General features: G+C 43.6%; 51 protein-coding genes, 3 tRNA genes and 1 pseudogene (2 of these 55 running past the window's edge). 21 read left to right on the top strand and 34 right to left on the bottom strand.

Annotated features, from left to right (window positions below):
* From NQ544_RS01400 to NQ544_RS01425, 6 genes are all read left to right on the top strand, one after another.
* Window positions 1-320 carry the 3' portion of a GtrA family protein gene (locus NQ544_RS01400; protein WP_006847720.1) on the top strand. Its footprint begins 94 nt before the window's first position, so 320 of the gene's 414 nt are visible here — the last part of the coding sequence; its start codon lies beyond the left edge, outside the window; its stop codon occupies window positions 318-320.
* 368 nt (window positions 321-688) lie between these two features.
* The gene (locus tag NQ544_RS01405; RefSeq protein ID WP_006847718.1) at window positions 689-1,711 is read left to right on the top strand and encodes a LacI family DNA-binding transcriptional regulator; all 1,023 of its coding nucleotides are present in this window, start codon (window positions 689-691) and stop codon (window positions 1,709-1,711) included.
* Between the two features lie 55 nt (window positions 1,712-1,766).
* A complete protein-coding gene (locus NQ544_RS01410; RefSeq protein WP_006847717.1) occupies window positions 1,767-5,903 on the top strand; it encodes a hybrid sensor histidine kinase/response regulator transcription factor in 4,137 nt (1,378 codons plus the stop codon).
* 114 nt (window positions 5,904-6,017) lie between these two features.
* Window positions 6,018-8,972 (top strand): TIM-barrel domain-containing protein, encoded by a 2,955-nt coding sequence (locus tag NQ544_RS01415; protein ID WP_006847716.1) that lies wholly within the window; start codon window positions 6,018-6,020, stop codon window positions 8,970-8,972.
* A gap of 1 nt (window position 8,973) precedes the next feature.
* The gene (locus tag NQ544_RS01420; RefSeq protein WP_006847715.1) at window positions 8,974-11,481 is read left to right on the top strand and encodes a glycoside hydrolase family 2 TIM barrel-domain containing protein; all 2,508 of its coding nucleotides are present in this window, start codon (window positions 8,974-8,976) and stop codon (window positions 11,479-11,481) included.
* 383 nt (window positions 11,482-11,864) lie between these two features.
* Complete coding sequence (locus NQ544_RS01425) at window positions 11,865-12,440, top strand: GNAT family N-acetyltransferase (RefSeq protein ID WP_006847712.1); 576 nt, start codon at window positions 11,865-11,867, stop codon at window positions 12,438-12,440.
* Between the two features lie 247 nt (window positions 12,441-12,687).
* Here the strand turns inward: NQ544_RS01425 and NQ544_RS01430 are convergent, their stop codons facing one another.
* From NQ544_RS01430 to NQ544_RS01440, 3 genes are all read right to left on the bottom strand, one after another.
* Window positions 12,688-14,064 (bottom strand): alanine/glycine:cation symporter family protein, encoded by a 1,377-nt coding sequence (locus NQ544_RS01430; protein WP_006847711.1) that lies wholly within the window; start codon window positions 14,062-14,064, stop codon window positions 12,688-12,690.
* Window positions 14,065-14,283: 219 nt separating this feature from the next.
* Entirely contained in the window at window positions 14,284-14,856 is a 573-nt protein-coding gene (locus NQ544_RS01435; protein WP_006847710.1) for a DUF4230 domain-containing protein, read from the bottom strand.
* Between the two features lie 17 nt (window positions 14,857-14,873).
* The gene (locus NQ544_RS01440; protein WP_006847709.1) at window positions 14,874-15,545 is read right to left on the bottom strand and encodes a DUF4230 domain-containing protein; all 672 of its coding nucleotides are present in this window, start codon (window positions 15,543-15,545) and stop codon (window positions 14,874-14,876) included.
* Window positions 15,546-15,917: 372 nt separating this feature from the next.
* On the opposite strand from NQ544_RS01440, the gene NQ544_RS01445 reads away from it, so the two are divergent.
* The 4 genes and pseudogenes from NQ544_RS01445 to NQ544_RS01455 all read left to right on the top strand — a co-directional run bounded on the left by NQ544_RS01445 (window position 15,918) and on the right by NQ544_RS01455 (window position 17,300).
* Complete coding sequence (locus NQ544_RS01445) at window positions 15,918-16,487, top strand: DUF4738 domain-containing protein (RefSeq protein ID WP_006847706.1); 570 nt, start codon at window positions 15,918-15,920, stop codon at window positions 16,485-16,487.
* A gap of 88 nt (window positions 16,488-16,575) precedes the next feature.
* A pseudogene (locus tag NQ544_RS14005) lies at window positions 16,576-16,683 on the top strand (DedA family protein); the annotation flags it as partial.
* Window positions 16,684-16,842: 159 nt separating this feature from the next.
* On the top strand, window positions 16,843-16,995 hold the full coding sequence (locus NQ544_RS01450; RefSeq protein ID WP_006847705.1) for a hypothetical protein: 153 nt from the start codon (window positions 16,843-16,845) through the stop codon (window positions 16,993-16,995).
* Between the two features lie 2 nt (window positions 16,996-16,997).
* Window positions 16,998-17,300 carry a hypothetical protein gene (locus tag NQ544_RS01455; RefSeq protein ID WP_006847704.1) on the top strand — a complete coding sequence of 101 codons (303 nt, stop codon included), beginning with the start codon at window positions 16,998-17,000 and terminating at the stop codon, window positions 17,298-17,300.
* Window positions 17,301-17,599: 299 nt separating this feature from the next.
* Here the strand turns inward: NQ544_RS01455 and NQ544_RS01460 are convergent, their stop codons facing one another.
* On the bottom strand, window positions 17,600-19,306 hold the full coding sequence (locus NQ544_RS01460) for a transposase (RefSeq protein ID WP_006847703.1): 1,707 nt from the start codon (window positions 19,304-19,306) through the stop codon (window positions 17,600-17,602).
* A gap of 299 nt (window positions 19,307-19,605) precedes the next feature.
* On the opposite strand from NQ544_RS01460, the gene NQ544_RS01465 reads away from it, so the two are divergent.
* From NQ544_RS01465 to NQ544_RS01485, 5 genes are all read left to right on the top strand, one after another.
* Entirely contained in the window at window positions 19,606-19,833 is a 228-nt protein-coding gene (locus NQ544_RS01465; protein ID WP_260113666.1) for a hypothetical protein, read from the top strand.
* Window positions 19,834-19,853: 20 nt separating this feature from the next.
* A complete protein-coding gene (locus NQ544_RS01470) occupies window positions 19,854-20,768 on the top strand; it encodes a FimB/Mfa2 family fimbrial subunit (RefSeq protein ID WP_006846242.1) in 915 nt (304 codons plus the stop codon).
* Window positions 20,769-20,829: 61 nt separating this feature from the next.
* Window positions 20,830-21,744, top strand: coding sequence for a fimbrillin family protein (locus NQ544_RS01475; RefSeq protein ID WP_006846243.1), 915 nt, complete (start codon window positions 20,830-20,832; stop codon window positions 21,742-21,744).
* A 33-nt stretch (window positions 21,745-21,777) separates the two neighbouring features.
* Window positions 21,778-22,761, top strand: coding sequence for a fimbrillin family protein (locus tag NQ544_RS01480; protein ID WP_006846244.1), 984 nt, complete (start codon window positions 21,778-21,780; stop codon window positions 22,759-22,761).
* A gap of 31 nt (window positions 22,762-22,792) precedes the next feature.
* Window positions 22,793-24,271, top strand: coding sequence for a fimbrillin family protein (locus NQ544_RS01485; protein WP_006846245.1), 1,479 nt, complete (start codon window positions 22,793-22,795; stop codon window positions 24,269-24,271).
* A 163-nt stretch (window positions 24,272-24,434) separates the two neighbouring features.
* On the opposite strand, the gene NQ544_RS01490 is transcribed toward NQ544_RS01485, so the two are convergent.
* Entirely contained in the window at window positions 24,435-25,346 is a 912-nt protein-coding gene (locus tag NQ544_RS01490; RefSeq protein WP_006846246.1) for an Rpn family recombination-promoting nuclease/putative transposase, read from the bottom strand.
* Window positions 25,347-25,786: 440 nt separating this feature from the next.
* Here NQ544_RS01490 and NQ544_RS01495 point away from each other — a divergent pair, with 440 nt between their 5' ends.
* Complete coding sequence (locus NQ544_RS01495) at window positions 25,787-25,990, top strand: hypothetical protein (RefSeq protein ID WP_006846247.1); 204 nt, start codon at window positions 25,787-25,789, stop codon at window positions 25,988-25,990.
* Between the two features lie 298 nt (window positions 25,991-26,288).
* On the opposite strand, the gene NQ544_RS01500 is transcribed toward NQ544_RS01495, so the two are convergent.
* The 3 genes from NQ544_RS01500 to NQ544_RS01510 are packed head-to-tail and all read right to left on the bottom strand — an operon-like array spanning window position 26,289 to window position 27,442.
* Window positions 26,289-26,717, bottom strand: a complete 429-nt coding sequence (locus NQ544_RS01500; protein ID WP_006846248.1) for an N-acetylmuramoyl-L-alanine amidase — start codon at window positions 26,715-26,717, stop codon at window positions 26,289-26,291.
* Window positions 26,718-26,727: 10 nt separating this feature from the next.
* On the bottom strand, window positions 26,728-26,832 hold the full coding sequence (locus NQ544_RS01505) for a smalltalk protein (RefSeq protein WP_022120813.1): 105 nt from the start codon (window positions 26,830-26,832) through the stop codon (window positions 26,728-26,730).
* Between the two features lie 25 nt (window positions 26,833-26,857).
* Window positions 26,858-27,442 (bottom strand): HU family DNA-binding protein, encoded by a 585-nt coding sequence (locus NQ544_RS01510; RefSeq protein ID WP_050758562.1) that lies wholly within the window; start codon window positions 27,440-27,442, stop codon window positions 26,858-26,860.
* Window positions 27,443-28,836: 1,394 nt separating this feature from the next.
* Between NQ544_RS01510 and NQ544_RS01515 the strand changes: the two genes are divergently transcribed.
* Window positions 28,837-29,958, top strand: coding sequence for a replication initiation protein (locus NQ544_RS01515; RefSeq protein ID WP_006846251.1), 1,122 nt, complete (start codon window positions 28,837-28,839; stop codon window positions 29,956-29,958).
* A 14-nt stretch (window positions 29,959-29,972) separates the two neighbouring features.
* The gene (locus NQ544_RS01520; protein WP_006846252.1) at window positions 29,973-30,197 is read left to right on the top strand and encodes a DUF4248 domain-containing protein; all 225 of its coding nucleotides are present in this window, start codon (window positions 29,973-29,975) and stop codon (window positions 30,195-30,197) included.
* 180 nt (window positions 30,198-30,377) lie between these two features.
* On the opposite strand, the gene NQ544_RS01525 is transcribed toward NQ544_RS01520, so the two are convergent.
* From NQ544_RS01525 to NQ544_RS01535, 3 genes are read right to left on the bottom strand one after another with little or no spacing between them, the layout of a single operon-like run.
* Window positions 30,378-30,758, bottom strand: coding sequence for a hypothetical protein (locus NQ544_RS01525; protein WP_006846253.1), 381 nt, complete (start codon window positions 30,756-30,758; stop codon window positions 30,378-30,380).
* Between the two features lie 56 nt (window positions 30,759-30,814).
* On the bottom strand, window positions 30,815-31,291 hold the full coding sequence (gene ribH, locus NQ544_RS01530; RefSeq protein ID WP_006846254.1) for a 6,7-dimethyl-8-ribityllumazine synthase: 477 nt from the start codon (window positions 31,289-31,291) through the stop codon (window positions 30,815-30,817).
* A 28-nt stretch (window positions 31,292-31,319) separates the two neighbouring features.
* Window positions 31,320-32,015, bottom strand: a complete 696-nt coding sequence (locus tag NQ544_RS01535; protein ID WP_006846255.1) for a tetratricopeptide repeat protein — start codon at window positions 32,013-32,015, stop codon at window positions 31,320-31,322.
* Between the two features lie 215 nt (window positions 32,016-32,230).
* On the opposite strand from NQ544_RS01535, the gene recF reads away from it, so the two are divergent.
* Both recF and NQ544_RS01545 read left to right on the top strand, forming a co-directional pair.
* On the top strand, window positions 32,231-33,328 hold the full coding sequence (recF, locus tag NQ544_RS01540; RefSeq protein ID WP_040552450.1) for a DNA replication/repair protein RecF: 1,098 nt from the start codon (window positions 32,231-32,233) through the stop codon (window positions 33,326-33,328).
* Between the two features lie 322 nt (window positions 33,329-33,650).
* Window positions 33,651-33,941, top strand: coding sequence for a DciA family protein (locus tag NQ544_RS01545; RefSeq protein ID WP_006846258.1), 291 nt, complete (start codon window positions 33,651-33,653; stop codon window positions 33,939-33,941).
* A gap of 18 nt (window positions 33,942-33,959) precedes the next feature.
* On the opposite strand, the gene NQ544_RS01550 is transcribed toward NQ544_RS01545, so the two are convergent.
* The 17 genes from NQ544_RS01550 to NQ544_RS01630 form a co-directional block, all read right to left on the bottom strand.
* Complete coding sequence (locus NQ544_RS01550; RefSeq protein WP_006846259.1) at window positions 33,960-34,505, bottom strand: 5-formyltetrahydrofolate cyclo-ligase; 546 nt, start codon at window positions 34,503-34,505, stop codon at window positions 33,960-33,962.
* A gap of 3 nt (window positions 34,506-34,508) precedes the next feature.
* Entirely contained in the window at window positions 34,509-36,236 is a 1,728-nt protein-coding gene (locus NQ544_RS01555) for a S41 family peptidase (protein ID WP_040552453.1), read from the bottom strand.
* A gap of 45 nt (window positions 36,237-36,281) precedes the next feature.
* Window positions 36,282-36,734 carry a deoxycytidylate deaminase gene (locus NQ544_RS01560; protein WP_006846261.1) on the bottom strand — a complete coding sequence of 151 codons (453 nt, stop codon included), beginning with the start codon at window positions 36,732-36,734 and terminating at the stop codon, window positions 36,282-36,284.
* Window positions 36,735-36,738: 4 nt separating this feature from the next.
* Entirely contained in the window at window positions 36,739-38,826 is a 2,088-nt protein-coding gene (locus NQ544_RS01565) for a M3 family metallopeptidase (RefSeq protein WP_006846262.1), read from the bottom strand.
* Window positions 38,827-38,921: 95 nt separating this feature from the next.
* Entirely contained in the window at window positions 38,922-39,596 is a 675-nt protein-coding gene (locus NQ544_RS01570) for a Crp/Fnr family transcriptional regulator (RefSeq protein ID WP_040552455.1), read from the bottom strand.
* Between the two features lie 6 nt (window positions 39,597-39,602).
* Complete coding sequence (locus NQ544_RS01575) at window positions 39,603-40,622, bottom strand: FAD:protein FMN transferase (RefSeq protein WP_006846264.1); 1,020 nt, start codon at window positions 40,620-40,622, stop codon at window positions 39,603-39,605.
* A 21-nt stretch (window positions 40,623-40,643) separates the two neighbouring features.
* Window positions 40,644-41,339 (bottom strand): DUF6048 family protein, encoded by a 696-nt coding sequence (locus tag NQ544_RS01580; RefSeq protein ID WP_366519881.1) that lies wholly within the window; start codon window positions 41,337-41,339, stop codon window positions 40,644-40,646.
* The gene (locus tag NQ544_RS01585; protein WP_006846266.1) at window positions 41,290-41,769 is read right to left on the bottom strand and encodes a DUF6452 family protein; all 480 of its coding nucleotides are present in this window, start codon (window positions 41,767-41,769) and stop codon (window positions 41,290-41,292) included. The genes NQ544_RS01580 and NQ544_RS01585 overlap by 50 nt, the downstream gene beginning before the upstream one ends.
* Entirely contained in the window at window positions 41,757-42,728 is a 972-nt protein-coding gene (locus NQ544_RS01590; RefSeq protein WP_006846267.1) for a glycosyltransferase family 2 protein, read from the bottom strand. Before NQ544_RS01590 ends, NQ544_RS01585 begins: the two co-directional genes overlap by 13 nt.
* Window positions 42,729-42,763: 35 nt before the next feature.
* Complete coding sequence (locus tag NQ544_RS01595) at window positions 42,764-43,378, bottom strand: DUF4199 domain-containing protein (RefSeq protein ID WP_006846268.1); 615 nt, start codon at window positions 43,376-43,378, stop codon at window positions 42,764-42,766.
* Window positions 43,379-43,586: 208 nt separating this feature from the next.
* Window positions 43,587-43,660, bottom strand: a tRNA-Thr gene (locus tag NQ544_RS01600).
* 192 nt (window positions 43,661-43,852) lie between these two features.
* Window positions 43,853-46,426: an endonuclease MutS2 gene (locus tag NQ544_RS01605; RefSeq protein ID WP_040552457.1), complete on the bottom strand. Its 2,574-nt coding sequence runs from the start codon at window positions 46,424-46,426 to the stop codon at window positions 43,853-43,855.
* 107 nt (window positions 46,427-46,533) lie between these two features.
* Entirely contained in the window at window positions 46,534-47,214 is a 681-nt protein-coding gene (locus NQ544_RS01610) for a thiamine phosphate synthase (protein ID WP_006846270.1), read from the bottom strand.
* A gap of 41 nt (window positions 47,215-47,255) precedes the next feature.
* Window positions 47,256-48,077 carry a bifunctional hydroxymethylpyrimidine kinase/phosphomethylpyrimidine kinase gene (gene thiD, locus NQ544_RS01615; protein WP_006846271.1) on the bottom strand — a complete coding sequence of 274 codons (822 nt, stop codon included), beginning with the start codon at window positions 48,075-48,077 and terminating at the stop codon, window positions 47,256-47,258.
* A gap of 8 nt (window positions 48,078-48,085) precedes the next feature.
* Window positions 48,086-48,982, bottom strand: a complete 897-nt coding sequence (locus tag NQ544_RS01620) for a radical SAM/SPASM domain-containing protein (protein ID WP_153134110.1) — start codon at window positions 48,980-48,982, stop codon at window positions 48,086-48,088.
* Window positions 48,983-49,169: 187 nt separating this feature from the next.
* A tRNA-Ser gene (locus NQ544_RS01625) sits at window positions 49,170-49,254 on the bottom strand.
* 333 nt (window positions 49,255-49,587) lie between these two features.
* Window positions 49,588-50,463: an FAD-dependent thymidylate synthase gene (locus NQ544_RS01630; protein WP_040552459.1), complete on the bottom strand. Its 876-nt coding sequence runs from the start codon at window positions 50,461-50,463 to the stop codon at window positions 49,588-49,590.
* Window positions 50,464-50,574: 111 nt separating this feature from the next.
* Here NQ544_RS01630 and tsaA point away from each other — a divergent pair, with 111 nt between their 5' ends.
* On the top strand, window positions 50,575-51,255 hold the full coding sequence (tsaA, locus tag NQ544_RS01635) for a tRNA (N6-threonylcarbamoyladenosine(37)-N6)-methyltransferase TrmO (protein ID WP_006846275.1): 681 nt from the start codon (window positions 50,575-50,577) through the stop codon (window positions 51,253-51,255).
* Between the two features lie 25 nt (window positions 51,256-51,280).
* On the opposite strand, the gene NQ544_RS01640 is transcribed toward tsaA, so the two are convergent.
* The 6 genes from NQ544_RS01640 to sppA form a co-directional block, all read right to left on the bottom strand.
* Window positions 51,281-52,684 carry a glycoside hydrolase family 28 protein gene (locus NQ544_RS01640; RefSeq protein ID WP_006846276.1) on the bottom strand — a complete coding sequence of 468 codons (1,404 nt, stop codon included), beginning with the start codon at window positions 52,682-52,684 and terminating at the stop codon, window positions 51,281-51,283.
* Between the two features lie 133 nt (window positions 52,685-52,817).
* Window positions 52,818-52,890: transfer RNA gene (locus NQ544_RS01645), tRNA-Phe, on the bottom strand.
* 111 nt (window positions 52,891-53,001) lie between these two features.
* Window positions 53,002-54,114: a thiamine-phosphate kinase gene (gene thiL / locus NQ544_RS01650; protein WP_040552461.1), complete on the bottom strand. Its 1,113-nt coding sequence runs from the start codon at window positions 54,112-54,114 to the stop codon at window positions 53,002-53,004.
* 23 nt (window positions 54,115-54,137) lie between these two features.
* On the bottom strand, window positions 54,138-54,947 hold the full coding sequence (locus NQ544_RS01655; protein ID WP_082231209.1) for a purine-nucleoside phosphorylase: 810 nt from the start codon (window positions 54,945-54,947) through the stop codon (window positions 54,138-54,140).
* On the bottom strand, window positions 54,832-56,007 hold the full coding sequence (gene lpxK / locus NQ544_RS01660) for a tetraacyldisaccharide 4'-kinase (RefSeq protein ID WP_006846279.1): 1,176 nt from the start codon (window positions 56,005-56,007) through the stop codon (window positions 54,832-54,834). The genes NQ544_RS01655 and lpxK overlap by 116 nt, the downstream gene beginning before the upstream one ends.
* A 65-nt stretch (window positions 56,008-56,072) precedes the next feature.
* A protein-coding gene (sppA, locus tag NQ544_RS01665) for a signal peptide peptidase SppA (protein WP_006846280.1) crosses the window boundary here: on the bottom strand, window positions 56,073-57,671 show its 3' portion. Its footprint extends 186 nt past the window's final position; 1,599 of the gene's 1,785 nt are visible here — the last part of the coding sequence; the start codon falls outside the window, past its right edge; the stop codon is at window positions 56,073-56,075.

Consider the following 57,671-nt stretch of genomic DNA (forward strand, 5'->3'; position numbering starts at 1 on the left):
TCTCAGATATCATCGGTATTTATTACGGACTTGCCAATGCGCTGGGAGTGATAAGTGGCGGCATTACCAACTGCATACTGAATTACCGTTATGTGTTTGGCGATTCCAAGAGCAAGAAAAAGAGTGTAGCCTGGCGCTATTTTATCATCTGGGGTATCAGCTGGATGCTCAATTCGGGCGGCACTATCGCCCTGACCGAATTTCTGAATGCGCACGAACATATTCAGCTGCATTATATGATTCCGAAGAGTATTGTATCTCTGCTGGTAGCGATATTCGTTAACTATCCCGGACAGAAGAAATTTGTTTTTAAGCAGTAATAACCATATCAGATGGGGGCAGTATTCAGTATGTGCCCTCATCTTTTTTGTATCCTGTTTTTTGTATTCTGGCAGGTAATCTGTTGGCATTGGGACATAAAAAAGAGTTTGGATTGTCTCCCGACATTCCAAACCCACGCTTGTTTCTAACTAACTTATTATCAACTATTCATTACTTTTCAGTTTGCAAAAATACGAGTTTTTTTCTTATAAAATAAATTTTTTCAAAAAAATAATAACGTAAACGTTTGCGTTTTCGAAAGAAATTGTTATCTTTGCAAAGAATTCACTAACTTTGCTGTCGGAAAGACAAAATATGCAGAATTTGTGGATACAAAAATGTATGTCTATAAAGCGTAAACTAACAAATGAAACAACGAAGAACATCTTTAAAAGACCTCGCCGATCAACTTGGCGTCAGCATAGCAACTGTATCTAGAGCCCTGCGAAACAGCCATGAAGTGGGTGAGGAGATGACTCAAAAGGTGAAAAGCCTTGCCAAGGAGCTCAATTATCGACCAAACCCCTTTGCACAGAGCCTCAGAAAAGAAGCACCTAGGGTGATTGGTGTAATTGTGCCAAACCTGGTGACTCATTATTATGCTGCCGTGCTGGATGGTATAGAAGATTATGCCGTAAGAAATGGCTACTCGGTAATCAGCGCCAATAGCCACGAGAATACAGAACACGAGAAGAGAGCGGTAGAAAACTTCCTGAACATGCATGTAGAAGGCATCATCGCCTGCCTGGCACAGGATACGGTCGACTATTCTCATTTCGAGCAGTTGCATAAGATGGGAGTTCCACTGGTGTTCTTTGCCCGTTGTTGCTTAGAAGATAAGTTCTCCCAGGTAGTAGGCAATGGTGATGTTGCCGCCCAGGAGGCTACCCAGCATATGATAGATACCGGTTCGCGCCGCATCGCCTTTATCGGCGGTCCAAACCATCTTGATATGGTGCGCCGCAGAAAACATGGTTATCTGGAGGCTCTGAGAGAGAACCGCATCCCTATCGACCGTGACCTCGTAGTCTGCGACAGAATCGATTTCGATGTAGCCCGAAACGCTACCCTCCGTCTCCTCGAAAAGGAGGACAGACCTGATGCCATTCTCGCCTTTAACGACATAATCACCTATGCCGCCTTCGATGCTATCAAGGAAAAAGGGCTCCGCATACCAGAGGATGTTGCTATCATCGGTTTTACCGATGGTGATACTGCTGCCTTCGTTACGCCGAAACTCTCGGCTATCATGGACAAGGCACACGAACAGGGAACCACAGCCTGCGATCTTCTCATGAGAAGTATCAATGGTGATGAAAAAATCTACAAGAAAGTGGTACCGATGATACTGAAAATACGCGAAAGTTCTGAAAAAAACGACGTGAAATAAAACCTATTATAGATATAAATATCTATTCAGATAAATATATAATAAACCTACGATTATGATGATAAAAAAACAAAACTACTTGAAACATGCCATCGTGCTGTTTCTGCTCTTGCTGCTCATGCAGCCGGAGAGGGCATGGGCTGCCTATGAAAACGTAGAATTCAGCAGCCTCACCAATCATGATGGACTTACTAACAGTCAGGTGGGTGCCATTCTCAAGGACACCAGAGGCTACATCTGGTTCGGTACCCAGTCGGGACTGTGCCGCTTTGACGGCTTCCGTATGAAAACTTTCTATTATAGCAACACTGATGATAAGTCGCTGCCTAACAATTCGGTAGATGAACTTCAGCAAGACTATGATGGAAATATCTGGGTGCATACCTCTGTGGGTTACAGCATCTACAAATATGATGAAGAGCAGTTTGAGCGCAAACCGGAAGAATGGCTCAAAAACATCCATGTGCAGGGACCTCCTTACAAACTCCTGATAGATAAGGATAAGAACATGTGGATAGCTGTCTACGGACAGGGACTCTTCTTTCATAATGCCAAGACCAAAAATACTTATCTTTTTAAATTTACCAAAAAGGCTCAGCCGGGCTGTCTGAAAGAGGGAAATATCAGTAAAATAACCGAGGTTGACGGCGATGCGCTCATTACCTATGGTGATGGTACAATCTGCCGTGTCAACGGACAGAAACAGAAGGTTCTCTGGTACAATTCCTTCCTTGCCACCCATAAAGCTGCCGGTGATAATGGTGCCTATACTTTCTATGATGGTATAGGTGGTTTCTGGGTTTCAGTAAGTAGTGCCAATTACGTGTATCAGTCAAAGACCGGGAAATGGACCGATGCCCGTTCTTATCTTGAGAACATGGGCATTCATATTCCTTGCCCAACCCGTATTCTGATGCGTGATATTGCCCGCGATAAGGCAGGCAATCTCTGGGTGGCTTCCGACCATAACGGTCTCTTCTTTGTTGATTTCAAACGCAAAATCTGCCGTCAGTATGTTCATTCCGAAGCAAAGGGAAGTATCATTGACAATTCCCTGCAGAAGGTTTATGTGGATGATGAGGGAGCTATCTGGGTAGGTAGTTACAAGAACGGCGTGGCTTATTATTCGCCTGCTGCTCAGAAATTCACAACTATTCCGCTTGGTGATGTGTGCACAATCACACAGGATCTGAATGGAAATCTCTGGTGCGGAACCAATGATAGCGGTATTGTATGCTACAGTCCGCTTACCGGACAGAGTCGGCGATTCTCACAGGCTGAAACTGGTTTGGCTTCGGATATTATCGTCAGCAGCGTAACCATGAGTGATGGTACGATGTATTTCGGTACCTTCAATGGTGGACTTGCCCAATATAAAAACGGCAGATGGAAGAGTTTTCAGGCAGCTCCTGGCGGACTTGCCAATAATAGCGTCTGGTGTCTTGCCGAAGATCCGTATCATCGCCTGATTATCGGAACCTTGGGCTCAGGCTTCCAGATTTATAATCCTGAAAGTGGTAAGTTTACAACCTACAATGTTCAGAATTCAGGTATTACCAGCGATTTTATCAACTCGCTCTTCCTGCCGAATAAAGATGAAATTCTGATAGGTCATTCGCAGAACTATTCTATCTTTAATTTCGGAACCCGAAAGGTAACCAATGTGAATACAACCAAGGACGGACAGCCTTTCCCTAGTCCTTCCCTGAATTACATGATGAAGGATAGCCGAGGCATCTTGTGGATAGCTTCGCCTGCGGGCGTCACCATGTATGATGAGGCTTCAGGACAGTTGGAGTCAATCAATGACCTCAATGGTACGCAGGGCACGGTAGGCTGTATGGTGCTCGAAGATAAGCAGCATAACATCTGGCTGGTTTCTGAATTTATCGTTACCCGTGTTACGCTGACCAAGAACAACCAGGGCAAATGGGACATTACGATGATCAGCTTCAATTCGCTCGATGGCTTGCAGAGCCGCCAGTTTAACCAGCGTTCTGCCTGTCTGATGAGAAATGGAGCCATCGCCATCGGTGGACAGGATGGTATTAATATCATCAATCCTGCCAAGATCCTTCCTGCCCAGAAACATGCACATGTCTTGTTCAGCGGTTTCGTACTTTTCGATCATCCGCTGAAGGCAGGTGAGGAGTTTGAGGGAAGAGTGCCTCTGGAAAAATCGCTCGATACTCATCCTGAACTGGATCTCAGTTATAAGGACAAGGCGTTTACCATACAGTTTGCTTCTGACCAGGTAAGTATTCCTGCCCGTTGCCGTTTCCTCTATCGCATGAAGGGACTTGATGACAAATGGATGCTGACACCTGAGGGACGTCCGGAGGCTACCTTTACCAATCTCTCTTCAGGCAGCTATGTTCTGGAGGCAAAGGTGGTGAATGCTGATGGTAGTGTGAGCGAAGAGGTGAGCACGCTGAAGATTTATATTCATCCGCCTTTCTATCTCTCTATCTGGGCGTTCATCGTATATATTATATTAATAGGTGTAGCTTTCTATCTCTACCGTAAACGTATGCTCGAAAAGCAACGTGTAAAATTCGAACTCCAGAGCAAGGAAGACAGTATCAAGAAGACTAAGGAGTTGAATGAACTCAAACTCAACTTCTTTACCAATGTGAGCCACGAACTCCGTACTCCGCTCACCCTGATTATCTCGCCGCTGGTCAATATGATTAGAGAAGAAAGAGATGAAAGTAAACGCAGAAAGCTGGAGATGATTCATCGCAATGCTACCCGTTTGCTCAATCTGGTAAACCAGATTCTCGACTTCCGCAAGATAGACCAGAATAAGGAAAAACTTACCCTGTCGCATATCGACATCGTGAGCTTCGTTGACAATATCTGTACTTCGTTCCGTACTTTGGCAAACAGCAAAGTAACGCTTGCCTTCTATTCTACGGTGCCTAGTCTGCAGATGTCGTTTGATGCTGATAAGGTAGGAAAAATCGTGAACAACCTCTTGAGCAATGCCTATAAGTTTACGCCAGATGGAGGATTTATCACCGTTTCTCTGAGTGTTGCACTCCACCAGCGTGTAGGAGACAAGGATTCGGATATGCTCCGCATCTCAGTATCTGATACTGGCAAGGGCATCAGCGATAAGGAGAAGGAACATGTGTTTGAGCGTTTCTATCAGGTCAATGGCACTGAAATGCAACCACAGGGTGGTAGCGGAATAGGTTTGAACCTGGTAAAGAAGTTTGCCGAACTGCATGGCGGTAAAGTAGATGTTACAGATAATCCAAGCGGAGGAACCATCTTTATGGTAGACCTTCCGATAGAGAGCAGTACCACCTCTAATTCAACGGCACATCTCGGTTCCTTGCGAGCAGCACCTATCATAACCACGGTGCATCAGGCTACTGATGAGGATCCGGATGCAGGTAAGAACGTTCTCTACGGAATGAGTAAACATGCGCATCAGCCAGGAGAATCGATGATCAAGAAGCCGGTAGTGCTCCTCGTTGACGACAGTGAGGACTTCCGTGAGTTTATGAACGAAGTATTGACAGACTATACGGTTGTTGAGGCTGTCAATGGTCAGGATGCCTGGAACAAGATCATCGACCGTCGTCCAGACCTCATCCTGAGCGATGTGATGATGCCTGTGATGGATGGTAACGAACTCTGCCGGATGTGTAAGGACAATGACGAAACAACAGCCATACCTTTCATCATGCTCTCGGCCCGTATGGGAGATGAGCAGCGCAAGGAAAGTCTGAAGTGTGGTGCTGACGAGTATATTGCCAAACCATTCGATATTGATATGTTGAATCTCTGTATTCTGAACCTCTTGAAGAAACGCAAGAATGTGAGCACAGAATATGTAATAACAGAGGCCGACCGCAAATTTATAGATGAGGTGAATGCTTATATCCGCGATCATATGAGCAATCCTGAAACATCGGTAGAATCGCTCAGTACTCATCTTTGCATTTCACGCGTACAATTATATAAACGCATGATTTCGCTGACGGGTATTACACCTTCTGAGTATCTCAGAACCAAGCGTATCAAATTTGCAGAGCATCTGCTGCGCTCGGGCGACTTGAACATCAGTGAAATAGCCTATAAGGTGGGATTCAATAATCCACGTTATTTCACTAAATACTTCCAAGACACGTATGGCGTTACGCCGTCTCAATATCGTAAGAATCTGTCAGAATCAGAGTAGTTTACGCTTCTAGTTAACATTTTATACACATACAGATAACATTTGCGCACAAAGATACGGGAAATTTCTCGTATCTTTGCCGCAAATTTTTAAACTTTCCTTTAAACGTATAAAATGAGACTAACTAAAACATTATTGATTTCAGCAGTGCTGCTGATGAGTGCCACAGGTATGCAGGCAGCAGGTTTCAACCAGAATGGTAATTATCTCACTGTTCAGTTGAAGCAACACCAGAATTTTGGTCCTAGTCAGATTCGCCTCCAGGTGGTGAGCGATAAGATTATCCGTGTTCAGGCTACAGCCGAACAGAGTTTCCGTAACAAACAGAGTCTGATAATAGTGCCTCAAAACAGCAAGGCAAATTATAAGGTGGAAGAGCAGGGAGACAATCTCATCATTACCACAGCAGCCATGCGTGCTGTCATGAACGAGGCTACGGGTCAGATTACCTTCTATGACCTGAAAGACAATGTCCTTCTCAATGAGGTTGCTCAGGGCGGAAAGACATTCAAGCCGTTCACTGTGCCTGACCGTGAAATCGGTGTAGACATTGCCAAGGTTCCTGAAGCACAGAAGCATGGATGGTCATGGCGTGCGCTCTTCAACTCTCCTGATAACGAGGCGTTCTATGGTCTCGGACAGCATCAGAGTGAGGAACTCAACATGAAGGGCAAGAACGAAGACCTCTTCCAGTATAATACCAAGGTGAGTGTGCCTTTCGTCATCTCTAATAAAAACTACGGCATCCTCTGGGATTCTTATTCTTATTGCCGTTGGGGTAATCCGGAAGATTATCTCCAGCTCAACCGTGCCTTCAAACTCTATGATAAGGATGGTAAGGAAGGTCAGCTGACAGGTACTTATGTGGATAAGAATGGTCAAAAGATTGTTCGAGGCGAAGATAGCATTTACTTTGAGTATGCAATGCCTGAGACTTCTGAGATTTGCAACAAGACAGATAAGGGCGGTATTCAGAACCTGCCAAAGGGTTTTGCACTGAATGGCTCCAAGGTGGTGTATGAGGGTTATGTGGAAGCTCCAAGTAACAGCTTCTATCAGTTTATCCTCTATTATGCCGGCTATATGAAGATTTATATCAATGGCAAACTGGTTGTGCCTGAGCGCTGGCGTACAGCATGGAATCCGAACTCTTATAAGTTTGAAACTCCTATCAAGAAGGGCGTAAAGACTCCAATCCGTATCGAGTGGCAGCCTGATGGTGATGTTTCCTATTGCGGACTTCGCGTAGCAGCTCCTCGTTCTGAGGCTGAGAAGAACCAGTTGAGCATCTGGAGTGAGATGTCGCCGGATATGGACTATTATTTCATCGCCGGTCAGAATCTCGATGAGGTGATTTCCGGTTACCGTACGCTTACCGGCAAGGCTTCGCTTTATCCTAAATGGACCCTCGGTTTCTGGCAGAGCCGTGAGCGCTATCAGAGCAGCAAGGACATCAAGGACAACATGAAGAAGTTCCGCGACCTGCATATTCCTGTAGACAATATCGTTCAGGACTGGAACTACTGGAAACTGGATTCATGGGGAAGTCATGAGTTTGAGGCGGCACGCTATCCGAACCCACAGGCTATGCTCGACAGCGTACATGCGATGAATGGCCGCTTCATGATTTCCGTATGGCCTAAGTTCTATGATACAGTCAAGAATTATAAGGAACTCGACAGCAAGGGTTGGATGTATCATCAGGCTATCAAGGATGATATTCACGACTGGCTCGGCTTCCGCGGTTCTTTCTATGATGCCTATTCTGATGGTGCCCGCAAGATGTTCTGGCGCCAGATGGACGAGAATCTTTATACCAAGTATAAGTTCGGAATCGATGCATGGTGGATGGATGCATCAGAACCAAACGTTCGTGACTGTACCCCGATGTGGTACCGCAAGGCTCTTTCCGGTCCTACTGCCCTCGGTACATCTACCGAATATTTCAATGCTTACAGCATCGTGAATGCTGATGCTATCTATAACGGACAGCGCAGCGTGAACCCTAACCAGCGTGTCTTCCTCCTGACCCGTTCCGGTTTTGCAGGTGAACAGCGCTACAGTACGGCTACCTGGTCTGGCGACATTGCTACCCGTTGGGAAGATATGCGTGCCCAGATGACAGCCGGTTTGAACTATTCTATGGCAGGTCTGCCTTTTTGGGGAATGGACCAGGGCGGTTTCTGTGTAGAGAACCGTTATGTGGCAGCCCAGCAGGAGTTCGATAAGACCGGTAAGGAAAATGCTGACTTGAAGGAATGGCGCGAGTTGCAGGCGCGTTGGAATCAGTTCGGTTGCTTCGTACCTCTTTATCGTACTCATGGCCAGTGGCCTACCCGTGAGGTCTGGAACATTGCTCCGGCAGATCATCCGGCTTACAAGACCATCGTGGCTTACGATAAACTCCGTTACCGTCTGATGCCTTACCTCTACAGTATGGCGGGTATGGTTCACTTCAAGGACTATACGATGATGCGTGGATTGGTAATGGACTTCAACGGCGATGATAATGTTTACGACATCAAGGATCAGTGGATGTTCGGTCCTGCTCTCATGGCTTGTCCTGTAGGCGAGTATCAGAAGTACAGCCGCAATGTTTATCTTCCTAAGCAGAAGGGCTGGTATGATTTCTATACAGGTAAGCACTATGCCGGTGGACAGACAATCGTAGCCGATGCGCCTTTCGATAAGATTCCAGTCTTTGTTCCAGAGGGTTCTATTCTTCCTGTGGGTCCAGAGATGGAGTGGAGCAATCAGAAGAAGGCTGAGCTCATCGACCTCTATGTCTATGCAGGCAAGGACGGTTCTTATACACTCTATGAGGATGAGGGAACCAACTACAACTACGAGAAGGGTAAGTATGCTATGATCGACTTCAAGTATAATGATGCTCAGAAGACCATTACTATTGCTGCCCGTAAGGGTTCTTTCGATGGTATGCTACAGAAGCGTCGCTTCAATATCGTACTTGTTAGTGATAACAACCAGCAGGGTATCAGCCTCGCCAAGGCGCCTAAGGGCAAGATGGTGAAGTATGCTGGTAAGGCAGTTACTGTAAAACTGAAGTAATATGAAGAAGATATTTGCTTTAGCAATCTTTCTATTGGGCGCTCAGTCGTTGAGCGCCCGTGATCGCCAGTCTTTTGATAAAGGCTGGCTTTTCACTTTAGCAGATAGTGCCGGAATGTCAAAGTCTGATTATTCAGACCGGCATTGGCGAAGTTTGAATCTTCCTCACGATTGGGCGATAGAGGGCGATTTCTCTCCTTCGAATCCTTCGGGAGCCGGTGGTGGTGCACTGCCGGGCGGCATCGGATGGTACCGTAAGCACTTCTCGGTGAATCCGAAGGAAAAGTATGACCGGTTTACCATCACCTTTGATGGAGTATATATGAATTCTACCGTGTATATCAATGGTCATAAACTCGGAACCCGCCCTTATGGATACAGTACATTCGAGTATGATCTTACACCTTATATTAATAAGAAGGGTGATAATGTCATTGCGGTGAAGGTAGACAACAGCGACCAGCCTAACAGCCGCTGGTATTCCGGTTGCGGTATTTACCGCCATGTCTGGCTCACCAAAACCATGAAATCTGCTTATATTCCCCAATGGGGACAGTATGTAGCAACTTCTCCACAGGGTGATGTCAGGGTGAAGGTGGATTTCGCTGCTTCCGGTAATAAGATGAAACTCTCTGTCCGTAATACAATCTATGATGCTGCCGGAAAGATCGTAGCCAAGAGTCAGGGTGTTCGGGAACAGAAATTCAAGGTGAAGAATCCGCATCTCTGGGACATCGGAAAGGGATATCTCTATACAGTTAAGAGCGAGCTGTTAGTAAATGGGAAGGTAGTGGATGTTGCTACGTCAACTGCCGGTTTCCGCGATGTGAAGTTTGATGCAAAGAAGGGTTTCTTCCTCAATGGCAAGAATCTCAAGATAAATGGTGTCTGTGAGCATCATGATTTCGGTTGCCTGGGTGCTGCTGTCAATGAAGATGCGATGCACCGTAAACTTACCATCCTTCGCGATATGGGCGTGAACGCTATCCGAAGCAGTCATAATCCTCCGGCACCAGAACTCCTGAACATGTGCGATTCGATGGGTTTCCTCGTGATGGACGAGAGTTTCGACATGTGGCGCCGCAAGAAATCGAATGGCGATTATGCCCGTTTCTTCGATGAATGGCATAAGAAAGACCTGTCTGATCTCATCAAGCGTGACCGTAATCATCCAAGTATCATTATGTGGAGTATCGGTAATGAAGTTCTCGAACAATGGTCGGATGTGGCTGCTGATACGCTCAGTCTGGAGCAGGCTAACCTGATTCTGAATGCCGGTCATGATGCTTCTAGCTTGTCACATAGCAATGAACTGAGTGTCAATTCGCTTCTTACCCAGCATCTGGCAAAAATCGTGAAGGAGTATGATCCTTGGGGCACACGCCCTGTTACTGCTGGCTGCAATGAGCCCGACCCGAAGAATCACCTCTTTAAGAGTGGGGCTATTGATGTTATAGGTTTCAATTATCACCATCAGTGGGTGAAGGATGTGCCGAAGAATTTCCCTGGCAAGCCTTTTATTCTGTCGGAGAGTGTTTCTGCCTTGCAGACTCGTGGCTACTATATGATGCCTAGCGACAGCATTTATACTGCGCCAAAGGAATGGTGGTTGCCTTATACCGATCCATTGTTTATGTGTTCGGCTTATGATAATTTCCACGCATCATGGAGTAGTACCCATGAAGAAACCTGGGATGTGGTGAAGCACAACGACTTTGTGGGCGGACAGTTTATCTGGACCGGTTTCGATTATATCGGTGAACCTACTCCTTATGCTTATCCTGCCCGTAGCAGTTATTTTGGCATTATCGATTTGGCGGGTCTTCCAAAAGACAGCTATTATATGTATCAGAGTGAGTGGACTCAGAAAGATGTGCTTCATCTCTTCCCTCATTGGAACTGGCTGCCGGGACAGACCATCGACATGTGGTGTTATTATAATCATGCCGATGAGGTAGAACTCTTTATCAATGGCAAGAGTCAGGGCATCCGTAAGAAGACAGTCTACGGTGCAAAGAACGAAGGCGATGCTTTCAGAAAGAGTACTGAATATCACGTGATGTGGCGGGTAAACTTTGAACCGGGAGAAGTGAAGGTTGTAGCCAGAAAGAATGGTAAAGTTCTTAGAGAGCAGGTCATAAAAACAGCAGGAGCTCCTCATCATCTTGTGTTGAAGAAGACTTATCAGGGCTGTCAGGCTTTTGGCTCTTCTGATCCGACCACCTTTGTAGAGGTGAATGTGGTAGATAAAGACGGCAATCTCTGTCCGAACGCAGATAACCAGATTTTCTTCTCTGTTTCAGGAGAACAGGATGCAAGTGGTCATGGTTTCCTGAAAACGCCAAAGATTCTGGGAACAGATAATGGATGTCAGACTTCTTTGGAGCGTTTCACCGATTCACATCGCAAGGCATTCTTCGGAAAATGTGTCGTTGTGATAAAAGGAAAGGGAACCCTCAAGGCACAGGCAGTAGACTTAAAGGATGCTTCTGTAGCTTTGTGGTTATAGTAATATTCTGAAAATCAAAACATTAAGGATTTATATTGCGAAGAAGGATACACTCTTTCAGTGTATTCCTTTTTCGCTCTTAAAAACGAAAAAGGTTTTGAAGCATTGGGACCCAAGGGATTTGGGTATCTCTATTATGCTAGTAATAGAAATTTAGCTTCAAAACCTGCGGCAAAGATACATCTTTTTTTCGAATAAAAAAACTTTTTCGAATAAAAAATATAAAAAACTTGCTCTTATCAAAAAATATACGTAACTTTGTAAACGATAAGGCATCAAACCCAATCAGCAATCATGGAAAAAGTAATCTTTGTAGAATTTCCTCACGATGCTGGAGCATGAAAGAAATAACAATAATAAAACAATAAACAAAAAATAGTATAATGAAAATTCAAATAGAACAGGCTACGCCAGACAAGGCTTCGCATATCGCATCGCTTATCATGGAGGCGATGAATGCGCAGTGTTGCCAAAATTTTGCTGGTCCTCAGCATACATTGGTTGATTTTCACCGTATGATGACTAAACTTGTAGAGATGGAGGACAGTCAGTATAGTTATAAGAATACATTGGTTGCTATGTCTACTGATGGCATTCTTGTTGGCATCTTGGTTGCATACGATGGTGCTGACGTCAAAAGATTACGTAAGCGCTTTATTGAGGCTGCAATCGTGGCTTTTGGAATAGACTATTCGGCTATGGAGCTTGAAACAGAGGAAGGTGAGTTCTATTTGGATAGTTTGGCAGTTTCTAACCAATTCCGTGGAAAAGGTATTGCATCTAAACTGTTGGATGCTGCTATCTCTCGCGCAAGAGAATTAGGACTTCCTGCTGTAGGTTTGCTTTGTGATAAAGGAAATCCGAAAGCGGAGCGTCTCTATACGAAGGTTGGTTTCCAATATGTCAATGATACCACTTGGGGTGGTCATGCAATGAAACATCTTCAGTATAAATTGTAATCTGATAGGGCAAACTGTGCAAACGTTTGCCCAATAAAAAGTATAGAAATCAACAGAAAATGTGCTGTTTATTGCGCAAACTGTAGTATCTTTGCACCATAAGTTCATAACGAATAGGTTTTTTGGTTTTTAGAAAAGATATTTTAGTAGTTTTTGTTGATTTAATAATAAAAGCTCGGTCTGCAGTGATGCAATGCCGAGCTTTTGTATTTTTACTCCCATTCAGGGTATTTCCTTTCTGTGTCTTTTATTCTAATTCCTCTATTTCTTTTTCGTCCATGTCTTTATCTAACTGGTCTCTCCACAGATACTTTCTGGTTTCATGCACTATGATACCACTCAGGCAGAGCAAGGAGATAAGGTTTGGTATGGCCATTAAAGCATTCATGCAGTCGGCAATGTTCCAAACCAGTCCCAGACTGATGACACTACCCAGGAAGATAGTAGCAATATAGACTAAGCGGAAACAGAGCATCCACTTTTTGCCTTTCAGATATTCTACACACCGTTCTCCATAATAACTCCATCCCAATGTTGTACTGAATGCAAATGTTGCCAGTCCGATGGTCAATATCGGAGCTCCGATATATGGAATCTTACTGAAGGCAGCCTTGGTGAGTGCTGCTCCGTTATGGTAGTCAATGTCTGGGTATGCTATGATACTTGAGGTGATGACAAGACCTGTAAGGGCACAGATGATGACAGTATCCCAAAAGGTACCGGTAGATGAAACCAATGCCTGACGCACAGGGTTACGGGTTTGGGCTGCTGCAGCAACGATGGGTGCCGAACCCAGACCACTTTCGTTAGAGAACAATCCGCGGGCTATACCATAGCGGGCTGCGATCATCATGGTACTTCCAGCGAAGCCGCCACCTGCAGCCTTTGTTGTGAATGCAGAGTCTAAGATTACGTGGATGGCAGGCAATAAATAAGCATGATTTACACAGAGAATGTAGATGCAGCCTAATACATAAAAGAGTGCCATGAAAGGTACTAGCATGCCACAAACCTTGGAGATACTTTTCACGCCTCCAAGAATTACAGCTGCTCCTAAAGCCGTAACGATGGCTCCAGTAATGTATGGAGAAATGCCGTATTGGTTTTCTACCAGGGTAGAGATGGCATTTGCCTGTACCGTGCTACCGATTCCGAATGATGCCAATGCGGCAAAGAGGGCGAACAGGACTGCAAGCCATTTCCAGCCCAATCCTTTTTCCAGGGCATACATAGGACCACCCAACATCGTGCCTCGCTTGGTCTTTACGCGATATTTTACGGCGAGTAATCCTTCGGCATATTTGGTAGAAATACCAAAGACACCGGTTAACCAGCACCAGAGTACGGCTCCTGGTCCGCCAAGAGCGATAGCTGTAGCCACACCGATGATGTTACCGGTACCAATTGTAGCTGCTAGTGCTGTTGCCAGTGCTCTGAACTGTGAAACATCTCCTGTGGCATTCTTGTCTTTCTTTACAGACAGTTTGATTGCCTTGAAAATCTTGCGTTGTGGAAAGTGCAAGCGGATGGTCAGAAAGATGTGGGTTCCCAACAGCAGGATAATCATAGGCCATCCCCACAGGAATGAACTAAATGCGGTGAAAAAATCGTTTATTGCATCCATCTCTTAAAAATTTTATGTTTATCTTAAATCTATATTTTTTATACCTAATTCAAATTTCGCAAGTTCAGAAGTTAAAGAAGTTAAAGGAGTTATCGCTCCCTACGGTCGCTGAGGAGTTAAGACAATAGTCTTTTTGGCGTAGTTTTTAAGCAGAAAGACATACGTCTTAACTTCCTTAACTCCTTTAACTTCCTGATATGCGAAAGTTCAGTAACCTTGTTATTTCTCAAATTCTATCTTTACGTTTTTGAATCCCATTGCTTTCAGCATCTCTCTAAACTGAGTTTTGGCATTCGCCTGTGCTGTATAGATATTGGTGCGGTTTAAGCAACGTTTCTTCATGGCTTGATAAGCACGCTCATACATAGCCTGTCTGTCGCTGCCTGTCCATTTGCCTTCTTCAAAGAAACTCTTGGTCTTCGCTTCGTCTATGAAGTTATGGTCTAGCAGTTTGATAGGAGGTAAAGTGCATACGATGCTGTCCTGGCTGGCTTGTAGCCATCCTTTTTTTACATCCTTCATATCGATACCCAAGCGCAATGTTCCATAATAGATACGTACCAGTTGGTCGTCGCCCCAAAAGCCACGGCGTATAGTATCTATCAGTTCTTCATCACTTACAGATAGAAATTCCCATTGACCGATATTCTCGATGCTTTCTACCTGAGTGGGTGAGAGGGTTGTTTTATCTTCCTGTACCACGCTGACCTCGTTGTCTTTGGTGAGCCAATAGAAGGCTCCACCCAGAATAAGGATCAGTGCTAATAGTACGATGATTTGTATTCTTTTCATATCATTGTTCTCCTCGCTTAGTGATTCTTTTCGATAGTAGTCTTATCCAGAAGAGTCTTCAGATCGTTGAATGTGAATTTCTTCCTGAAACTGATTTTGATATTCTCTTCAGCGAATCCCATGTCCTGTAGCATCGGAATCAGGGTGTTTGCTGCACTTTGGCGTGCCTGTTCAAGAATATCTAGGTTCGGGATATCGCGAATAATGCTTTCCCTGCCTTGTTGTTCGAATTGTGACAGTTCTGCATCACTGTAGTTTCTTCTGGTGAGTGAAACGAATTGTCTTACACCTTCGTGATTGATTTTACTGCTGGTGAGCATCACTTTTGGGTCTGGTAAGATGATTTCTATCTTGTCACCTTGTCGGTTAACGTTCTTAGCAGAGAATCCTGAAAAGTCTACATAAGCTTTTAATGTCGCATCCATCGGAATGGCCACCTTGCGGTTTGAGCCGGGAACATGAATATTAAAGTCTTTCTTGAACAGTGAGCCCTTCAGATTGAGCTGGTCATCATGTGTTATAATCTTATGAACATGAGCTTCTGCTGTATATAAGCGATTGCATTTCTGTATCTGCATCACCATCACAGGTATTGTGTCGATGACTTGCTCCTTCTTTTCTGTTTGCTGATGCGAACATGAAACGAAGGCAAAAAATACAGAAATGATAAATATTAACCTATTTTTCATACTTAATGTCTTTATTATGCTGCAAAGGTACGGCAAATTGTTTGAAAAACAAAACAAAATCATGTTTTTTGATGTTCTTTTGCTAAGAAATGAAAAAAAAAAGCAGAAAAAGCACTTTTTTTTATATCTTGATTAAACCTTTTCATTTTCTTTTCGTCAAAGTTACGATTAGAATTCATAAACTGAACTTTTATTATATCGTGTAAGATTCAATAGGAAATTTATTAGTTAGTATTTAGGTATGTTAAGGCGTCTGCTTGTGAAAGTAGGCGTCTTTTTGCGTCTGATTTTATGTAAGAATGTAGATTTCGGTTCTTTTCTTTGGCTATTTCAAAAGAAAAATGTACTTTTGCAGTAAGAAAAAATAACGGAATGAAACGAATTGATTATATATTAATAGGTCTTTTGGCTATTTCTAGCTTGACGGCTTGTACTGAAAAGAAGAAGAGTAATATCATTATTGCTCCTAAACCGGTGGCTAAGGTTGTGAACAAAGCTACTCAGAAAATGAGTGATTATGAGCAGACCAGGGAGGCTGACTGGGTTGGTTCCCATTATAAAGTGGTGGTGAAGCGTAGTTCTGACAAGGAACTTCCGGTTCTCCAGTTGGACGAAAACACCAAGTATTATGATAACAGAATTTCGGTTAAGGTATTGAGAAGTGATGGCTCAGAATTCTTTAGCCGTACTTTCACAAAGAAAGATTTCACATCCTATATTGACAAACATACACAGGACATGGGTGCTTTGCTCGGTATTGTTTATGTGAAAGCAGAAGGTGATTATCTTTACTTCGCAGCAAGTGTTGGGTCGCCTGATGTTACCAGTGATGAATATGTACCTCTGGTACTTAAAATTTCCCGAATGGGTAGTATTTCTATATCAAAGGATGAGAAGTTGGATACCAACGCTTCTGCTGAAGAGGAAGAAGATGAAGTATAAAGCGGTTCTTCCGTTCAATGTATGAGTATTTATTATGTCTATCTGAAATTATTATTGTACTTTTGTAAGCGTTTTCATATAATAATGTATATATCAGCAGGCATTAAAGTATAGTCATGAGCTCGGTTACATCATCTTGGCTCTTGCCGTTGTTATTGTAGCTTTCCTTGCATACAAGGGGCTCAAGAAGAAATAAGAAACTATCCCCCATCCTGCTTCCTCAAGCGGGATGGGGGATTTTTACATTTCAGGGATTATGGATATATTTTTTCAAAAAAACGCCAGAAAATTTGGAAGTTATAAATTTTCAGCGTATCTTTGCAGAAGATTAATTAATCAATAAATAATAAGAAATATGGCAAGACCTATAAAAGAAACACCGATACTCTATGGTGAAGACGCCAGAGTTTTTGAGGCAAGGATGAAAAATCCTCCAAAGGAAAGCCGCGAAAAGATGGAAGAAATCAATCGTGACTATAATTATATCATGAGTTTATTCGTAAATTGATTATGAACGATAATGAAGAAATTTGCGAACCGTTAAAGATTCGACGATTAGATATTGATGACAAAATATCTAATTTTAACTGTGGGGATGAAGACTTAAATGACTTCATCCTTAATGAGTCACAGTTGTATCGCGGAGAGTTATTAGCTGTAAGTTATGTTATTGAAGATAATAATGGTGCAGTTCTTGCATACTTCAGTTTAGCAAATGACAAAATCTCCATAACAGAGTTTGAAAATAACACAGAGAGAATCGTATTCTCTTGGTTATCTACTGCTAAAGATTTACACAGATTCTGGGCTTGAATAGAGTCTGAAAACGTTAAAGAATACAAACAAGATGTCGCATTGCCCACGAATGAGACACCTAAAACCAAAAAAGCATACCTGAAAAAACAAATATTACACCCCCCCAGACCGTCCGAAAACCTTGATTTTCTGCTGTTTATCACTGTTTTGAGGGCATATAAAGCCCTCTAAGCTAGTCTGGGGACCAGCTCTAAAATTTCGATTTCTAATAAAATTCATAATTGATGTGCTCAAATCGAGCGAAAATAAGTGATAGGAGGTCTAAAAATTAAGTTGTGGGGACCTCCTTCTTCCCCTTATGCCATCTTTGCGATCAATTGTGGAACGCCAAGCATAGAGATGGCTCTACGCATGTTATAGGAGAGGCAGATGAGGGCCATTTCGGCCTCCACCTTAACCTTCGTTTTCAATAAAAAATAATACGCCCCTAAGGTTCTCTTCATCGTTCCAAAAGGATGTTCTGAGAGACACATTCTTTGCGCCATCTTCTTCTTGTCTAAATGAAGTTTGTATGTCACAATCTTGTGTTCTTTAACTTCTCGTTTCATCTTAGTCTTAGGAGGTTCCTGGTCTTCCTGATGATTACTGGAGTCTACCTTGTAATTCTGAGCTTTCATCACGAGAGTATCCTTGTTGAAGTCTGCTTCTTTAAATGCTGCTTTAGTACACTTATGCGAGCATTTTTTGCAAGCCAACTTATTGCAATAACGGATACGACCATCCTTCTTTAAGGACTTCTGACGTAATATAGAGCCCTGCGGACAATACACTAAATTCTTAGCAGCATCTCTAACAAAGTAGCCTTGCAGCGCAAGCTGTTTGAGTTCCTCATCAGACATTTCCTTTATATTACTTGATGCCGTACATTCGTAGGATTTACGAACACCAATTTGGGGAGAGTCAAGGATGCCTGCATAGGCAGTCGGTATTTTGCCAGCCTTAAGGCAAGTTTCGAGATTCTCGGGCTTTTTGCTGTTTAGCATATCATCTGTTACGGTAGCTTCTACATATTCAAACTCTACTTCAGCAACATCATCGCCATCTCGCTGTATTACATTAGGGATGATTCCTGCAGCCAAAGCGTTTGCCATGTCTTTTGGATCCTGATAACCCTTGTCGGCAACAACTTCTACTATTTCATGTTCCAAATCATTCTTGGCCTCAGTCAGTGTTTCCGTAATTTCGCCATGATCAGTAGGATTGGTGGTAACATTGTAGGTGGCTATCAGATGACTGTCTGCCTCGACGGCTGTCTGTACATTATAGCCAACGTTAAAACCGTCATTGAACTTCATCAACTTAGAATCAGGATCTGTGAGTGAAAGTTGTTTCTCTCCACTTTCCTCCAGTTGATTACGATATTCTTTGTAATCCGCCTGACGCTTCTGAACCACCTCCAGATTAAGCTCGGTTTCATCCCTGCCAAACTTACGTTCATCATCGAAGTCGTTCTTTTCCAAATCCTCCAAGTACTGACGCTCATGCGCTTCAAGACGGGCAATACGATCATCAAGCTTATTGAGAGTAAAGTTGTTATCCTTTGAATTTACAGCCTTGAACTTACTACCATCAATAGATAAGTAAGAATGGCTGAAGAGTCCAAAGGAATCCAACTGCTTATTCAATGATTTAAAAACTTTCTTGATAGGCTTCAAATTATCCTTTCGGAAATCAGAAACTGTACGAAAGTCAGGGGTTACCTTGCTTAAAAGCCACATAACCTCGATATTGACAACGCACGCTTTGGCCAACTTTCGAGAAGAACGGATAGAATTGAAATAACCATAAATGAGTAGTTTCAATATGTCTGAAGGGTCATATGAAGGTCGTCCACCATTTCCAGGAGCCTCACGTTTAGTATGATTGAAGCCGAGTTCTTCTAAATCCTGGCTATCTACAAACGCATCAATGTAGCGAACGGGATTATCCTGCTCGATGTACTCGTCCAGACAAGCCGGAAACAATACGTATTGTCTTCTATCTTCACCTTTAATGTACTTCATAAGCGATAAATGTTTGATAGCTACAAAGTTACGAAAATATTTCGAGAAAACCAAAGATAAAGTGTTAACAATAAGAAATATTAGGAGACATTTTGGCTGCTATGGGTTTTCAGACAATCTCCCCCACTTTCAAAAAAAGCCTTAACTTTGCACCAGTTTTTTACAATCTGTATCATGAAGGATTTAAAATACTGTAAATTATAATCAAAACATAATCGATATGAATGAAGTTTTAACTAAGAAAAAGTATGTTGCTCTTTGGAAAAAGACAGTATATTTTCTATAAAAAAAAGATCAATATGAGAAATTACTTAACTGGAAAAGAACGATTACTGGTCGCATTGCTTACTTTTATTCTTCCATTTTCTTTCGCGAAAGCAGAAGTAAAAGAAGATGGAAAGACGGGGCAGCAAGGCTGGTACGTCGGAGTAGAGGGTGGAATGCCAGAGCATCTGCATAAGAACAACTTTGTTTGGGAAAGTGGAGTAAGATTGGGAATCAACTTGCCCTTTACCAATCATAAGTAACCCATAAAACAAGATAGAAAATGAAAGCAAAAAGAAGATTTAATATTTGGTTATGGGTGCTGTTATGCGTCCCATGCCTGTTGGCAAGCTGCGACCATGATGTTCATTCTGATGAGGAAGAAGGTGGCTTGTCAGTATCGCTCACTTGGGCAGATGAAGCCGACCAAGGTACGGAAGTGAAGGATGTGAAGCTCTGGATATTCAATGCCGATGACGGTTCCTTAGTTGAGGAAAAACATGATGGAAGCACGCAGGAGGTAGCAAGCCAACGCTTCGCTCTTCCAGTAGGGCATTATCAGATTCTGGCTACCACCAACCTTATAAAGCCGTTTTTTATCGGTGAGGCTACAAGGGCGACCCTCAACATGAACCAGCTCATGTTTGGATTGTCCAATCCAAGTGCCTCTCCCGACCATGCCTATTATGGTGTCACGGACATCGTTATTGACAAATCAAATGTCCACTACATAACAAAAAATGAAATGCGCCATATACTTGCAGAACTAACCATCAGCATTGAAGGAGTTCCTGAAAATACAGCAATAAGCGGTAAGGTTCTGAATGTGGCAACCGGACTCCTGCCCCTGCAAAAGAATGAGGATGGAACATTCGGGACGGCAAGCTATACCAAGGAAGAGTGTGATATTCCTTTGAAAATCGCAGTGCCTGGCGCAACTTTAAAAACGGAAACATTACGCTTGATGCCGACAGCCAACGGTTTACATACCACCAAGTTGTTTATCCAACTGATTTCTCCTGGGGGAGTAGTTAGCAACTACGACATCGAAGCACCCGTCATGAAATCTGGCGGCAAGTACAAGATAAACTTGGAATTTGAGGAGATGAAACCTTACATGTATCTTACGAGCACGAAGATAGATGATTGGACTGAGAAATGGATATACCGTGGTGAAATCCTGAATCCAGAAGATTAAGCGCCCCTCTCATTTAAGGAAGAATCAAAACAAGAATATAAATATAAAATAGTAAAAGACAATGAAAAAGAAGACTTATCTCATTGCCCTGATGGCAATGGCTTTGACATTGGGCAGCTGTTCTAACAATGAAGACGGTATCGGTGGCGAGACCTCCAAGTATATCACCGTTTCTACCAGCATCGGCAATATGACCCGTGTTGCCACAGATGCGAATGGCGCTCAAACCTTTGAGGAGGGTGATGAAATCAGTGTGTATGCCTGGACAGGTGCGCCTACTGTAGCCCCTGAGACAAGAGAGCGTGTGGTGAATAACGCCATCAATAAGCTGACAAACGGCTCATGGGTATCCAATCCACAGATGCTTTGGAAGAACAACCGAGACAAGCATTATTTCATCGGTGTGTATCCTACAGCAGCAATATCCGACCTTTCTGCCGGAGAATATACATTCGATGTAAATAAGCAAACAGAAAGCGACCTCTTAGTGGCAGTCAACAAAGATGGCTTATCCTATAATGTCGATGAACAGCAGACTGTACCTCTTACCTTTACCCATGTGATGGCTAAACTTGTGGTGAACCTCACCTATAAGAATCAGTGGGGAACAGAGGGACCTACCGTAGATAAGGTAGTTGTAGGCAATGCCGCAAAAAAAGCAACCGTCAATTATCTGACCAAGGTTGTCACCCCATCTGCTGTAGCAGAAGATAAAGCCGACTTCGACATGCCAGCATTAACCGCCAACAAGCAATATGCTTCCATCATCATCCCGCAGGATGGTGTTCAGAAGATTACTATCACCATTGGCGGCAAGGACTTCATCTACGACAACGGCACTCCTTTTAAGTTTGAGAGTGGCAAGATTACTACAGTCAACCTAGAGGTTGGACGTGACGTCATAAAACTTGGCGATGTAAACATCTCTGGCTGGGGGTCTACAGGCGACCCTATCAAGGGCGAGGCTCACGAGTAACTTTCTTAAAATTAAAACATAAAATTCGACAATATGAAAGCAATTAAAATATTAACAATGGCAGCTTTGGCAACGGCAGTTTTTGCCAGCTGCTCCAACGATGAGGATTTGGCACAGAGCAATTATCCAATGGATAATGTGGTTAGAATCATGACAAGTGTAGATGGCATGAATACTCGTGCCTCTTACGGAAACAGCACCGACAACCTTAGTTCGTTCGGTTTCTGTATCCACAATGCTGGTAGTACCAAGTATACCTATGATAATATCCAGGTAACAAAGGAAGGCGGCAATTGGAATCCTGCTACCCAGATGTTGTGGCAGAATTCAACTACCGCTGTTGATATTCTGGCTTATGCGCCATATCAGGAGACTACCGAAGATGCAAATGGCAAAGTTAAAGTCTTCGGAAAGCCAGATTATGTCTTTTCTGTAAAGGCAGACCAAAGCGGTGCTGAAGACTATTCATCCGACCTTATTGTATATAAGCAAACAGGATTCACGCCTGGTTCGGAATTGAATACCAGCAAAGCGGTTGATGTCACATTCACCCATCTTCTCAGTCAGCTGAATCTCACTATCGAGTTGAGAGACCAGTTTAATACGAATAATAATACGGTTACGAAAGAATTTGTAACTGATGTCAAGGTGAATGGCACCATTATCAGCAGCAAAGTGGATTTCTCTGCAAGCCCTATAAGTGTTCAAGTTGGTACCCAGGCAGCAGCCATTACTCCAGAAACTACAGGATTCACGCCGGCAGAGAACGCAACCGCCCATGCAGTCTTCAACTATTCAGCCATTGTGATTCCACAGACCGTTACTGCTGGTAATTTCAGTATTTCGTTCAAGGTGAATAATACAGAATATATCTGGACTGCCACCGACGATGTGGATTTTGTATCTGGTAAGAAACATGACTTGCATCTGTTCGTTGGTAATGATGTAGTGCAAGGGGGTGCCATAACAGCGAACCCTTGGGGAGAAGAAAACATTACCGAAAAAGAGACTGATTAAAGAATTGTTTGACATTTAAAATAGACAAGATATGAAGATTACAAGATATATGGGAGCATTTGCAGTTATAGCAATGCTTGCCGCTTGCTCTACAGATGAAGAGCAGGGCACTAACACTGCCGCCAATGAGGTGAAGATTACTGCCACCGTTGGTGGAAACAGCATTTTTACCCGTAGTAATCCTGTGGGTTCAGCAACGGAACAAGAGAACTTTAATGAGAACGATGTAATCAGTGTAACGACTGAGGGCAAAACCGTTATTTATAAGAAGACGGGCGAGGTATGGACACCTGCGAATTCAGGTGACTATCTGCTCTGGACGGGTAATGCCCAGACTTTCGAGGCTTGTTATCCAGGGAATTCCACCAATTCTATCTCTGAGGGTCATATCGAAGCTGATCAATCTGACATCACGAAAATTGCTCAGTCTGATTATATGATATGCAGAAAAGAGATAGAAAAGAAAGATATTCCTGCCGACAGACAGTTGACATTGAACTTTGAACGTCAGACGGCTCGTGTCATAGTCAAAGTAAGTGCTTTTGGAAATGAGTTCGAAGGACTGAATCCTACGCTTTCTGCCGTAGAAGTTTATTCTAAGCTGAAAGTTCCTGCAGAAGATGGTGACAGCTACGCACCCATCCAAACTTATAAAAAAGAAGAAAATGGCAACAATGTATTCTATGCTTTGGTATCTCCTGGAGCAGGCAATAATGCAGAGAATTTCCTGAAACTCACTGTGACATACAATGATGGTGAGGGCAACGCAACTCAGACTAAAGAACTGTATGTAACTGGAATTCCTGCTCTTGACAAAGCTATGAGCTATACCTATGATGTAAAAATAGGTAAGGACAAAGCTATAATAGGAAGTGTAAGTGTTACGGATTGGGGTACTGGCGATGCAATTACTGGTGGCGATGCTGTAACAACTACAGAAAATGCCGTACTAATTATAAAAAATGCTTTGGCTGCGGGCAAAACGAACATTGAAATCAAGAATTTGCCTGCAAATGCAGATAATAGTGTGTTTGATGCTATAAGAGAAGCTCTAAGCAGTGCAAGTGAAGGCAGTATAGAATTAACTGTTTACGGAGTTGAGGCTTTGCCGTCTAATGCATTTTCGAATTGTCAACCGCTGAAATTAATTAGCTTGCCAGATGTAAAGAGTATAGAGTCGTTGGCTTTTCAGGGGTGTAATGGTCTTGAAACAATCTATGCTCCGAGAGTTTCATTTATAAATGACTTTGCCTTTTCCGATTGTCAATACCTAAAATCGGTGACATTAGGTAATATTTCCGCTGCAGGTATCCGTATCTTTGATAATGTATATACTGAATCTGTAGATTTAATTTTGTCACAAGATCAAAAGGTTATGACAGGAAGTGATGTTGAAGGGTGGCGATCTGATGAATCATCTGCGGATTATGAAGATTCTGCTGATCATAGACGAAAACGATTTCTTGGAAAAACATTCAAATCCATAAAATGTGGACGTACTAAATATTAATAACAATTTAGAAATGAATAACATTAGATAAACTTCTAAGCTGGGCAGGAGTATAAGTTGCCTAGCAATTATATCCCCCCGCACTTCGGGAAACGACAAGGGTCTATATGCCACGAAGAAAAGGTGGCGTATAGACCCTTGATTATATGGAGATATTCGTAATCTAAATCTCCGCTTTCAGCAGCTTTATCTCCTCTGACGTCAGCCCCGTCATATCCATGATAGACGCTTCATCCATACCCTTTGCCAGCATCTTCCTGGCAATCTCAAGGCTTCGCAGGTTCATGCCTTCAGCTCTACCCTTTTCCATGCCTATTTCTATACCTTCAGCTATACCTTCACGCTTGGCAGTGTCTACGGAATTCTTAATGTCGCGATATGCCATCTTGCTGGTCTCGTACTCCCTCATTTCCTGCGGAGTAAACTTGGCTATCTCGGCTTCCTCGAAGAGGCGGTCGAAAACCTTGTCGCACAGCTCTTTAGGGCGCTGGGTAAGCTTATAGAGATTCTTCAGAGCATAGAGCCACTTCTCGTAGAGCGTATCCAATTCTTCCAGGGTTTTGTTGAACTTGGAAATCTCTACATAGATATATTCGAGTTTGTCGTAAAATACTTTGTGGGTAGCTGTGTCGCACAACTGCACATGATGGCGGATTTTCTCCTTGTCGAAAGCATCCTCGTTCATGTTGAAGTTGAGCAGGGCAACGGTATAGATATTATTGAGCTTGAAATCCCACTCATTCCCCTTGGGCGCCTGTTCACGGATAGGGAAGGTGGAGTAGAAGAGGGCGCGATCCTTGAAATACGTCTGGTAGGCATTCTGCATTTCTACGATGAACTTTTCGCCGTTTTCGCCCTCGCAATATACATCAAAGATGGCTCTGCGGTCGGTATATACATCTCCCACATGCTCCGGGTTCAGATACGATACGTCCTTTACAACCTGTCTGCCATTAAACAAGCTGTTGAGGAAGCAAATGAGCAAATCCTTGTTCATCGCTGTTCCGAAAATTCGCTTGAAACCGAAGTCGGTCAGCAAGCTGATGTATCTTTCTTCTACCTGTTTCATAATCATCTGTATTAAAAATCCATGCCGCAAAGTTACGACTTTATTTTCAAACCCGCAAGAGATTTCAGTGAAAAGTTTATGAAAAAGTAAGAGATTGCGTTTCTTATGTGACAGGACAAGGGTCTATATGCCACGATGACAAGTGGTGTATAGACCCTTGATTATATGGAGATTTTCGTAATCTACATCTCCGCTATTCTGTATTTATGATATGGCGGATGGCATGCAGGCGGTAACAATGCCGTTTACAACCCTTTGGGGATATGATACGGATGCTGACTGAGTCGGAATTTATGTGTTTTATGTTGTTTTCTTCACGAATAATTTGGTGGTTACAAAAAAACAACGTATCTTTGCAGCAGAAGTGCTACAATCGGTAATTTGAGAACAAATTTTCATTGTGCCTGTTTGCATTATCAATAAATCAAATAACAAAAATTCTGCTTATGGGAAAGATAGTAGATAAAACAGAGACTAAGATAGTTACGCTTGATGGAGTTGAGATTATCAAGCAGGTAACGAAGGTACTTATGCCTAATGGTAAGTACCGATATCCTACTGTATATTTTACGGTTAACGATGATGTCAAGGCTCTGACAGCAGAACAATTAGACAAAATCCGCATCCCTGTCTATAAACAGTTAATTTGAAATTAATATGGAAGAAAGTGAAGGTTATCCCTTCGTCTTTCAAATGATAGACAGGGATAGTGCTGATCTCTCGTCATTAAAATATAATTAGGTTAACAGTATATATCTGATTACGGGAAACGACAAGGGGCTATATGTCACGATGAACAGGTGGCGTATAGACTTGGTGAATGTTGAGTGTTGAATGAAAGAAATATGACGACAAAGAAAAAGGGCGCATCCGGATTGGATGCGCCCTAACTTGTTAAATAAATTCAGAGGGTTTCTGCTCTTGAAAAACCCTCTTAATGGAAGAGAATCAGGAAGCATCCAGGAGGTACTGGAGCTTCGTGGCATCAAAACACGGACAGGCTTTCTGAACGCCAGGCAAATCGCGATGCCCCAGGATGGTACGGATGCCCGGAAAACGGTGGTGAAGATCCTGAATCAGATGCTTCATCGACTCCTTCTGCTCAGGAGTGCGGGTGTCGCTGATGCAGCCCGATGGCGAAAGACCACCCTCGTAACAGATACCTATGCTGTGCGCATTGTAACCGAGGGCATGAGAGCCCATACGCTCTACCGGGCGACAGGCATGAACCACTCCATCCAGCGTGATGTAGAAATGGTAGCCGATGTCAGTCCAGCCGTTGTTATGAACATGGTCGTAGCGCAGCATCTTCATCGTATAACGGTGATTGCAGCGGCTGCCGCTGCAATGCACCACTATCATATTGATGTCTCTCATAGGCATCACTCTAAAGTCCACCTGCCGAAACGCCCAACGCCCCGAGAAGAGCTGTCAGTACGGTTACTGCAAACTTGAGAATCTCATTCCATTTCTGCTTGTTCTTTTCTGTCATAATCTATTCTGTTTTAAAAGGTTAATTATTCTAATCCGTCTCCAGTTTCACCACTGCCAGTGCTGCCAGTTCCGCCGGTCTGCTCGCCTGAGGTGTTGCCACCCGTGGTATCGCTGCCTGAAGGAGTATTGTCCTTGGCAGGCTTTTTCTTAGCCTCCTCGATGTCGAGGGTCTTGGCGCCCTCCTTCTCAGCCTTGAGGGCAGCCTTCTGTACGGCACGTGATGCAACCTGCTCAAACTCCATACCTACGAAGATGTTGGCAAGATCGCTGCCCGGGATAAACTGGATGTTCACACCCTTGATGTTGATGTCGCTCTTGAATTCGGCTGCGGTTGCCGCACCCTCACTGGTAAGCTGGAGGCGGAACTTGCCCAACTCGCCGAAATCAATCTGGTTGCCTCGCTGCAACTCGATGATCATGTTCTCCTGCATACTGACCAGAACGGCTGTTACATCCGCATAGGATACAGTGGTCTGCATAGAGATCAACTTCGCAAACTTCTTGAGCGAAATAGACTCGTTCATCTGAGCACGGGCGTAGAACTTAGGAACTCCTGCTTTGTCACCAAATTTTGACGCAAGCTTTACTAAACTGTAATTAATTGCCATAATACATAAAATTTTAAAATTGTGAATAATCATGTTGTGCACCGGTCTCTTCCCGAATGCTGATACAAAGATACAACATCGGCGGAGCCCCACTTGTCCACTTTGGTACGATAAGTACCAGTTGTGCACTATTTGGCTCAATTATGTATACTTTTGCATGTGGTTTAAGTACAGACTGAAGGCCCAAAAGTTCCAGAAGCAGCACGCCCTGAAAGGGCAGAAGCTCCTAGCCCAGGGCATCGCCCTGGGTATAATGACAATCAGCAAGGCGCCCTGTAAGGGCAAAAGCTTTATTAATGGTCTGGTATTTTAAAGCTTTTGCCCTTACAGGGCGACAGGTTTGCGACCGTAATAACCCAGGGCGATGCCCTGGGCTAGGAGCTTCTGCCCTTTCAGGGCGTGTAGGGCAAAACTTGAGAAACCCGGAGATACGCAAGTCCGCTAGGCGTTCCGGAGATACGCAAGTGGTTCAGTCAGCTACTCCAGATGGTTCAGTCAGCTACTCCAGATAGTTCTGTCAGCGAGTCAAGACGTCTCGATAAATCGACGGATACGACTCCGTTAGCCTACGTTGTCGACTCCTTAACCCGATGCAGTCGAATCCTTAACCTTGTCCAGCCGTCTGCCTAACCCAGTGCAGCCATATCCTTAACCCGACGCAGCCGCTTCAGTTGGTAAACGGAAGTACATCATTTTTTCACCTCATTCGAGCGCTCAATGACTACCAGAGAGAATTAGCTTTTGACTGTTACCATCAGAGCGAATAATAGTTACCATCAGAGCGAATCATGTTTCTTCAGAATATGCCCGAATGACTACTAGAGCGAATCTTAAAAATGTAAGATATTGAATAACAGAGAGTTAAATATGAAATTTTCTTCCCTACACTATACCAAGTATATTATATATATACATTTACATCAATTACACTATACGTAATACGGGAGGAAAGAACTTTTTTTTTCAACAAATCAGCCATTAAAATGCATTTTTTCTCTTCAAAAATTTGCATAAGTCTGAAATAAATATTACTTTTGCATCATGAAAGCGCGGAGAATGTGATTCTCCACCCGATGAAGGACACCGGGAATTGCTTTCGGTTAAGGATTAGAACATAGCTCATTGAGTAGGAATCGGCCCCAAAAGATGAGTGACCAAATAGTAATCCTTACAAGGCATTCTATGCCTGATAAATTTGATGAAAATTTATCGGCATGGATGCGAAGTAAGGTTATTTGGTAATAAGAAGAAATGGCCGATTTACAATCCTTTATGGATGTAACATTTCAACTTATCATGTCATCCTTACTCCAATTCCATGCCGGTTTTCAATAAACAATAACCAAGACTTGCCGCAATCGGTAGGCCTCTAACGATTTTAACAGAAAACGGAAATGGAACAATTTAATCAACAGCCTCCGGGCGGGCAGCAGTCCTTCCCTCAGACAAATCAACAAGAGAAACAACTGATAGCCATCCTTGGCGTACAGGGATTGTCTTACCAGAACTATTCGGTGGCAGAACTCAAAATCGTTCTACAGATTATCAGGCATGCCCAGAAAGTTATTCTGGACTATGTAGTCCCTTACCACACAACTTCACAGACTTTTAATGGCTTCACCTCAGAGCAGAGAGCAGCAGGCCACACGGATGTCGTCATGAAACTGTCTGAGTTTAAATTTGGAGCTGGACATTATCCGCAATTGCGCGATGCCATCCAGCGTATAGAATCCAAACCCATCCTGCTGCCGTTCAAGCAGGGCGACCAGACATACTACAGGAAGTTTTCATGCCTGTTTAAGAGTGAGATATACCAGAACCGGCACAAGAACTGGATGGTAAAATTCCGCTTCGACAACAACGTAATACGGTTTTTCTACAATTGCGACAAGGGAGTCAGCCGTATCGACCTCAATGCCATCAACCAATGCCGTGGCGCATCGAGCATCAAGTTATATATCATCATGAACTGCTGGGCGGCAAAGGGATTCACCATCAGCAAAACGGCGCATATCCAGCAACTGATGCATGGCAGGGAAGATTACTACAAGACCTGGTCGGCACTAGACAACAAATGTCTGACTTTCGCCTGCAAAGACCTCAAGCGCCTTTACCGTAACCGCATCATCGACCAGTATCTTACCTATAAGCCTTTCTTTCTGGAAGAGGGTGAAAAAGTGAAGCATCACCTGCCCGAGCACATCACCTTTACTCTGCACGACCGTCGCACTTCAGGCGAAACTGCAGAGGGTGGAGAAGTGAGCAGCGAACTGAGAGGGCAGCGGAGCAAACTGAAACTCCGGCTGCAATGCAATTATGATGTGAGCGAGAAGAAGGCTGAGCAGTTGAGCGGCTATCTCAGGTTAGATATGATTGGCGACCTGGAAGACTTCTTCCAGCGAAAGGATTATTACATAGCCAACTGCAGGCGTTCGAACAAGAAGATGAACACGGGTGGCTATATGACCACAGCCATGGTAGGTTTCTTTAAGGATCATGGTGTAGAAGGATTGTAAAAAATATAAAGCTTATGAATTATCCCCAACGTATGTACAGCAAGACCGAACTCGGTCTGCTCTACTTTCCCGACACAACCGACGGGGCGACAGCGCGCCGTCATATCATGGACTGGATCAAGCGTTGTGAGCCTCTCTGGAACGAGCTCCAGCGCCTAGGCTACCAGAATCGTAGCCAGTATTTCCCTCCCCGCCAGGTATCCACCATCTTCGAATATCTGGGCGAGCCGGGGGCGTAAAGAGAATGTTGAAAAGGTAAAAGGGTAAAAAGGTAAAAAGAGCCTAGCGGAATGTTAAGCTAGGGTGCTCTTTTTACCTTTTTTTTAGGGGAACAGCGATGGAATCGCTGGGGACGGGGGTACGAAGGGGGTTAGGCTTTTTTACCTTTTTACCTTTTTACTTTTTTACCTTTTTACCCTTTATTTCAATAACTTTTTGTAGTCCTTGTCAAATCCTTGAGGATGACGTCCGATGAAAAGAACATTGAGTAAGCAGTTGGCTGCCAGTTCTACATCATTGAGATCAGCGCCTTTGCCTTTTTTGACTTCCTTTCCCAGGCATACATCCCATGTGGACTGGAAACAGCTATCATTTGCTCCAACAAACATATCATTTGAGTCAGGATCTTCCATCAGTTCAAACTTGATAACCTTTTTGGATGTGATAGGTTGGATATTGCAAAGCATATCGAATGCTTTTTCAAAAATATCGCGATGCAACTGTGCATTTGGAAACATCACATTGACTGTTGGAAATATCTCTTCAAATTCAAACGACTGCAATAGCTGGTAGAGTTTCATATGCTTATACCTTATTATATATATAACATTCAGTTTATCTACTCTCGTAGAGAAGACTAGAACTTAGCCATCTTGATAGCATCTATAGCACACTCATCACCCTTGTTACCCAACTTGCCGCCACTACGATCCTTAGCTTGCTGCAGATCGTTGGTAGTCAAGAGACCATAGATAACAGGAATTTCCTGAGTAGCATTCAGACGTGCAATACCATAGGTAACACCCTCGCAGATGTAATCGAAGTGAGGAGTTTCACCACGTATCACACTACCTAAAATGATGACTGCATCATAGCCGCCATTCAAAACCATTTGATGGGCTCCGTAGATAAGTTCAAAGCTGCCTGGAACAGTTTTCACATGGATATTCTCAGTGAGAGCTCCATGTTTTTCGAGTGTTTTTACTGCTCCATCGAGCAAAGCGCCCGTTATCTCAGGATTCCATTCTGCTACAACGATACCGAAGCACATGTTACTGGCGTCTGGTATTTTAGTAAAGTCGTATTCAGATAAATTATGAAGTGCTGTTGCCATATTGATTTCGAATTGTTATCAGTACAGATTAGTTAGAAGCGCGCTCGATGTACTTGTCGATTTCGCCACTCTGTACGAGCATAGCGTTAACATACTTCTTCTTAGCATCCTGATAAAGCTTCAAAGCCTCGTCTTTCTTACCCTGGCTTTCGAGAATCTCGCCAGCCTTGATAATGAATACAGGAGAAAGACTGTTGTTTGTACCATCGTCGGCCTTGCTGTCAGCCATAGAAGCAGCCTTCTTGAAAGCATCTACAGCCTTGTCGAGCTGGTTGAGATGCGCATAAGCATCACCTAAGGCAGCTTCAGCAGCAGGACTGATCATCTGGTCGTCTTCTGAAGAGAAAGATTCCAGACTTTTCTGAGCTTCTGCCCATTTGCCGAGGTTTGCATAGCAAAGACCAGCATAGAGGTTTGCCAGGTTACCTGCATCTGTGCTGCTGTATTCGTCAGCAATCTTAGTAAAACCTACATAGCCTGCGCCATCACCCTTCAATGCCTGCTCATACATCTGGTTAGCAAAGTAGGTCTGACCCTTAGCAAGCATAGTGCTAGCCTTGTCCTCACGAGGACCTGAGATCTGAGATACATAACCGAATACACCTGCAATGATAACAATGATAGCTACTACTGCAATGATAATTGCCTTCTTGTACTTCAAGAAGAAGGCCTCACGAATGTTTAGGCTCTCTGTTTCCTGAGCCTGTACGTTGTTGTTTGCCATTTTTATTTTGCTTTTTTTATTATTCTATACTTTACTTTTTAGTTTCCGGTTTAGGAGCAATCTGCTCAATAGAAAGTTAGCTTTCAAATTGTGGAATGCCGCTAAACTTCTGCAAATTTACTCAATTTTATTCAATTATTGAAATTTCTAGCCTATTTTTTTTGTTTTTTCCTCTTTTTCTGCTAACTTTGCACTATAAAAGCAGAAAAGAGACTATGATTTTAAAGAATATTTCCATTATTAACTTTAAAAATATAAAGAGCGCCAATCTGGAGTTATCGCCCAAAATCAATTGTCTGATAGGACATAATGGCATGGGAAAGACTAATTTCCTTGATGCCATTTATTATCTCTCTTTCTGTAGGAGTGCCTATAATTCTATCGATTCACAGATTATTACTCATGATGAGCCTTTCTTTATGCTGGAGGGAAATTATGATAATGATAAGGGGGAAATAGAGAATGTTTACTGTGGCATGAAACGGGGTACCAAGAAGCATTTCAAGAGAAACAAGAAGGAGTATAAGCGTCTTTCGCAACATATTGGGCTTATCCCTCTGATTCTGGTTTCTCCATCTGATGTTTCTCTGATAGAAGGAGGAAGTGAGGAGCGCAGAAAACTGATGGATGTGGTCATCTCTCAGTATGATTACTCTTATATAGAGGCTTTGTCCAACTATAATAAGGCTTTGCAACAGAGAAATGCTTTGCTGAAAATGGAGGAGGAGCCTGATATTACGATACTGGAACTTTGGGAACAGCAGATGGCGAGTAATGGTGAATTGCTGTACCAGAAACGGCAGGCTTTCGTTGACGAACTGGTTCCGCTGTTTCAGCAGATTTATCAGCAGATTTCGGGTGATAAGGAGCAGGTCCGTCTTCACTATGTTTCTCATTGTCAGAGAGGTCCTTTGCTGGATGTTATCCAGCGCGACCGGTTTAAGGATCGTGCTGTAGGGTATTCTCTGCATGGTGTTCACCGTGATGATCTGGAGTTTTTGCTGGGTGATTATCCGATGAAGAGAGAGGGAAGCCAGGGGCAGAACAAAACTTTCGTGATTGCCCTGAAACTGGCTCAATTTACTTTCCTGCAGCGCACGAGTTCCAATACGCTTCCTTTGCTCCTCTTAGATGATATCTTCGATAAGTTGGATGCTCAGCGGGTTGAGGCTATTGTGAAACTGGTTGCCGGGGACCATTTCGGACAGATTTTTATTACGGATACGAACCGTGATCATTTGGATAAGATTCTCCATAACATGCAGGGAGATCATACGATATTCTATGTAGAGAATGGGGAAATAATAAAGTAATTCAAGTTTCGCAAGTGGTTCAAGTACGGGCTGAAGGCCCAAAAGCTCCAGAAGCAGCACGCCCTGAAAGGGCAGAAGCTCCTAGCCCAGGGCATCGCCCTGGGTATAATGGCAATCAGCAAGGCGCCCTGTAAGGGCAAAAGCTTTGTATATTGCCAGGTATTTGAAAGCTTTTGCCCTTACAGGGCGACAGGTTTTCGCCCATAAACACCCAGGGCGATGCCCTGGGCTAGGAGCTTCTGCCCTTTCAGGGCGTGTGGGGCTTACTTGCGAAACTTCAGTAAAGTAGTAAACTAAAGGTTTCCCTTAAAATTTTGAGAATATGTTTAAAAGAAAAGTTAAGTCAATAGCAGAACTCTTGCCCGAATTTCTGAGAAAGGAAGGCTTGGAAACTCCTTTACAGCAGAAACGCCTGATCATGAGTTGGGATTCTGTAGTAGGGGAAAATATTGCTGCATATTGTGGTGAGAAGTTTATCAAGAACCAGACTCTCTATGTAAAGATAGAGAATGCTGCATTGAGGGCTGACCTCACGATGAGCCGTGCTACCCTTGTTCGCCGTTTGAATGAACAGGTTGGTGCACAGGTTATTGCAGATATACGCTTTTATTAATATTCCCCGCTCTATATGCTATATGATTTCGTCCATGCATATATCTGTAGGGGTAACAGGAAGGAGTCCTTCCTCTGTTATCTTCTGGAAGTCGAAACAGATTCCTATTTTGTATGTATGTGGAATCTGGGCAAGAAATCTGTCGTAATAGCCTTTTCCTCTTCCTAACCGGTTGCCTTTCATATCGAAACTCATACCTGGGATTACGGCAAGTTCTATCTCAGGATATTTCTCTTCCGGATAAATCTTGCCTTTCGGTTCAAGTATATGATAGGCTCCTTCCTTCAGGTCTTGAACTCCGGTATATTCTCTCAGTTCCATATTCGTATCGTCCAGCACAACGGGCAGTATTACCCGTTTTCCCCTGGAAACAAGTTGGTCTATATAATGATGGGTGTCCACTTCATCAGGAAGCGAATAGTACATCAGTATGGTTTGGGCATTCTGAAGATGCGGGTTGGAATCTAAACGTGATAATACAGAAAGCGACAGTTCCTCAAGTTGTCTTGAGGAATACTGTCGCTTTCTGTCTTTTATGATTTTTCTTAATTCTTTCTTGTCCATGCCTTAAGCATTTGCTATCATACAATTATTATGGTGTAAGGAAGAATAGTTGTAGGGCGTATTCGCCATAGCTATCTTTTCTTTCTTCGCTGCGCCTTTTTTGGCAGGCTCTGGTTTCTTTGGAAATGCTGCATGGTTCTCAAATACATCCAGCGTCTTTTTGATGACTGGATCATCAAGATTGATGTATTGGGTCCATGCCTGCTCGTCCAACATATTGTAGATGATACGGCTGTCGATGACACGGTCTAATAGTTTGTGTGATTTCTTGATTAAAAGATTTCTACGTTTCAAACCATGTTTATCGGCATAGCTGACAAACTTTTCAACCATGTCCTGACTGTCAAGATAATCGGCAAGTTCCATCATCTCCTTGAAGTTGTTCAACTTCGGACGGTTATCGTCTGTATAAGTGAAGGCAAACTGCAAGATGAGACCACTCAGGCTAGCCTCCTTGAAATAGGATGTCATGCCGAGCGTATCTTCAGGAACAAAGATGTCTGGGGTGATACCACCTCCGCCATAGACAATACGGCCGTTATCTGTATGATAAGCTGGTCCTGTATGCTTGATGCTATCCTGTGAGAAGAACTCTCCGTGCTGATATCTGTCGAGCAAGTCTTGCTCATAATCCTTGTCATCGCCCAGCGTATATGGCTTCTGGATGCATCTTCCTGAAGGAGTATAGTAACGCGCAATGGTCAGACGGATGAGGCTGTGGTCAGGGAATTCTATCTGTTGCTGAACCAGTCCCTTACCAAACGAGCGTCGTCCGATGATGGTAGCACGGTCATTATCCTGCATGGCACCCGCAAAAATTTCTGCAGATGATGCAGAACCTTCATTGATGAGAACTACCATCGGAATCTTCTGGTAGGCACCCTTACCGTCACTCATATAGTTATGTCTAGGCGATTTGCGTCCCTGTGTGTAAACGATGAGCTTCTTGTCTGGCAAGAATTCGTTTGCCATGTTTACTGCAGCCGTCAGGTAACCACCTGAGTTATCACGAAGGTCAATACAGAGGTTGGTGAATCCCTGCTGTGAGAGTTTGGCCAGAGCAATCAGCATTTCCGGATAGGTGTTCTCGCCAAAGTTCTTGATACGGATATAGCCAGTCTTATCGTTAAGCATGTAAGCTGCTGTAACACTCTTTGTCGGTATTTCACCTCGGGTTACGGTAAAGGTCTGAACCTTCTTGCTTCCATATCGTATAACTCCGATTTTCACCTTGGTATCCTTTGGACCCTTCAGGCGATGCATTGCCTCCTGATTGGTTACAATCTTGCCAACAAAAGGTTTGCCGTCTACGGCTACAATCTTGTCTCCTGCCAAAAGTCCGGCTTTCTCGGCAGGACCATTCTGTATCACATTCTGTACATGAATCGTATCTTGGCGGATGACAAACTCTATGCCTACACCCGAGAAAGATCCTTTCAGATCGTCGGTGGCCTGAGCTGCGTCTTTAGCACTGATATATACGGAATGTGGATCCAGTTCTGCTAAAATCTGTGGAATTGCCTTATCTACCAGCGAGTCGATGTTCACGGCATCTACATATTGGTCATCAATAAGATGGAGCAGGTTGTTCAGACGGTTGCTTCCACTATTGATAACGTTGAGGCGATTTCCAGAGAAATGGTTGGAAAAGAATGTTCCGATGATAATACCTATCACAACACAGAATGCCATGATGAATGGCATAAAGCGGTTGGTCTTATTCTTACTCATGTTCATAACAATTCTCTTTTTACTAACGTTTTATCTATCTTATCTCTAATCTTCTACAGAAGATGTCTTTTCATCAGGATTGAGGTATTCTACCTTGATTCCTGCCCGTTGCATCAGTTTGATACCATCGTCCAGACGGTATTTCTCTGCATATACAACACGCTTGATGCCCGACTGTATGATCAGTTTGGCACATTCTATACATGGAGAGGCGGTGACGTAAAGCGTACTTCCCTCACTGTTATTGCTGCTGCGAGCCAGTTTCGTAATAGCATTAGCCTCCGCATGGAGAACGTATGGCTTGGTTACGTTGTTATCCTCACAGACATTTTCAAATCCGCTCGGTGTACCGTTGTAGCCATCACTGATAATCATTTTATCTTTTACAACCAGTGCACCTACCTGTCGGCGTTTGCAATAGCTGTTTTCAGCCCATATACGTGCCATTCGCAAATAGCGAAGGTCGAGCTTGGTTTGTTTGGAAAGTTCGTTTGCCATCCTCTTATCCTTTATGTTGTACCTTGATTTCGTTACGTTCCAGCAGTGCATCGATGGTTGGCTCTTGTCCACGGAACCGTTTGTAGAGAACCATAGGATGCTCTGTTCCACCCTTAGAGAGTACGTTGTCACGGAAACTTTGAGCAGTCTTCTGGTCGAAGATTCCATTCTTCTTGAATACACTGAAAGCATCAGCATCCAATACTTCTGCCCATTTGTAGCTATAATATCCTGCGGCATAACCTCCTGCCATGATGTGGGAGAACTGTACGGTCATACAGGTTTCCTGCAACTGTGGCAATATCATCGCCTTTTTCCAGGCTTCCTTTTCATAAGGCATGATGTCGGCAGTAAATTCTTTCTCTTGGGTGTAGTATGCCATGTCAAGCAATCCGAAACTTACCTGGCGCAAGCAAGCGTAGGCTGCCATGAAGTTGCGACTCTTCATGATGCGCTCTATGAGTTCATCTGGCAATGGTTCACCTGTCTGATAGTGGAAGGCAAATGTACGGAGAAAATCTTTCTCTATTGCATAATTCTCCATAAACTGTGATGGCAATTCTACGAAGTCCCACCATACGTTGGTTCCCGAAAGACTCTCGAAGCGGGTATTGGCAAACATGCCGTGCAGACTGTGACCAAACTCATGGAGGAAGGTTTCTACTTCTCCTAATGTCAAGAGAGCAGGCTTTTCCTCTGTTGGCTTGGTAAAGTTCATTACCACACTTACGTGAGGACGTATGTTTTTGCCCTTATGGTCTATCCACTGTCCCTGGAACTCTGTCATCCAGGCACCTCCTTGCTTGCCCTTGCGAGGGAAGAAGTCGGCATAGAATACAGCCAGATAGCTTCCGTCTTTATCAAATACCTCGTATGCCTTGACGTCTGGGTGGTATACCGGTATCTCTTTGTTCTCCTTAAAGGTGATGCCATACAGCTTGTTGGCGAGGCCGAACACACCGTCTATCACTTTGTCCAGCTGGAAATAAGGGCGAAGCATTTCTGCATCGAGATTATATTTCTCCATCTGGAGTTTATGAGAATAGAAGCCGAAATCCCATGGTTTCATTTCGAAATCTTTACCCTCCAGCTTCTTGGCAAGGGCTTCCACTTCTTTCGCTTCCTTTTCTGCCGTTGGCTTATAAGCCTCTATCAGGTCGTTGAGAAGTTTATATACATTTTCTGTATTGCTTGCCATACGATGGCGAAGAACATAGTCGGCATAGGTTTCGAAACCGAGTAACTGGGCGAGTTCTCTGCGCAGGTTTACCAGTCGTTTGCAGATTTCCAGGTTGTTCTGCTCGTTATCATGGGTACATACCGTATTGCGTGCCATATACATCTGTTTGCGGAGCTCACGCTGGGTAGAGTAGGTCATAAATGGAGAATAACTTGGATAATCGAGTGTAAAGATCCAGCCTTCTTTTTCCTGCTCTTTGGCGGTATGCGCAGCGGCAGCTTTTGCTGTTTCTGGAAGTCCGTCGAGCTGAGCTTCGTCAGTGATATGGAGTGTAAAAGCCTTGTTTTCTTTTAAGAGATTCTGTGAGAACTGCAGAGTGAGCATACTGGCTTCTTCTGTAAGTTTGCGAAGTTTCTCTTTACCTTCTTCATCTAAGAGTGCACCGCTGCGTACGAATCCGTCATAGCTGGTGTCCAGAAGCATTTTCTCTTCAGGAGTTAGTTCTCTGTTGGGATGATCGTGAACGAACTTGATGCGCTCGAAGAGTTTCTTGTTCAGCGTGATGTCATTTGCGTGCTTGGTGAGAATCGGACTCATCTTCTGCGCAATCTCTTCCATCTCATCGCAGGTTTCAGCACTCATCATGCAAGAGAAAACGTTAGATACACGGCTCAAGAGGTCGTAATAGTGTTCGCCCTTATCGGGATCAACTCTTGCAATGGTATTCTCAAAGGTTGGTTCTGCCGGATCGTTTACAATCTTGTCTGTAGCCTCGTCATCACGGCGGATTCCCTCCATGAATGCTGGCTCATAATCTTCGAGACGGATTCGTTCGAATGGTACTGTATCGTGCGGTGTATTGTAAGGCACGAAGAATGGGTTGGTTCTATTCTGTATTGTATTGTCTTGCATATTGTTACTTTTTAGCTGCAAAGTTAGCAAAAAAATGCCTTATTGCCTTGATAATAAACGTTTTTAACTTATATTTATCGGTCGTTATACTTTCTTTAGCGTTTGATGAGATTTTCCAGTGCAGGGATATAGATTCTGCCTCGTTCTAGCTGGATAAGTCCTTCTGATTGTAGTTCGTTGAGGGCTTTGGATACATAGATGCGCTTTACATTCATCTCTTCTGCTAAACGGGTCATCTTGATATGAAAGATTTTCTCGCCTGCCGGGCGGACGCTGTGGCTCTCGAAGAAACGGATCAGGCGCTCACTCAGTGTCTTGGCAGGAACTCTGAACAGTCTGCGGTTGTTCTTCTGGGATTGGGTGCAGACCAAGTTCAGAAGATTGATGCGGAATATTTCATATTCATCGGATAACTTCATGATTTCTTGCTTGCTGACTGACATGATGCTGCAGTTGTTCTTTGCCACATAAGTGTGGGTGAAGCGCTGGGTAAGACCGAAAAGTCGTTCCAGCTGGAATGATTCCGGTGCCGAAATGTCTTCTTCTACCTGATAGCCGTAGTCATCTGCCTGGGTTATCACCTTAATATCTCCACTGATTAAATAATATAGACGTGTACAACTGGTGCCTTCTTCAACTATAGTTTCACCCGCTTCCAGTTTTTGAAAGTCAAAACGGGTTTTACCTGCTACATTTTGGAAGTCATAGCGAGTCATTCCCAAGAATAATGGGAGTGATAATAAACTGTCGTATAGTCTATTGGTTGACATGTAAGTTTATTTATTTAATATCTTGTTTTTGAGAGATGGTGAATACCATATCTTGTTTTGTCCTTTCTCGTCAGCATAGATGAGATATGCACAGAGGTCCGGATGCTTTTTCAGAATCTGTTTTGCGCCCTCCATTCCCATTACCATAAACGAGGTAGCATAGGCATCGGCTGTAGCACAGTTCTTGGCTAAAACCGTTGCTGATAAGATGTTATGCTGTACAGGATAGCCTGTCTTGGGGTCTATGGTATGTGCATACTTCTTGCCGTTTTTATAATAGAAGTTTCTGTAGTTACCACTCGTAGCCATGGCGATGTCGGTAATATCAAGTACATCCTGAATTTCCTGACTCGTATTGGTAGAATCGTCAGTTGGCTTGTTGATACCAATATGCCAAGGCACTTGTTTCTCGCTAACACCGTTTACTACAATTTCTCCACCAATCTCAACCATAAAGTTGCTGATACCTTTCTTTTTCAGGAATCTGGCAACAATGTCGCTGCCATATCCTTTGGCGATAGCAGAACAGTCAAGCATAATCTTAGGATTTTGCTTGATGATGCGTCCCTTTTCCAGGGCTACTTTCTCATAACCAACCAGCGTTTTGATACTGTCTATCTTGGATTTCGTAGGAGGTACCCCCTGCTTGAATCCAAAGCCCCAGAGGTTTACCATTGGGGCAACCGTGATATCAAAGGCTCCATTGGTTTCTTTTGAGATGCTTTCTGCCATGCGGAATACTTCGGTAAACATTTCGTCTACCTCAATATCTTTACCTTGGTTTACCTGTGTGATGACAGAGGTCTTATTGAAAGGAGACAAGGATTGGTCTACCTTCTTGAGTTCTGTTTCTATCTCTTGCTGGTAGTTGGTATCACTCTGATAGGTAATGTGATAGATGGTGCCAAAGATAAAGCCGGTATCTTTCTGATAGGGCGTATTATGCTGCTGACGTATGATAACGATGGTACCAATGATAAGTATCAACAGAAATGGAATTTGCCAGATAAGTTTCTTTTTTTTCATTCTTTACACATTATGAAGTCTTTAAATCTCTAGGGTTACATTGAATGTTCCGCCAAGGCGTGAACCTCCCTGCTTACCGTAGCCTGGCACATACCAGGTGTTGCCTAATTCTCCATTGTTCTTGAAGAGGCGGCGTTTGTATCTGAAACTCCAACCCATACGGACGGGACCCCAGATTTTGGCATCAATACCTATTACGCCTTCCAGCCAATGATAGTTGCAGGAAATGCCATTGCCTCCATAGGGCGTTTCGCCGCCCCATACTGGGTCTGTAACGGGTGGGGCGCTCAGGTCATATTCATAATAGGTGCAGGCATAACGGAAACCGCCAAACAGACGGTAGTCGTCGTGTTTGTTCTTCAGAAGATTCCAGTCTACACCTAATCTGAAATAGGGAGCGCTGGTCTTGTAGGTGATTTGGGTTGCCTCATCGCTGGCATCTGCCTTTCCATAACCCAATTCGAAAACAGGATAATACTTGTCTTTCAGATTGATACGGAGAGATGCTTCGTACTGCCCATAGTCGCTAACCATCAACTGTACGGGACCTATCAGGTCAACTCCCACAGCCATACCTCTAAAAAAAGGTATGGTATCAGGCTGCTGCTCTATGATCTTCTTCTTGCTTTGGGCCTGACAGGGGAGAACAGAAAATAGGGATAGCATACTAGTTGCGGCTGCCAAAATATATGTAGAAATGTGCTTTGGATGCATCATAATTTACCTCTTTTTGATTGATGACTATTGAGTCAATATAATTGTGAGTAGTCTTAACATCGGTTATCGTATGGAAGAACGATGGACTGCAGTCTACCGACTCAAAATGAGAGCGGTTTACCTTTGATACAGTCACGGTGTCCTTGAATACTTGCTTCGATAGGGTATGTATCTCGAAAAACAATACGTCTTCATCCAGGCTGTAACTCATAGGCAGACTGAAACTGTCTACGTTTACATCCTTATTGATCAGCACACTATCTGTTCCTTCTATCTTTTTCGTAGAAACCGTTAGCGTGTCTTTTAGCGTTTTATTGTCGCCCATCAACTTGTATTTGGTATATACAGTATTGTTGAGTGGGCAGTCGAGAGATGTACATCCCATCATGGCTAGAACCATGAAAACGACGAAAGGTATTATTTTCCGCATCTTATTTCTTTTTCTATTTGATAATCGTTACGGTTTGGGTTCTGGCGGCTGATAAGGTCGCCCAGGAATCCGGCAAGGAACAGCTGGCTACCCAAAACCATCGCTACAAGAGCAATGAAGAAGTAAGGTGAATCGGTAATGAGATGTCCGTAGATGCCGTTGTGCAGGTCGATGGTCTTGTCTATACCTAAGCCGATGAGCGATAGGAAGGCTATGAAGAATACGACGCTACCCAGGAAGCCGAATACGTGCATTGGCTTTTTGCCAAAATTGCTCAGGAACCAGAGAGTCATCAGGTCAAGATAACCATTTACAAAGCGGTTCCATCCCATAAACTTTGATTTGCCGAACTTTCTTGCCTGATGATGAACAGGCTTTTCGCCTATCTTGGCAAAACCTGCATTCTTGGCTAGATATGGGATGTAACGGTGCATCTCACCATATACCTCGATATTCTTAACTACGTCGAGGCGATAAGCCTTCAGACCGCAGTTGAAGTCGTGCAGATTGTGTATGCCGCTTACTTTGCGTGCAGTAGCATTGAAGAGTTTGGTAGGGATGGTCTTGCTCAGAGGATCTCCTTCTTTACGGTTCTGCTTGTAACCTGACACGAGGTCGTATCCCTCTTTCATAATCATCTGGTAGAGTCCCGGAATCTCGTCTGGAGAATCCTGTAGATCGGCATCCATGGTGATGACAACATCGCCCTGTGCTTCTTTGAAACCACAGAAGAGTGCTGGGCTCTTTCCATAGTTTCTGCGGAATTTGATACCCTTCACTTGCTCGTTCTTCTCAGCAAGTTCTTCTATGACGTTCCATGAACGGTCGGTAGAACCGTCGTTCACAAAGATGACTTCATAAGTAAAATCGTTTGAGTCCATTACTCGCTTTATCCAGGCGAAGAGCTCTGGTAACGACTCTTCCTCATTGAAAAGAGGAATTATTACTGAAATATCCATTATCTTGTATTTATCTGTTTGTTTCTTATTTATTGTTATTTTGTATGCTGTTGTTTATCCTTCTTTGCCATTACAGCAGCAATAATCGGGCTGAGTACAGCACCTGCTACCAGGTCGGTAATCATAAACATCGAAGCCCAGGCTATCGGTTTCATCATACTGACAGCATCAAGAAGGGCTTTAGATTCCCCTGCAGTTAACTGATACGCTTGTGCTACAATCTGATAGTTGGTTTGCAGTTGGTTCATGAATAGACCCGTATCCATAAAACGGAACCAAAGATATTGCACAAGGGTAAGCAGAAGGGTTGCATTGAAGAATGTCTGGATGCAATAGTAGAATGCATGACGGAAAGAGATATGTCCGTCTCTTGCATAGTCACGGAATGCCTTCAGTCGCTTGGCCACAACAAATGGGGTTGCTATGATGAGAATGTTGGAAATGAATCCCAGCATCTGGTATTGCGGGTCTACTGCCAGCATGGTACATACGAAACTGACAATCCAGACAGCTCCGAGGATGGCACCATCTTGCCGGGCGAATGCTTTGGTTTGTCTTATCTTGCCTGTGTCGATGATAATCGTTTTAACCTTATGCATTTGCTGGCTTGTTTTCTTTTCTTCCTGATTCTCGTTATTTTCTGTATTCATTGTTTTTATTGTATTTCTACGGATGTAACATATCAATTTGCAAAAATACAACTTTTTTATTATATAAGGTGTAAAGGGTGGAAATATTTATATATAATTAAAGATAAATCCTCGTGAAATAGAGGTTTCACCTGTCATGTTATGAAATATAGAAGTAAAATGTATGTAAATAAAAAAAAGGAACCTTCCAAAAGAAGATTCCTTTTTGAGCCTCTTGTCGGATTCGAACCAACGACCCCGAGATTACAAATCACGTGCTCTGGCCAACTGAGCTAAAGAGGCGGGTGGACAAGCGATTCATATCGCACCGCTACAACCAAGTACCCTTGCTATGTTCCCATCCTGGGGGATTCCGAGGGAGCTGGTCGTATGAGACTTGTCCGTCTCAATTTTTAAGCGGGTGCAAAGGTACGGTTTTTCTTTGAACCTGCCAAATGTTTTGCCGAAAAACTTCAGTTGTTTAACGTTTGTTTGCTAAAAATCAACTACCGTAATGCCTGATCCGCCAAATTGTACGTGTTCATCTGCATAATGGGTCACATTAGGCACACTACTCAGATATTGGCGAATGAGCTGTCTTAGGATGCCATTTCCCTTTCCGTGAAGGATTCTGACTCTTGGCATTCCTACCAGGATAGCATCATCGATGAAGTATTGTACCGCATTAAGTGCTTCATCGCCTCGCATTCCGCGAACGTCCAGATCCTGGTGAAAGTTGGATTTATGTGAGTCAATGGTCTTTCTGGTTTCCTTACTGATACCGTATGAAGCCAGATTTTCCTTGCGCTCTTCTGTCTTGTCTGCATTTTCAACAGGAGTTGTGGCATGCTCCAGACGGTTCAGGCGCATCTTGGTTCTCATTCCTCCAAATACGGCAGTTGCTGTATCTCCAGTAATGTTTTCTACCTTTCCGATTGTAGTCAGTCCCTTGATGCGCACCGTATCGCCAATCTGAATATCACGTTTACTATCTGCTTGAGTCTTGTTCTGTGCATTCCTCAGTGCTGCTGCAGCCTTTTCCTGATTCTCTTTCTTTTCTGCCTGGCGCTTGGCATGGCGCTCTTTGCGTTGTTGAATCTGGGCTATCTTGCGGGCAATTTTGTCATCGGTCTCCTTGGTATCAATTTCCTGAACCTCTTGCTTGAAGGCATCAAGTTCCTGACGGATACGGCGGGTTTCTTCTTTTTCAGCCTGGCTTTCTTTGATTTCCCGGATGGCGTTTTCGATTCTCTTGTTACTTTCTTTCAGAAGTTCTGCGGCTTCTTCTTTTGCCTTTTTGAGAATTGCCTTTCTGCTTCGCTCAATATCCTCTATGTCGTTTTCGTACTTGGAGATTGTTTTCTCCATGTCTTTTTCACGCTGGTGGATATTCTGGCGTTTGTTTTCCCAATATCGCTTGTCACGAACTATATCCTGAAGATACTTGTCGCTTTGAATGTATTCAGAACCAACGATATCTGATGCTTCCTTGATTACTTCTTCGGGTAATCCTATCTTTCTTGCAATTTCGATAGCGAAAGAAGAACCTGGTCTGCCTATAGCTAATTGGAAGAGGGCTTTCATCTCATGGCGGTCGTAGAGCATGGCGCCGTTAACCACTCCATCATGGCTGTCGGCAAAATGCTTCAGGTTCTGATAGTGGGTGGTAATCACACCATAAGCTTTTTGCTTGCAGAACTTGTCGAGTACAGCTTCGGCGATAGCACCACCTATGCCTGGCTCTGTACCTGTACCAAACTCATCTATCAGAATGATGGTCTCGCCATTGGCTGCCTTCATCATATTCTTCATGTTCAGAAGATGAGATGAGTAGGTACTCAAGTCGTTCTCTAAACTCTGTTCGTCACCGATATCAATCATGATGTTTTGGAAAACACCTGTCTTTGAACGCTCACTTACAGGAATGCTCAAACCGCATTGCAGCATATACTGTAATAATCCGACGGTTTTCAGACAGACAGATTTGCCGCCTGCATTTGGACCGGAGATGATAAGAATGCGTTTGTCCTGTGTAAGCATGATATCCAACGGAACTACTTTCTCGTTTTTTTTCTGTAGAGATAGCTGCAATAATGGGTGTATCGCACGGGTCCAGTCTATGTGTGGGTGGTCTTCTACCTCGGGTTCTATGGCTTTGAAGATATCAGCCAGTTTTTGCTTGGCTTGTATCAGGTCAATGATGGCAAGGAAACGGTAACTGTCCAGAATTTCCTTGGAGTATGGGCGTACCTTGTTGGTAAAGTCGGTGAGGATGCGAATGATTTCCTTTCTCTCTTCACCCTCCAGTTCACGTACACGGTTGTTCGCCTCTACCACCTCGGTAGGTTCTATAAAGACTGTTTTACCTGTGGCACTCTCATCGTGTACGATACCTTTGATTTTGCGCTTCAGAGTAGGGATGACGGGAATAACCAGTCTGCCGTCACGCAGGGTAGGGGTAACATCTTTTTCTACGATGCCTTCACTTTGTGCCGAGCGCAATATACTATATAAGGTACGTGAGATGCTGCCCTCTGTCTTTGCCAGTTCTCTGCGAATCTGAAGAAGTTCAGGGGTTGCATTATCTCTTATCTTGCCGAATTTGTCAAGTATCTGGTCGATGCGCTGAATCAGTTGTGGAAAAGTAACTACATCTTGCGAAAGGCGATGTAGGGCTGGGTAGGGATACTTTTTTTCTCTTTTCCATCCGTCTTCCGGCTCGTCATCGTCATCGCTGTGATTCAGTATCTTTACCATATCGGCTATGGTAGATAGTGAACGTCGTAAGTCAAACAGCTCGTCCTCCTCCAGGTGACTGTTTTCTACACGGATACGGAGGATGCTCTCCCTTACATCATAGAAATATTGTAGGGGAAAGTCTTCTACTTCCTCCATCAGTCTGCGGAACTCACGCACCTGCATGAGCCATTCGTTAACTTGTTCTGCATCGCTGCTGAATGCCATCTTGTCTACCTGTTCCTTTCCGAGTGGAGAGAGGCATCTTTCGCGCAGCATCTTGCGGATTTCATAGAATCCTATCTTATTTTCAAAATTATCTGGATATATCATGGGTGCAAAGGTAGTGCAAATCGAAGACAATACAAAATAAAAAAGCATTTTTTTTATTTTTATTGTGGAGATTCGGTCTGTCTTATTAGAAAGTAGTGTATTTTCCTCTACCAAATGTTTGAACTGTTAAGCGTATTCTTGGCATTTCCGGGTGTAAGTTTCTGCTTAATTACGGCAAGATATTCCGTCCATTTTGCATCTGTTCTTCTGTTCCAGACGTCGCCTAAGAATGCAGCTCCGCCAAAGTTCCATGCTCTCAATTGTGGAATATATTCAGGGGTGACACCTCCCAATGCAACTACTCGCTCATTGATGATTCCATTGATGCCTGCTTCCTCTAAGTCTTTGTTAGAGAAGGAATGCTTGTAGCCCTTCTTTGAAATGCTGTCAAAGATTGGACTGAGGAAAACATAATGGCAGGCAGGTTTGAGAATCGCGCTCTTTTCGTCTTTGTTCTTGGATGATATAGTCTGGAGAGCTTGTTCTACTTCCTTAAAACTATGGCAGGATTGTGAGATGCTTCCTTGAAAGCCTTCTGGAATCTCGTGGTTTCTTCTGTTAAGATGAATACCATGAAGATGAAATTCCTGGCAAAGTTCGAAGTGATCGTGTACTACGATCTTTTTATGCCATTTCTTGTCGATTTCCTGTATCAGTCGCTTACACTCCTCTATATTTGATTCTGGTTTGCGCAGATGTAGCAGGTCTATACCAGCTTTAAAGAGTTGGTTGATATAGTTTGATTCATTCTCTATAAAATCGGGCAGAGTGATTACTATCCATTTCATATTCGTTGTGATTTTATTTGTTTATATAAAGGCGTTGGCTGTTATTTGATAAACAGTGCCTTGGGTTCATAGAAATGATTCACCGGACCATGACCTTTTCCTATCTGTACATCTTTTCCTGCCAGAATTGCGCCTGAAAGATAGGTCTTTGCCATGGCGATAGCTGTATTCATGTCCATTTCTCTTGCCAGATAAGAAGTGATGGCTGAGGATAGGGTACAACCTGTACCGTGGGTATTGCGTGTGTTTACGCTAAGGCCTCGATAACTGGTAATAGGTTTTCCGTCTTCGAAGAGGTAATCAATCTTTTCTGCTCCCTGGAAATGGCCGCCTTTGATGAGTACATATTTACAGCCTAACTTACTGATGGCTAAAGCTGCGTTCTGGATGTCTTCCTTATTCTGTATCTTCATTCCTGCCAGTATCTCTGCTTCCGGGATGTTAGGTGTTAGCAGGGTAGCTAGTGGTAATAACTCTTGTATGAAAATGCTGAGAGCGTCCTCCTGCATGAGTCTGCAACCACTGGTGGAAACCATCACAGGGTCAATGATGAGGTGCTGGTATTTCCCTTGGTATCTTTTCAGGGCTTCAGCAATAGCCTGGATAGTGGTACGGTCGTTAACCATACCTACTTTGATGGCATCAGGGTGGATGTCGTCCATCACTGCTTCTATCTGGCCCTTTACAATTTCGGGGTTGATGTCTTGGATGGCATAAACTCCCAGGGTGTTCTGTACGGTAATAGCTGTAATGGCCGATGCGGCATATACGCCTAGTGCTGACATTGTCTTGATGTCAGCTTGTACGCCGGCTCCTCCGCAACTGTCTGAGCCAGCTATTGTCATTGCTGTATAATATTTCATAATTCCTATTAACTTCTTGCTTTTCCTCTAAAACTGTTTCTTACCAGGGCTGATTCACAGGTCTCACAGAGATGTTCTGTGGCTTGATGGTGCTTGAAACCTTCTATCATGGCTTGGGCACGGGGTGAAGCCAGAATTTCTTCCAGCGATTGTTCAAGCAGGTTCCCAAGTGCTACATCTCCGTTGTGGTCCAAACAGCAGGGTACCAATGTTCCGTCTGCCAATACGCCTATCTGTTTGAGTAGGGCTTTACAGAAAACTTCTCTTTTTTCTTCTCTGATACCTGATTTCTGATTTCCTTTTATCATTTCCTTTTCTTCGATATGGTTATCAAAGTTGGGCCATTCGAATTTTCTGTCAAACTCCAGATAGAGATTATTGGCAAGTCTGTAACCGTCAGGTCGTTCTTTCCAGGGTTTGGGAACAAATTTTTCGATGTGCCCCATTACTTCCTCATTTTCCAGGTCTTTTCCTCCTTGGTTCCAAAGTCTGAGAACTATGCAGGTTCCTTTCTCTGCTGCTTGGGTTGAAAAAGTCATCACCTCGTTCATGTAACTGGCAAGCTCTCCCTTGGCATTACTCTCGTGTGAGTGGAGCGAAAGCTGTATTTTGTGGGGAAGTGTGTCAAGGAGATCCATAGCTTTGGGTAGCAGAGTGCCGTTGGATGTAAGTACGGTTTTGAAACCTTTCTCTCTTGCCATATTGATAAACTCGGGTAGAAGAGGGTGTAGTAGGGGTTCGCCCATAATGTGGAAATATAGGAAACAGACCTTCCCGCGTATCTTGTCGGTGAGCAGGTCGAATTCCTCAGCACTCAACTGTCTTTTCTTCCTTGTATGTTTTGGACAGAAGTGGCAGTTGAGATTACATGTATTGGTGATTTCTATGTAACAGCGATCTATCATTGTCTTGTCTTTTCTTGCATATAGCTTACTTTTTAGCAAAGTTACATGTTTTCTTTGATATGACCAAATAATATAGCATAATTTTGCATTTGAAGTCTTCTTGTCATGGATAGTGAATGAATATGAAGGAAATATACAAATACGGAAATAAAAAAAGCCTTCTGAAATTTCTTTCAGAAGGCTTTTGCGGAGAGAGAGGGATTCGAACCCCCGGTACCTCTCGGTACGACGGTTTTCAAGACCGTTGTAATCGACCACTCTACCATCTCTCCATTGTTTTAGTCTGGATGACTATAGCTTGGTTTTCTTAAGCGGTTGCAAAGGTACTACTAATTTCTGGTTCCACCAAATTTTTTGCCAACTTTTTTTCATTTTTCTTCAAAAAAATGCGTTTTGGGGGCTAATAAGTGGCAAAATCGGCAAAAAATAGAGAGGTAAGGCTGAAAAAGACAATAAAAAAGGGCTACCGCCGTAGCCCCAACCTTGATAACCTTAAATCTAATACTATGAAAAACACACTGCAAAAATACAAAATATATCTATTCGTTATGTCAAAAGAATAGAAAATCTGTATTTTGAAAGGGCGATTTAATATTTTTTAAACCTTAGAGGTAACCTTTCTGCTTAAACTCTTCCATCAGTGGCAAGGCTAAAATCTTGGCATCAGGATGTGGTGCACCGGTAGTACCTAATGCGCGAAGGTCGAAGAAATGTTTCCAGTCACTCACGAAAGCGGTATGAACCAGTTCTGTGTTGCAGTCCAATGGTAGGATGGCTCGTGCTTCCTGTGGTTTGCAACCTGCCTCTATCAGTTTCATGTAGGCATATTCGGCAGCCTGATTGGCGAATATCCAAGTTGTGAGTTTACTCCATTCTGCAGTTCTTCCTTCTGCAATGTCAGCACACATATCTTCTATTCGGTAGTCGCTGGGATCTTGTGAACCATCGAAGCCTTCTGCTTCTACCCATGTAGGCAGGTTGATGGTAATCTCGTTATCAAACTTATTCTTCGAATAGTTGCAGTATCGGGTACTCTGCTCTGCCATAGAGTTGGCACGATGACGGTTATATTCTCGGGTTATGGAAATCTGAGTAGTAAAATGAACGGTAATACGGAGTTCGTGCTTACCTTCTTCATAGTTGCTGAGGTACTTCAGGTTGTCCATCGCCTTGTTTTCTGCCAATACTCGGAGATTGGTTGTAATATAGTCTTTGCCGTCTAAAGTTTTCAGACGTGAGAACTTGTTGTGGGTATAAAGCGGCAACTCTCCATGTTTGCATACCAGATACACGGTTCCATGTTCCAGCATGGCAAAGTGTTCACTCTGCACCATCCGATCCACGAAAGGTTTGGCAGAATTCACAGTGGTATTATTCTCACTTTTATAGCATACTCTTCCTGCTCGTTCTATCTGCTGGTAGATACCGAGTTCACCTGGTTTCTGTAACCAGATTTCATACGATGGTCTTTGTATTTTCATTTCTTTTTGTTTTTTATTCTGTCTGCAAAGGTACATTATTTTGTGCATATGGCAAAATAAATCATGGCTTTTTTCGTCTTATATATAATTAAGGTGTAATAATTAGTAAATATGGAGATAAAACCAATAGCATATTTTCGTTCTCCCTTCAGTAGCAAGTTTGGCATACCCAAACAGGCTGGATTGGTAGCTGAACTGGAAGGACAGATTGTTTTTGAACCCGAATTTCGTAACCCTGATGCGCTGCGTGGCATGGAGGGCTTTGATTATCTTTGGCTGATTTGGGAATTTTCTGCCAATAGGCACAAAGCGCACAGTCCGGTTGTTCGTCCTCCTGTGTTGGGAGGCAATGAGAAAGTGGGTGTCTTTGCCACTCGAAGTCCTTTCCGTCCCAATAATATAGGTCTTTCATCGGTAAAAATTTCTCATATCGAATGGGAGACTCCTCATGGTCCTGTCATTCATGTTAAGGGAGCTGATCTTATGGACAAGACACCGATATTTGACATCAAGCCGTATGTGGTGTATGCTGATTCTCATCCTGGGGCAAGGAGCGGTTTTGTTGATGACCGCAAATGGCAGAAACTTGATGTAGAGATTTCTGAAGATGTAGACAGGCATCTGCGTCTGCAGGGATTGAATGCAGAAAAGATTGAAATATTGAAAGAGGTACTTGCCCAAGATCCCCGTCCGCATTACCAGAAAGACCCTCATAAGGTCTATGGAATGCCATATGAGGGTCTTGATATTCATTTCACGGTTTGCGATCATACGCTTACTGTTGTCAAGTAGATTTCTTGAATGTTGAGTAGAAAATTTACTTTGCGAAACTTTCAAAACGTACGTTTTCCAACAGAATTTTGCAGACAGCATCGATATTCTTGGCTTCCTTGGTGTAGAAGATATTGGAGTTCTTGATGGTGATATCGTGTACCATACCTTCTGCACCATGTGCTTCAATACCTGTTTCGCAACCTCGTACGTAGATGTTGCTCATGTGGATATCCTGAAAGTTTGGCAGGAATTCCTGCTTTACGGGAGTTGTCTGCTTCTGGGCACCTACATGGTTGTCAAAATAAGTGGTCTCAAAGGTGATGGCTGCATCCTTGATATCGGTCATGTAGATATGGTCGATATAGATGTTCTCTGATGTTCCACCTCTCTTCACTGCACTTTTAAAGCGTAAACCGGTATCTGTTCCCTGGAAAGTATTGTTGCGAACAACAATATTCTTCATGCCGCCAGAGAACTCGCTGCCGATAACAAAACCTCCATGGGCATGGTATACGGTGTTGTCCTGGATATTGATGTTTTCACAAGGACCTGCTGCCACACCTGCTGCGCCTGCGCCACCCTTCATGCAGATACCATCATCACCAGCATCTATCACATTGTTTACGATGAGTACATCCTTACAGCTGGAGATATCAATCGCATCACCGTTCTGGGCATTCCAAGGACATTTTACGGTGATTCCGTCGATAATCACATTCTTGCATCGGGTAGGGATGATATGGAATTTAGGACTATTCAGAAGTGTAACTCCCTGTACGAGCACATTCTCGCAACTGGTGAATCTGATCATGTGTGTTCGGTTTTTCTCCTGTTCGTCCATATTCTCAGCCACATTAGGTTTGTGCTTCAGGTTGAAAGGATACCAGATGTCACCCTTCTCATTTAGTGTTCCGCCCATAGTCTGGAATTCTTTCCATTCTACGTCACTAACCTTACTGCGCTTTACCGGTCTCCACCATTCTCCGTTTCCGTCAATGGTGCCCTCGCCTGTGATAGAAATATTTTTTCTCTTGCTGGCATTGATGGCTGGAGTAGCACGGCTTTCTTTCTTTCCTGTGGTCTTGTCTATCTTGAAATGATCATTCTTGTCTTCAGAAAGAACGATGATGGCATTCTTTTCCAGATGCAGGTCAATATTGTCCTTCAGTGAGATGAGACCGGTGAGGTAGATACCTGCAGGCACATTAAGATGACCGCCGCCCATCTTGTTCAGTTTGCTGATGGCTTTGGCAAATGCCTGGGTATTCATGGTGAGTCCGTCACCATTACCGCCATATTCCAAGATACTGACATGATTGGCTGGGATGCTAGGCAATGTAGGTTGCTGCATCTGAACTGGTAAGTTCTGATAATACTTACTGTAATCTTTGGCATTGGCTGTCACAAATGAGAAACAGATCAATAAAGCTATTAAAATCTTCTTCATAAGCTTTTTAAGTTTAGTTTGTTTAATAAATTCTATACTTTGTCTTGTTTGTAATATCTGTTACCTTAAGGTGTGGATATAAAAAAAGACGGCCCTAACCACAGTTAGTAACCGCCTTTTATGAAAGGAGGAGTGGTACCACCAGGAATCGAACCGGGGACACAAGGATTTTCAGTCCTTTGCTCTACCAACTGAGCTATGGCACCATCTTGCTTTTTGCGGTTGCAAAGGTACAATAAATATTTTAATTGAGCAAGAGAAAACGAAATATTTTCTCTTGCTTAATGTTTATTAACTAAATATCCCCTTGCTTGAAATTAATCTTTCAGCGGATTCCAACCTTGTGCTTTCAGTTCAAATTCCTGTCCGTCTCTGGTAATGAGGAACTTGCCCAGATTTTCTTTGGTGATGTAGCCAATCTGCCTTACACCCTCCATAGTCTCAATCTTCTCGTGGTCACCGATAGGTACGGTAAAGAGAAGTTCATAATCTTCGCCACCATTCATAGCACAGGTGGTAAGGTTCATATTGAATTCTTCTGCCTGCACGGCTGTCTGGTAGTCGATAGGTATGTTCTTCTCATATACTCTGCATCCGCAATGACTCTGTTCGCAGATATGCATCAATTCACTGCTCAGACCATCGCTCACATCCATCATGGCGGTAGGACGGATACCTGCCTCACGCAGTTGTGCTATCACATCTCCGCGTGCCTCAGGCTGCAGTTGTCTTTCCAGGAGATATTCCTTGCCGGCGAAATCTGGCTGGAAGTTGCGCATATTCTCTAAGTCTCTGTTCAGAAGAGCCAGTTTCTCGTTATCACCATTTGCTTTAGCCTCAGCCATCTTCTTTCGAATATCTTCTATCTGTCCGTAGTATACAGCCTTTTCGCGTTCCAGCAGTTGAAGTCCCATATAGGCACCGCCCAAGTCGCCCGACACACAGATCAGGTCTGTTTCCTTGGCTCCGTTGCGGTATACGATTTCTTCTTTTGCTGCTTCTCCGATACAAGTAATACTGATGGCTAAACCGGTGAGAGAAGAGGTAGTATCACCTCCCACAATATCTACTCCCCATTTGTCGCATGCCATTCGAAGACCCTTATAGAATTCATCAATGTCTTCTACTTTGAATCGTTTACTCAATGCTATGCTTACCACCATCTGACGTGGGGTTCCGTTCATAGCAAAGATATCACTGATGTTTACCATTGCACTCTTGTAACCCAAGTGAACCATGTCAATATAGGTAAGGTCGAAATGTACGCCCTCCATCAGCATATCTGTAGTCATGAGCACCTCCTTGTCTGGATAATGCATCACGGCACAATCGTCGCCTACACCATAAACTGTAGACTCGTTTTTCTTTTCATAACCTTTGGTGAGATGGTTTATAAGACCGAATTCACCTAACTTTGAGATATCCAAAATAAATAATAGTTTATAATTTATACTTAAGATCTGCGGATGATTTCTCGCATAATCTCTGTCATCTTAGGCTGTGCGGCATTGGCTGCAATCTGCACCTCCTCATGACTGACTTCTACAGGTACATCGAAACCGCCAAGATCGGTGATGATGCTGATGCCGAAAACCTTGATTCCACAATGGCGGGCAACAATCACTTCAGGTACAGTACTCATACCTACAGCGTCACCACCCAATACACGATACATGCGATACTCTGCCGGTGTCTCGAAGGTAGGTCCCTGAACGCCAACATATACACCATGCTTTGCATCAATTCCCTTCTCCTTAGCGATATCGTCGGCAAGGTCGCGGAGTTTCTTGTCGTATGCTTCGTGCATATCCGGGAAACGTGGACCGGTAGGGAAGTTCTTTCCGCGCAATGGATGTTCTGGGAAGAAGTTGATGTGATCATCGATAATCATCAGGTCTCCAATCTGGAATTCCGGATTCATACCGCCCGAAGCATTGCTTACAAAGAGGGTTTCAATGCCCAACTCGTACATCACACGTTCTGGGAAGGTTACAGCCTTCATGTCATATCCTTCATAGTAATGGAATCTTCCTTCCATAGCCATGATGTCTTTACCTCCTAACTTACCGAAAATCAGTTTGCCTGCATGACCTTGAACGGTAGATACTGGGAAGTTTGGTATTTCACTATATGGAAATTCATAACTGTCAGTTATTTCTGAAGCTAATTGTCCGAGACCGGTTCCCAGTATGATTGCTGTCTTCGGACTTGTTGTCATCCTTTCTTTTAGCCAGGATGCTGTTTCTTGAATTTTTTCGTACATAGCTAATAATTTTGTCGTTAAAATTATCTTCTTGTTCCAGCATGAAACTAACCTTGATAGGCAGTTCGTATATGCTTTTCTTAACTATTTCATAGAGTCCCTCTGTCTCTTTTAGTCTCACGGCATCTTTCTCTGTCGTGATAATCAGACGGGGTTCTGGCATCTGTTCAAACGCCTCGTTGATGCGTGTGATGTCTTTATTCTTGAAGCGATGGTGATCACCGAAACTCAGCGACTGCATACTCTTGACCATTGGCTTCAGGTCGTGTTCCATCTGTTTAGGCGATGCGATACCAGTAACCAGCAGAGCATGGTAGTTTTTCAACTCCTCCTTGGCTATCTGCTGGTCTTCGAAAACACCCTTTGGCGTATCATAGTTGATGCAGGTGAAGTAGAGCTTCTGGAAAGGGTAAAGGTCCATAGCCTTGGTGAGTACTCGAAATTCCATTGGCTTCAGGTCCTTTGGACATTTAGTGATAATCACAATGTCTGCACGGTTCTTACCGCTTAGAGGTTCTCTCAGTCTTCCTGCTGGCAACATCTTGTCATAGATGATCAGACGGTGGTAATCTACCAGCAGAATGTTGATACCTGGCTTCACATAGCGATGCTGAAAGGCATCATCCAGTAATACTACATCTACATCCTTGGTCGGTTCTTCATTCTGTAACTTTTCGATTCCTCTCACACGCTTAGCGTCTACGGCTACATAGATATCGTCAAACTTGCTGTGCATCTGGAAGGGTTCATCGCCAATCTCTGACATTGTCGTATCTTTATCTGCCAGCACATAGCCACTGGTCTTTCTTTTGTAACCACGTGATAGCACAGCTATCTTTACCTTGTCGTGCAACAAGCGTATCAGATACTCCACATGGGGAGTCTTGCCCGATCCGCCCACCGTGATGTTACCCACAGAAATGACCGGGATTGAGAATGACTGACTCTTTTTCAGTCCGATATCGAAGAGCCAATTGCGAAATCTGACCATGCCGCCATAAATCCAACTCAGTGGTAGCAGCCAGTCGTTGATCTTGATAAGATCGCCTTCTGTTCTCATGTCTGTTTCCTTTCTCTTAATTCGGTATGTCTATATATTAATGTACGCATACCTTATTATAAATGTTATTGTATGTTCAGTACGTAAGGAAGTGCAGCCTGAATAGGCTCTTTCTCCTTCATATTGCGTATCATGATGAATGGCTGGTAGAGATCACCCAATGCCAGACGCAACTGTTCATCGAGATATGTTCCCTTGTTTCCGCCCGCCATATCCAGCAACTGTTCCATCCATCCAGCCAATGCCGGATATTCTACCGCCTGATAACTGCTGAGATGAGCCAATTCTGCAGCCTTGTCGATGGCGTCGCTCAAGCCGCCGAATCCATCAATTAACTTGATCTTCTTGGCGTCTGTACCCAGCCATACTCTTCCTTGAGCAATCTTCTCAACCTGTTCGGTACTCATTTTTCTGCCCTCAGCCACACGATTGCGGAAGAGGCTATATCCACGGTTCACATAGTTTTGCATGGTGGCAATCTCTTCTGCACTCCATGGGCGTGACATGCCTGCAGAGGCATAGGTACTGTTGCGGTTGGTCTTCACTTCATCATACTTGAAGCCTAACTTCTTTGTCATCAGGTCACTGAAATCTGGCAGGGCTCCAAAGATACCGATGCTGCCGGTCAATGTTGTAGGTTGTGCCATGATATATTGAGCACCCATACTCATATAATAAGCACCCGATGCTGCCATACCACCCATCGAAACCACTACCGGCTTCTTTTTATTTAATTCTTTAACTGCTCTCCAGATCTGTTCCGAAGCATAGGCATCGCCACCGCCCGAATTGATACGCAGAACTACGGCCTTTACCTGACTGTTATCTGCAAGTTCCTGAAGGTCCTTGATGACCTTTGTACTTACTATCTGTTGCTCAGAATCATAGATGCTAGGAGTCTCCATCCTGACAATGGACCCCTGACAGTAGTATACGGCAATCTCTTCGCCCATCAGATTCGAGTCGTCTATAGTCATATCTACATCGTTATAGTCAACCTGATTGATGGTATCGTCTGCCTTCAGTCCTAACTGTTTCTTTACCACGTCTCTGATTTCATCATAATAGCAGAATCCATCTACCATCTTTCGAGATTTCAGTAGTTTGGTATCATCAAACACCATCAGCCCGTCAGCATAGCGGTTCAGTGAATCCTTGCTGATGTTTCTGCTTTTGCTCACATCTCCCAACATCTGTAGCCAGAGTCCACTAATATAGCGTGAAACCTGCTCTCTGTTGGCATCCGACATTTTGTCTTCGGTGTATGTTTCAGTATAGCTTTTGTATTTGCCTACCTTCACTACCGTAAAGTGAACGCCAAACTTGGCTGCTACATCTTTGATATATTGTGGCTGCGATGCAATACCATGCCAGTCCACATTGCCTTCTGGGTTTACATATACCTTGTTGGCAACCGAAGCCAGATAATATCCACCCTGTGAGAGAGCATCACCATATGCGATAATCCATTTGCCGCTCTTCTTGAAATCGGCAAGTGCATTTCTGATTTCCTGCAAAGTGGCATAATCTGTCTCCAAGATACCTGTTTCCAGATAGATGCCCTTCACTTTATCCTCATTCTTTGCCTTGCGGATAGAAGAGAGAATCCTGTTCATGCCTATGTTGTTAAACTGCTCGCCTGTCAGTTCGCCGAGCCAGTTGTC

Source organism: Segatella copri DSM 18205 (genome assembly GCF_025151535.1).
GTDB classification, from domain to species: domain Bacteria; phylum Bacteroidota; class Bacteroidia; order Bacteroidales; family Bacteroidaceae; genus Prevotella; species Prevotella copri.

Excerpts from the sequence above, each read along its gene's own strand:
- NQ544_RS01405 (WP_006847718.1), top strand. The coding sequence starts at position 689 with ATGAAACAACGAAGAACATCTTTAAAAGACCTCGCCGATCAACTTGGC.
- NQ544_RS01410 (WP_006847717.1), top strand. The coding sequence starts at position 1,767 with ATGATGATAAAAAAACAAAACTACTTGAAACATGCCATCGTGCTGTTT.
- NQ544_RS01415 (WP_006847716.1), top strand. The coding sequence starts at position 6,018 with ATGAGACTAACTAAAACATTATTGATTTCAGCAGTGCTGCTGATGAGT.
- NQ544_RS01420 (WP_006847715.1), top strand. The coding sequence starts at position 8,974 with ATGAAGAAGATATTTGCTTTAGCAATCTTTCTATTGGGCGCTCAGTCG.
- NQ544_RS01425 (WP_006847712.1), top strand. The coding sequence starts at position 11,865 with ATGAAAATTCAAATAGAACAGGCTACGCCAGACAAGGCTTCGCATATC.
- NQ544_RS01430 (WP_006847711.1), bottom strand. The coding sequence starts at position 14,064 with ATGGATGCAATAAACGATTTTTTCACCGCATTTAGTTCATTCCTGTGG.
- NQ544_RS01435 (WP_006847710.1), bottom strand. The coding sequence starts at position 14,856 with ATGAAAAGAATACAAATCATCGTACTATTAGCACTGATCCTTATTCTG.
- NQ544_RS01440 (WP_006847709.1), bottom strand. The coding sequence starts at position 15,545 with ATGAAAAATAGGTTAATATTTATCATTTCTGTATTTTTTGCCTTCGTT.
- NQ544_RS01445 (WP_006847706.1), top strand. The coding sequence starts at position 15,918 with ATGAAACGAATTGATTATATATTAATAGGTCTTTTGGCTATTTCTAGC.
- NQ544_RS01450 (WP_006847705.1), top strand. The coding sequence starts at position 16,843 with ATGGCAAGACCTATAAAAGAAACACCGATACTCTATGGTGAAGACGCC.
- NQ544_RS01455 (WP_006847704.1), top strand. The coding sequence starts at position 16,998 with ATGAACGATAATGAAGAAATTTGCGAACCGTTAAAGATTCGACGATTA.
- NQ544_RS01460 (WP_006847703.1), bottom strand. The coding sequence starts at position 19,306 with ATGAAGTACATTAAAGGTGAAGATAGAAGACAATACGTATTGTTTCCG.
- NQ544_RS01465 (WP_260113666.1), top strand. The coding sequence starts at position 19,606 with ATGAGAAATTACTTAACTGGAAAAGAACGATTACTGGTCGCATTGCTT.
- NQ544_RS01470 (WP_006846242.1), top strand. The coding sequence starts at position 19,854 with ATGAAAGCAAAAAGAAGATTTAATATTTGGTTATGGGTGCTGTTATGC.
- NQ544_RS01475 (WP_006846243.1), top strand. The coding sequence starts at position 20,830 with ATGAAAAAGAAGACTTATCTCATTGCCCTGATGGCAATGGCTTTGACA.
- NQ544_RS01480 (WP_006846244.1), top strand. The coding sequence starts at position 21,778 with ATGAAAGCAATTAAAATATTAACAATGGCAGCTTTGGCAACGGCAGTT.
- NQ544_RS01485 (WP_006846245.1), top strand. The coding sequence starts at position 22,793 with ATGAAGATTACAAGATATATGGGAGCATTTGCAGTTATAGCAATGCTT.
- NQ544_RS01490 (WP_006846246.1), bottom strand. The coding sequence starts at position 25,346 with ATGATTATGAAACAGGTAGAAGAAAGATACATCAGCTTGCTGACCGAC.
- NQ544_RS01495 (WP_006846247.1), top strand. The coding sequence starts at position 25,787 with ATGGGAAAGATAGTAGATAAAACAGAGACTAAGATAGTTACGCTTGAT.
- NQ544_RS01500 (WP_006846248.1), bottom strand. The coding sequence starts at position 26,717 with ATGAGAGACATCAATATGATAGTGGTGCATTGCAGCGGCAGCCGCTGC.
- NQ544_RS01505 (WP_022120813.1), bottom strand. The coding sequence starts at position 26,832 with ATGACAGAAAAGAACAAGCAGAAATGGAATGAGATTCTCAAGTTTGCA.
- NQ544_RS01510 (WP_050758562.1), bottom strand. The coding sequence starts at position 27,442 with ATGGCAATTAATTACAGTTTAGTAAAGCTTGCGTCAAAATTTGGTGAC.
- NQ544_RS01515 (WP_006846251.1), top strand. The coding sequence starts at position 28,837 with ATGGAACAATTTAATCAACAGCCTCCGGGCGGGCAGCAGTCCTTCCCT.
- NQ544_RS01520 (WP_006846252.1), top strand. The coding sequence starts at position 29,973 with ATGAATTATCCCCAACGTATGTACAGCAAGACCGAACTCGGTCTGCTC.
- NQ544_RS01525 (WP_006846253.1), bottom strand. The coding sequence starts at position 30,758 with ATGAAACTCTACCAGCTATTGCAGTCGTTTGAATTTGAAGAGATATTT.
- ribH (WP_006846254.1), bottom strand. The coding sequence starts at position 31,291 with ATGGCAACAGCACTTCATAATTTATCTGAATACGACTTTACTAAAATA.
- NQ544_RS01535 (WP_006846255.1), bottom strand. The coding sequence starts at position 32,015 with ATGGCAAACAACAACGTACAGGCTCAGGAAACAGAGAGCCTAAACATT.
- recF (WP_040552450.1), top strand. The coding sequence starts at position 32,231 with ATGATTTTAAAGAATATTTCCATTATTAACTTTAAAAATATAAAGAGC.
- NQ544_RS01545 (WP_006846258.1), top strand. The coding sequence starts at position 33,651 with ATGTTTAAAAGAAAAGTTAAGTCAATAGCAGAACTCTTGCCCGAATTT.
- NQ544_RS01550 (WP_006846259.1), bottom strand. The coding sequence starts at position 34,505 with ATGGACAAGAAAGAATTAAGAAAAATCATAAAAGACAGAAAGCGACAG.
- NQ544_RS01555 (WP_040552453.1), bottom strand. The coding sequence starts at position 36,236 with ATGAGTAAGAATAAGACCAACCGCTTTATGCCATTCATCATGGCATTC.
- NQ544_RS01560 (WP_006846261.1), bottom strand. The coding sequence starts at position 36,734 with ATGGCAAACGAACTTTCCAAACAAACCAAGCTCGACCTTCGCTATTTG.
- NQ544_RS01565 (WP_006846262.1), bottom strand. The coding sequence starts at position 38,826 with ATGCAAGACAATACAATACAGAATAGAACCAACCCATTCTTCGTGCCT.
- NQ544_RS01570 (WP_040552455.1), bottom strand. The coding sequence starts at position 39,596 with ATGTCAACCAATAGACTATACGACAGTTTATTATCACTCCCATTATTC.
- NQ544_RS01575 (WP_006846264.1), bottom strand. The coding sequence starts at position 40,622 with ATGAAAAAAAAGAAACTTATCTGGCAAATTCCATTTCTGTTGATACTT.
- NQ544_RS01580 (WP_366519881.1), bottom strand. The coding sequence starts at position 41,339 with ATGATGCATCCAAAGCACATTTCTACATATATTTTGGCAGCCGCAACT.
- NQ544_RS01585 (WP_006846266.1), bottom strand. The coding sequence starts at position 41,769 with ATGCGGAAAATAATACCTTTCGTCGTTTTCATGGTTCTAGCCATGATG.
- NQ544_RS01590 (WP_006846267.1), bottom strand. The coding sequence starts at position 42,728 with ATGGATATTTCAGTAATAATTCCTCTTTTCAATGAGGAAGAGTCGTTA.
- NQ544_RS01595 (WP_006846268.1), bottom strand. The coding sequence starts at position 43,378 with ATGAATACAGAAAATAACGAGAATCAGGAAGAAAAGAAAACAAGCCAG.
- NQ544_RS01605 (WP_040552457.1), bottom strand. The coding sequence starts at position 46,426 with ATGATATATCCAGATAATTTTGAAAATAAGATAGGATTCTATGAAATC.
- NQ544_RS01610 (WP_006846270.1), bottom strand. The coding sequence starts at position 47,214 with ATGAAATGGATAGTAATCACTCTGCCCGATTTTATAGAGAATGAATCA.
- thiD (WP_006846271.1), bottom strand. The coding sequence starts at position 48,077 with ATGAAATATTATACAGCAATGACAATAGCTGGCTCAGACAGTTGCGGA.
- NQ544_RS01620 (WP_153134110.1), bottom strand. The coding sequence starts at position 48,982 with ATGATAGATCGCTGTTACATAGAAATCACCAATACATGTAATCTCAAC.
- NQ544_RS01630 (WP_040552459.1), bottom strand. The coding sequence starts at position 50,463 with ATGAAAATACAAAGACCATCGTATGAAATCTGGTTACAGAAACCAGGT.
- tsaA (WP_006846275.1), top strand. The coding sequence starts at position 50,575 with ATGGAGATAAAACCAATAGCATATTTTCGTTCTCCCTTCAGTAGCAAG.
- NQ544_RS01640 (WP_006846276.1), bottom strand. The coding sequence starts at position 52,684 with ATGAAGAAGATTTTAATAGCTTTATTGATCTGTTTCTCATTTGTGACA.
- NQ544_RS01655 (WP_082231209.1), bottom strand. The coding sequence starts at position 54,947 with ATGTACGAAAAAATTCAAGAAACAGCATCCTGGCTAAAAGAAAGGATG.
- lpxK (WP_006846279.1), bottom strand. The coding sequence starts at position 56,007 with ATGAGAACAGAAGGCGATCTTATCAAGATCAACGACTGGCTGCTACCA.